This window comes from Caldisphaera sp., assembly GCF_023256325.1.
Taxonomy (GTDB): Archaea; Thermoproteota; Thermoprotei_A; order Sulfolobales; family Acidilobaceae; genus Caldisphaera.
Window position 1 is genome coordinate 15,938 of sequence record NZ_JAGDXI010000040.1, and the last position, 57,671, is coordinate 73,608.

Consider the following 57,671-nt stretch of genomic DNA (forward strand, 5'->3'; position numbering starts at 1 on the left):
AACCTCTTCCCATAACTTTCTTATTTCTAATAATATCATTTCCTGGTTTTTTTCAAGAGTATCAAGTCTCTTTATTATTTCAGTTAGACCCAATGCTCCCAATAAAGAGTATCTAAACTCTTCATCAGTTTCAATTGATTTTAAAATTTTTAATTTCTCTTCTTTAGATAACATATCTGACAATGCTAATCACTATCAATTTTTATTAATTATTCAAGGCTTATAAATTTTATACTAATTATATTTTATTTTTATAAAAACACAGATAAGTGAATTTGTTATGTTTAATAACGAAACTATTCATATTTATTGTAAATATTAAGGCTTATAATTTCAAAAATTATGTAATAATTATTAAAAAATGTTGATAAAAACTAAATAAATCATGTATCTATAGAAAAATTCTGTAAAGTTTCTTAATATTTATAATTATTGCTTGGCATTAAATAATGGGTGTGAGATTGTCAATAAATGAAAGCATTTATGAGATAGCATCAAAACCATTAATTTCTATAGACATTAATGAATATGTATCAAACGCTGTAAACTTTATGTACGAAAGAGGGCTGAGAAGGTTAGCAGTTAAGCAGGGAGATCAAATAGTAGGAATTTTTAATTTAACATCTTTATTAAAAATACTATTAGAAGGATCAAATCCTTCTAATTTAACACTTTCTTCTATTGAACTGGAATCGCCTATCTATGTTACTAAAACAACACCAATAAAAGAAGCTATAGATATTATGAATCAAAAAGATGTAACCTCAGTTTTGGTAGGAGATCCAGAAAGGATTTATGGGATACTAACGACTCATGATATAATCTATATTATTTCTTCGATTCATCCTGAAATAGGAGTTCAGGATATTTTAGACAAAGAATATCCAGTAATAGAAATAAATGATAGCAAAATGATAGATGCCGTTGATAATATTATAAATAAACACAAAAGTGGAGTATTAGTTGTTAACAAAAATAATTATGTTGGTACTATAACCATGAGAGATATAATAAAAATATATTCAGATATGGGATTGGAAGGCTTAGAAGTTAATCTGGTAGATATACCTATAGATGAAGGTGCATATGGTAGCATTGGTTTACCTTTATCAGATCTTGCATCCATAATGTATAATAAGGGATCAGACGTTATAGCAATTTTTTGCTCCCATAAATTATGCGGAGGAATCGATGATCTAATGTTGACTAGATACTTTAAAAAAATTATAGAAGGATAATAATTTTAAGTTTTTGTTTATTTTAATAAAGCAATAACGAAAACATAGTTCAATGATTATAATCCTAATCTATACTTCTTTTTATAAGATGAATTAGCTAAAAAGGTTTAATGTATACGTTAAGTATGAGGAATTTAACATGGAAGACGAGGAAATACTAAATCTGCTAAGACCATATGTTAGAGAATGGTTTACTAATAAATTCGGACAATTTACAGATCCTCAAAGATACGCTATTCCATATATCAAACAAGGTAAAAATGTGTTGGTTTCAAGTCCTACAGGTACTGGAAAAACGTTATCAGTTTTTTTAGCAATTATTGATGATTTGTTTCAGATGAGTGAAAAAGGAGAACTACAAAATCAAATATATGCTATCTACATAAGCCCCCTAAGGGCGTTAGACAATGATATGGAAAAAAACCTGTTAATTCCGTTAAAGGAGATTTATCAAATAGCAAGTCAAGAAAGTTATAATATAAGCGAAATAAATGTAGGTGTTAGGACAAGCGATACTCCATCAAACATAAAACAGAAAATGCTAAGATCGCCTCCTCATATATTGATAACAACACCAGAATCATTAAGTATCAGCCTATCTGCTCCTAAATTTAAAGAAAGACTTTCTACCGCAAAATGGGTTATAGTTGATGAGATTCATGAAATAGCATCAAGCAAAAGGGGAGCACATCTTTCACTGAGTCTTGAAAGGTTAGAATATTTGGTCAAAAACAAAACTGGAAGAAGTATTCAAAGAATAGGACTTTCAGCAACAATATCACCTTTAGAAGAAGTAGCAAAATATCTAGGAGGTTATGAAGATGGAAAGCCTAGAGAAGTAGAGATAGTAGATGCGAGGTTTTCCAAACCTTTTGATATAAGAGTTATAACTCCAAAAACAGATTTAATTCATGGAAGTGCTGAAGAAATTAATAATGAAATATACGAAACCCTAGCAAATCTTGTTAAGAATTCTAAAACGACTTTAATTTTCACTAATACTAGGAGTGCAACGGAAAGGGTTTCATATAAACTAAAGAAATTGCTAGCAAGCAGAAAAATGTTAGATTTAGATGAAATTGAAGCCCATCATAGTAGCCTTTCCAGAGACGTGAGACTTAATGTAGAAGAAAAATTAAAGAAAGGTCAACTTAGAGTAGTTGTTTCTAGTACGAGCCTTGAATTGGGAATTGATATAGGTTATATTGATTTGGTTGTTTTACTTAGCAGTCCAAAGAGTGTAAGCAGGTTATTGCAAAGAATAGGCAGAGCAGGACATCATATAACCCAAATTAGTAAAGGTAGGATTATAGTTGTTGATAGAGATGACTTAGTTGAGTGCACTGTTTTAGCAAAAAGTGCCTTAGATAGGCAAATTGATAATGTTAGAATTCCCATGAATCCTTTAGATGTTTTAGCTCAACAATTGGTAGGCATGTCCATAGATCAAAAATGGAATTTAGACGATGCATATGAATTAATAAAGAGGTCATATAATTATAACTCATTAACCATGGAGGAATTTATGTCAGTAATTAATTATTTATCAGGAAAGTATGGTTTAGAAAATGAAAAAGTATTTCCCAAGATATGGTATGATGAAAATGAAAACTTGTTTGGTAGGAAGAAAGGAGCAAGAATGATATATCAACTAAATACAGGCACTATACCTGATGAGGCAAAGGTAAGGGTTATGACTACAGATGGAAAGTATGTTGGGAATTTGGAAGAAGAGTTTGTTGAAATATTAGAAGAAGGAGATATTTTTATACTTGGAGGAAAAACATATAGGTTTCTAAAAAGTAAAGGTATGGAAATTAAGGTTGAAAGCGCCGAAGGAAAAAAGCCTACTGTTCCTGAGTGGTTTAGTGAAATGTTGCCATTAAGTTTTGATAGCGCTTTAAAGGTAGGAGAATTTAGGGAAAAAATAGGAAACTTTTTAGTTAATAAAAAAGTTAGTGATGCTAAAAAAGTTTTGATAGAAAATTATTTATTAGAAGAGCATGCTGCCAATGAGGTAATCAGGTATATTTGGGAAGAACTTGCTTATGTAGGTATAGTTCCTGGAAATAAAAACATATTAATTGAATATTTTAGAGATGAAGATGGGTGGAATATAGTATTTCACATGCTTTTTGGTAGAAGGGCAAATGATGCATTATCAAGAGCTTATGCGAGTGTATTATCAAATGAATTAGGATTGCCTGTTAAAATAACTGTAACAGATAATGGTTTCATGCTTTCATATCAGGCTATCGAAAAGACTAAAGAACCGGATTATAAAATGATAGAGGGATTAATAAAAGATGTAAATAAAAATAATTTCAGGGATATATTAGAAAATGCAATAAAGAGAACTGAAATGATGAGAAGAAGGTTTAGACATGTTGCTCAAAGAAGCTTCATGATACTAAGAAGGTATAAGGGATGGGAAAGAAGTCCTGAAAGAATGCAACTCAATGCACAAAAGCTTCTTGAATTACTTTTAGAAGAGATGCCAGATTTGCCAATAATTAAGGAGACTTTGAGGGAAATCTTAGAAGATTATATGGACATAAAGGCAGCAACAAAAGTCTTAGAATGGATTGAAAATAATGATGTCAAAATTCATATAAAAGGTCCTTTACCATATCCATCACCATTTGCTCATAGTATTGTTGCTAAAGGATTTAGCGATGTTGTTTTAATGGAGGATAGAAGAAAGTTAATTTCATTGCTCCATGACAAAATAATGGAGCTAATAAGTTCATCAAATCTAGCATCTAATATTGGTGGCGCCCAATAAAATTGTTAACCCCCCGGTTAACGCTCATACAATTTTTATATAATTTATTTAAATTAATATCAAGTAGACTTGGATTTAAAAAGGTGGAAATTTATTAATATAATTACGTATAACCATTTTCAACCAATGAAAAAGCTGCGTCTCTCCACATTTTCTTATTAACAAAACAAACCATAGATACAATAAACAATACTAATGATATTATTAAACCCCATAACATATTGAATGATGATATTACGGATATTATTATAACTGCATAAATTGGTATAGCAAAAAACATTTGCCTTCCTCTCATTTGAGCTGGCATAACACCTTCTTCCTTTATTTGTGGAATTATGTTAAACTTTGAAACTATATAAAATGAAATTATAAGAATTGATGGGAAGGCTATAGCTAATGAAGGTACCTGAGACAGGGCTGCTTTTCCGCCAACAAAATATAGCAGAGCATTGGCTAAAATTAAGGGCAGAGTTACTATAAAAGTTGCAATAGTCTTTGAAAGACTTAGATGTGATAAGTATTCTCCCGGATCTATTGATGTAAATGCTAGCCATGGTCTTTCATTAGCTATTGAAGATTGTGTAAAGCTATAGAAAAATGAAATTGAGAATATAGTTATAACAATAGAAGCTGTTTGTGCATATGCTAAAAATAGCTTCCACACAACTATATAATAAATAGCTGATAATATTGATATATAAATTAATAAAGTCCTAAGTTTAATTCTATTGGAGAAATATTTAATCCCATATCCCATTCCACCGCTTCTTCCAGATATTGTTATATACATAATGTTAAGATAATAAAGCGCTTTAAGTCTTGAATATTTGTTAAACCTCAATGAATCTTTAAATTCTGCATTGCCTTCTCTGGATATTGATCTTTGATATTCTAGGCTAACGCTAGCTAATTTTCTAACGGTGAATACCATAGATATTATGGTTGTTGGGAACAAGATTATAATTCCATATAATGGATATCCAAAAAATATTGCTGTGGGTGTAAGTTTAAAGCCAAAGTAGGGTGATATTCCCCATATAGCTAATAAAATAGCTATTATAGCTCTTTTTGTTGTTTGTAGATCTCCAACGTATGTGCTAAGTGAAGTTATAAAAAGAATAAAAAGTATAAATGAAACTATAATTTCCCATAAATTTAATCCAAGAAATGGCAAATAAAATCCCACAAAAGCGATTATTGCTGTGCCTAAAACTATTATTTGTGCAATGAATAAAGATATTATTAATTGAGATTTTTTTATGGGAAGCATAAATAAATAATCTCTATCAGATTTTAAAACAGCTAAACCTCCTGAAAATGAAGAGAATGCCATAAAAAATGTTGCATATGCAACAGCATAATATGAAGGTATTTTTGTTTCAATTTTAATACCCGATTTCATAATTTCTAGCCCTGTAAATATTGAATACAAGATAACTACTAATAAAATCGCGAGCATAGTATTTGATACTCTAGTTTTTATTACAAATTTTAACAATTTAACGAAGTTGCTCATCTTATCACCGTCTAAAGATTATTTGTCATTAGTCTTGCTACCACTTTTTCTATTGGTTCACCTTCGTTGGCCATGCTTTTGAGTTCCTCAAATGATCCATTCCATATAACAGTTCCTTTTGATATCATTATTATTTTATCTGTTAACCTCCCTGCAACAGCCATTATATGAGTTGAAACAAGCATTGTACTGCCCATCTTATTAAGTAAAGATATCACTTCTTCTTGTGTTGGTATATCTAAGTAGTTTAATGGTTCATCAAGCAATAAGACCTTGGGTCTGTGTATCAAAGCTAAAGCTATAGCAAGTTTCTGTAGGTTCCCCCTTGACAATTTTGACACTTTTGCTCTCTCATATTCCCTTAAACCTAAATTATCAAGCATTTCTTCTACTCTATTATCTAGGTCTTCTATACCTCTTAATGCTCCTATATATTCTAAGTTTTCTCTAACAGATAAATTCCTATAAGGCGTCGCATCTTCTGGCAGATATCCAATTATTTTTTTGGAATTAAGATCTGTCAAAGGATCCATACCATAAATCTTAATTTCTCCTTTATCTGGTTTCAATATTCCTGCTATTAACTTTAAAGTAGTAGATTTACCAGCGCCGTTAGGGCCAAGCAAGGCATACTTTTCTCCGTCAGGTATATTAAATGTAATACCTCTTAGAGCAGGATAATTTCCATATAATTTTACTACATTGTTTAAGTATATGGCATCGTTACTTTTTATTTCCATTTTTAACACCTAATGATTTCATTTTTCTAAATATATTTTAATAATGTGCATTTTTAAATATTTACAAAGATTTTAATTGTTTATTTAATTAAATTTTATTTTCGTCGCTATAATATAAATGAACCACTTTCTTCATTCACAAAATTTAATGCTTTAATTATTTCTTCTTTTATTTTTAAGATTATGTCATCATGGTTAAGGTTTATTTCATTTATTTCTTGAGTTTTTGACTCTTCTTTAGGGCCACTAACGATTATTTTTGTGTTCCCATTATATAGATCTATTTTACCGTTGCATTCCGACTCCTCTATATTTATATTTAACGCCTTAGCAATACTTTTTTCCACGTTACCTGCATGGCCTATATTTATATTTAACGCCTTCCAATAATTTATTAATAATATAATAGTTTCTGAATTATTTGAGATCCATTCCCTTAATACGCTTTCTAATATATAAGAATTACCTCCGTGTCCATTTAAAAAAACTATTTTTTTACCTCCAAATTTAGCTATTGAATTTAAAATAGATTTTATGATTCCAGAAAAAGTTTCCATATCTAATGTAATTGTACCTTTAGCATTATACCATTCTGGAGAAAATCCATAATAAATAGTCGGCATTATTATTACATCATTCATTACCTTGCAAAGATCTGATGCTATTTTGCTAATAATAATAGAATCAAGTCCCAGTGGTAAACCGCAATGCTGTTCAATGCTACCAATTGGAACTATAAATATATGATTTTTGTATTTGCTAATATCATCTGATTTTAAATATATGTATTCCATGCATTTTTTTGTCTCAGACATTTTTATCACTATATTTTTATTGGTTGTCAGCAATTAATTTTTTTAGTATTCTTTTTCAACAATATTTAAAATTAATCAAGTTAAAACATAAATGGGGAATAGTTATGGATAGCATAAAAATTGGCAATGTTTTAATTCAAGGTAATCAAGAACTTGCGATATTTCATGATGGATATTTTTATAGAGCAGAAAAAAATGATAACAGTAAACTATATATAAGAAATTTTTTTGCTAATCTTCCCCAATCTTTAGAATATTTAATTAGAAACATTGATCAATTTAATATTAAAACGGAATATACAATTAATTCTGTTTTACAACCTCCCAACCCATATCCTAGCAAAATAGTTGGTATTGGAAAAAATTATGTTGCGCATGCAAAAGAGATGAAAGGAAGTTTAAAACCAGCATTTTTCTTAAAAGCGCCAAGTGCATTAATTGGATCAAATTCTGATATTGTAATTCCAGATTTCGTTAAGAAACCAGATTATGAAGGAGAAGTAGTAATATTAATTGGCAAAAAAGTTAAAAACGCAAACATAAACGAGGCTAAGGAATCAATAATAGGATACAGTTCCGGAAATGATGTTACAGCTAGGGATCTTCAATATGGAGAAAATAATAATGAATGTTTGCCATGGAGTCAAGCAAAAAGTCTAGATACCTTTTCACCTATAGGGCCATACATTAAAATTATACAAGACTACAGCGAGATGGAAAATATATGTGTAACAACGAAACTTAATGGAGAAACTGTTCAGCATGGATGTCCATCAGATATGTATTATGATTATGCAAATATAGTTGTTGAAGTATCAAAACTTATGACATTATATCCGGGCGATTTAATATTTACTGGAACTCCTCCTGGAGTAGGTCATGCTAAGGGATATTATATAAGAAATGGGGATTATATAGAAATTAGTGTTACCGGGTTAGATCCTTTAAGAAACAAAGTGTTAAGGCAAAATATTTAATTATTTTAAATATTTTATTAAATAGTAGATACCAATTATTAGAGTTAATGAACTTATTACATAATCGAATTTTAGAATTAATGATTTGTTTGACCCAAAGTAAAATCCAATTAAAGTCAGAGAAAGGTTCCATGGTATTGAACCAAGCAAAGTATATAGACCAAATTTATATAAATTCATTTTAGAAAAACCGGCTGGTAATGAAATTACAGATCTGATAGCAGGCATTATTCTTCCAAAAAATATTATGGAATTTCCGTATTTGCTAAATAGATCATCGGATAGTTTTACATACTTTATATTTAACTTAAAATATTTAACAGCAAAATTAATAAAAGGTGACCTAATATATATACCTATGTAATATAGAATTAATGAACCAATTAAATTTCCTAGAGTGCCATATATGATTATAACATATAGATTAAACGCACCATTTCTAGCTAGAATTCCTGCAAGAGGCATAACTATTTCGCTTGGTATAGGTATTAGCGCACTTTCAGCAGCCATCAAAATTAATATTCCCAAATAGCCAATTTTGTTTAATATTTTGAGGCTAAAGTTAAGCATAATTTGAGTTAAATTGCCACCTAACAAAAAATGATAAGATAAAATAAAAATAGTTAAGAGAATAAAAACTATAGATATTATTAGGTTTTCTTTTTCTTTGCTCAAGCACTTTTACACCAAATTTTTATTGTTTAATTTGGGTTATCTTTTTTACTAATTGGCATTTCTTAGCTACCATAATTAAAGGCAAATTAGATGGTATTATGAGTTCATCTACTACTTTTATCGATCTTACTTTATTAATAAAAGTAGTCGCATCTACATCAGAAGAGAATGATAATTTTTTTATATTGGAAAATATAATTGGTTTCTCAGCATTTTCTAGATCTTGTTTAGTTACATTTAATTCATTTATGTTGCTTACTAAGTCAAATTCAGCAATACTAGAAATCAGCTGTTTAAATGCATCAAATGGACCTTTAATTATATTTGTTCCTGTTTTGCTTGCTTTTTCGCCTATTTTTTTACCTATATCTTTACCAGCTTCTAAAGTCACTAAGAATTGGCTCATTGCCTGGTTCATTAAGTCTCCAACTGTAGTACCCATCTCCTTAGCAGCTTTCGAAAAGCTTTCATAAAGATCTTCATTTAAACCTCTAATAGTATAGGTTTTTTCTTGTTTTTTCACCTCATTATTTTGATTTTCTTCTGACATGTTTGTCATCCTAGTATTACATGTATAGCAGAGTTTATAAGTTTATCTCGAAACTTGTGAAACTATTTGAGTTTATAAAAAAGTTTAAAATTCATATATTAATATAAACATAGGAGTGATACAAATGATTTCAGATATCATACTATATTCATTTCTAATACTAGGGATAGCTTTAGGAATATTAATGAATATAAGCAAAAAATTTGGGAAAAAATCATCTAAGGTGTTAAATATGCTTGTAATGATCTCTATTTTAGATCTGATATTTTTTATGGCTATCACAGCTGGTGAGTTCATATCAAGGTATTTATCTGGAGGAGAAAGTTTATCATTAATTTATTCAATAATTTTATATTCATTTTTGCCAGGTATTATAGGTGTATTGATAGCATTGATTTTATTGGGTGGAAAAAATGGAAAATAGGTTTAAGGAATTTATCCCTCCGTTAAGTGTATTTGCTATAGGTTTACTAATAGGTTTATTTATTAAGCTTCCTATGAATTATGTGGAAGATATTGCGATATATTGGCTATATATATTATTAGGATTAATAGGAGTTGTTGTTGGTATTTCGGCTAGAGATATTTTAAAGACAGCAATAAAAGGAATAAAAAATGGTATTTTATTAACTATATCAGTTTTTATTGGTGATATAATATCAGGTTTTATAATATCTTTTATATTGAAGCAGAGTCTGAATTATGCATTATCCATATCAATTGGGTCAGGCTGGTATTCTTTAATTGGGCCCTTTATTTCAATCTATAATCCTTATTATGGAGTTATAGGGTTTGTATCTAATTTGCTAAGAGAAGCCTATACCTTATCTTTGTTTCCAGTTTTTTATTCGATTTTTGGAATCCCATCTATAGCTATGGGAGGAGCAACTACAATGGATACATCGTTAGGAATTATAATAAAGTATTCTGGTGTTAAAAATAGTTCCTCGGCATTAATACAAGGCTTAATTATTACGATTATCTTACCTTTTATCTTACCTTTTTTAATCACAATTCGTTGATTTTATATTTTATATCTCCAACTTCTTTAATGATGTTTTCAAATTGTTTCTGAGCCATATTATATGAATCTAAAATATTTAGCTTTTCATACAAATGATAATATGATATCAAACCGGTAATTATATCTCCTGCACCAGTTCTATCCTTGACTAAGTTTCCTTCAGGTTTTATTTCAATTTTTTTATTCCTTGAAATAATAATAGTATTTTCCATCCCCATGGTATATATAAGAGTCGCATTTCCTATTTCAATATTTTTAATTTCATTTAGAGGTAAATCGTCATTAGACAAATGAATTAAGTCTACGTTATTTATTGGAATCAATTTTATCCAATTTTTAAGTGACCTAGTATATCCTTGCGGATCTAAGGTTATAGGCCTATAAAGTTCTTTTATGTAATCAGGCGGAATTTCATTAAATATAGGAGATATTATTAATAAGTCATATCTTGTTTCAGATACCTTATTTTTTAGGTCACTGATGTCTATAGTTTTAATTTCCCCAATGAAATTTGTGACTCTATAATTATTGTTGTATTTATGATAAAAAACTGCTCCTTTTACATCTTGAAAAGTCCCTAGAGTTTTTATATTATACATCTCTTGTATTTTTACTGTTTTTCTAGTTTCATGCCCTATAGGTCCATAAAAATATACATCGCAATTCATTTTTCTTAAAGCAAAACCTATATATAAAGGTGGCCCTCCTGCGCATAGTTTTTCAGTATTATCTACATTGATAATGTCAATTGTAGGCGATGATATTATTAATGCTCTGCAAACCATTTACTATCACTTCACAGATTCTCATTATTATATATTCCGTTATATGTTTTGTCAGGTTCATTTTTTAATTTTATAAATGTTATTTGTGCAATTCTTGCATATCTTTCTATTTTTATTCCGTTATCATTAATAACATTTAATAAAGCTTCCCCTCTTCCAACATATCCTGGATCCCACAAAGCACAAATAATAGATGCTCCCATACGTAATAAACTACTCCTAGGAAAACAAACACCTATAGCATCCTTTGGAATTTCTATAGCATCATAAAATCTTATTTTATAACCCCCTTTATTTAATAAATATATATTATTTATAGGCGTAACTTCTTCAAAGTCGGGCAATATTCTCTCGTTTTTTCCTAGAAATCCACTGTTTAAAAATTTAAACACTTTGTCTAGTTTTAAATCGATACCAGCAGGTTGTATTTGCTCTTCTTCTATTCCTTTAATAAATTTTGAAATCTCTTTTCCTGTGTATGCCATTTTAGCACCAATAAAAAAGTGATTTATGGTGTAAAAATTTATTTATGAAATTTAATAATAGAATGATACTATCTTTACTCTATTGTTAGATTCATCATACAAATATATTTTTCCTGGTTCTTCATCCTGTGTTTTTTTATGAGTTCCATCACAATATGGTTTATTCTTTGAAAGACCACATCCACATATATGTATTTCCTTACCATTGTCTAACTTTATAGCATAAGGATGATCTCTCTCATGCATTACTATTCTAGCCATATTATATCACCAAATATTAGAAATTACCTTAAATTTTTAAGAAAGAATATATATAGTTGCTTTAAATCAGCTTATAAGTTATCATTTTATAATCTGTGGAATTATAAATATTGCGAACATTAAGTTGAAAAAGACTATTATTGTTATAATTGTATATAGGTAGTCTTTTTCTCTAACAAACTGTAGTATACCTATAAATACTCTCAATACTGGTGTAGCAATTAGTATTATTAACCCTAATAATATAATGTCTACGCCGTTAAGGCTTTCAACCCCCGAATAAATAGTACTGAATTTAATTGTTTTTGTGTTTACATTAGATTGAGGATTTACTAATTGATTTAAAGTATAAGGTCCTCCCCCGTTATGAATTAAAATTAAGGCAAATCCAAATATTATTAATATTGCAGAAATTATAACACCTATCCTTAAAGTCCATCCAATAACATCTTCGAATTCTACCATTTTTATCACCTTATTATTCCTAATCCCCTTAATATCATTTCAACTCCGAGGAATAACAAAATAAATGTAAATACATATCTAATAGTTTTGTTTTTCATTCCAGGTAATACTTTAGTTCCTGCAAAAGCTCCTAAAAGCACTCCTAGAGCTGTTATACCTGCTATTATTGGTTGAATGTAGCCATACATCCAATATATTGAGCTACCAGTAGCTGCTGTAACTCCTATCATAAAATTACTTGTCGTTGTACTGACTTTCATAGGCAAGTTCATGGCCCAATCCATACCCAAAACCTTTAAAGCACCTGAACCAATACCTAATAACCCAGATATTAATCCAGCTCCAAACATAATTATTTCCCCGAGCCACCATCTAACTCCGTAATACTTAACATGCTGATTTAGCGCTTGGTCATAGTATTCTCCATGAAGCTTAAATATCTTCGTTGTTATATCAGGTTTTGATTCTTTTGGGATTTCAAATTTTGATCTTTCAAGCTGGAAATATATTTGAATTAGTAATACTATACCAAAAACTATGTAGATGATTGATGCTAAATGATGGCTGTAAACCCAAGCTGCTATTAAAGATCCAACTATCGCGCCTCCAGATGTAGCTATTTCTAATCCCATGCCTATTTTTACATTAGTTATCCTATCCTTAACATAAGCGCTTCCAGCACCACTTGATGTTGCTATAGTAGAAATAAGACTGGCACCTGTTGCATATATTATTGGAACTCCTAAATATAACGTATATATTGGAACTAGAAAAGTACCACCTCCTAATCCAACTAATGAACCAAGGAATCCTGATATTATGCTTGCTATGGCTAGCAAAGCAAAGTATATTAATTCCATCATTAATTGTTTGCACCTCTGCCTATTTAGCTTTTATTAGAAGAATTTAAAAAATTAAATGATCAGTTTATTAATAGAGTTAATTATATATCTTTTAAAAGATATATTTTTAATTATTTTTATATTTTGTTAACTAATATATTTTATAAGCATTAAACATATATTATAAAAGAGGGCCGGAATGGAGGAATCATTTCAAAATTTTATTGCAGATTTAATAGCAAGAAGGATTGCAGGGGACATAGTTTATAGTAACAATCCTAATACGGGATTAAAAAAGTGGAGGGAATATTTTGAAGTTTCACAACTTGAAGTAGCAAGAATTATGGGAGTTTCTGCTAGTGTTATAAGTGATTATGAAAAAGGAAGAAGGGCTCCAGGCGCTAAATTTATAAGAAGGTATGTTAGGGCGCTGTTAGCTATTGATCATCAAAGAGGTTGGAAAAAACTTGATTCACTATCAAAAGCGTTAGGTATACCTAGAGGAGCTATAATAGATATGATGGAGTTCAACGAGCCTATTTCTATAGGAGGATTAATAGAATTAGTTGATGGAGTATTGCTATCTCCTGATTATTCAGATTCGATAAGAGCATATGGTTATACTTTAATAGATAGTATAAGAGCGATAGCAGAGTTAAGTGGACCTCAATTTTATTTTCTTCTTGGTTCGACACCTGAAAGAGCAATAATTTTTTCTAATGTTGCTGCTGGCAGAAGTCCTATGGTTGCTGTAAGAGTCTCGCTAGTTAAACCAGGTATAATTATAATACACGGACCTAGAAGATATGTAGACCCTTTGGCTATAGAATTAGCAAGATTAGAAGGCGTTCCTTTAATATTAAGCTTAGCAAAAGATATTAATTTATTAATTAAAAAATTAAGATCAAAAGTAGGAGCTGAGGAAACTAACTACCTTTCAGTTTTAGAATAGCCTCTGCTATATCTCCTTTAGATTCGATTAAGGCTTTTTTAGCTGTTTCTCTATCGACGTTAGCCTGCTCCATAACGAGATTAATGTCTTCTTCATTAATTTGGTCTTCTTGTTTACTTTCTTTAGGCAGCTCTACTTTTTTTGGTTCACCAATTATATAAAGCATTGTAGGTTGATTTTTAGCCTTAATTATCATAACTTGCGGATCCTCTACTATCAGTTTTGATCCATCAGTTTCATTTATTGTTACACTTTCAGCCTTAACTTCTTCAATTTCCATTCCAAGCCTTTTCATTGCTTTTTTTAAATCCTTCGGATTCATTCCCATCAATTTGTATCGCCATTTAACCACTGCCGTCCTTTAGGACGGACATCCTTATTTATTAGTATGCATACCCCTTTATAGGTGCTACTCTCTAACTTATTGTATTATTATGGAATTAAATAGCTACTATTTATCATTTTGAAAAATTAATTGTGATAGTTATTATATTTTCGTTCTATTTTCTTTGGTGATAAAAGATTTTTTAATATTAAATATTAAAAATTTACAATAAAATATGTTAACTAAGTACTATATTATTAAATATTAAGTTCGAAACATAAATTTAAATTGAGATGTAGAGGTCAGCAAAAACAATGTCAAAAATAAAAATATTAGGTAGTGGAAAGGAAGTAGGTAGAGCAGGAATTTTAATAGAGCAAGACGAAAGATTCGCCCTATTAGATTATGGAGTTAACTTCGATGAAAATGATAGACCTATTTTTCCCCTTCATGTGAGACCAAAAGATATAGAAATAATAATTTTAACGCATAGTCATCTTGATCATATAGGGGCAGCTCCATCTTTATATATATCAGTAATGCCAAAACTTGGAGCAACTCCTTTGACTTTAGACGTAAGTAAAATTTTGTTATTAGATATGATAAAATTAAATGGGCCCTATTTACCCTTTGATGAACAAAGTATTAATGATATGCTTGTTTCTGCGGAAACCATGAACTATGAAAAAACTTATGAATACGGAAACTTTTTAGTAACGTTAATGGACAGTGGGCATATACCTGGAAGTGCTAGTGTTCTCGTTGAAACAAATAATAATAGAATATTATACACAGCTGATATGAACACTATAGAAACAAAATTAAAAGGTCCACATAAATTGAATGGAGTTAAAGCTGATACGCTAATAATTGAATCTACTTATTCGACATCTAACCATCCTCCCAGAGAGGAAAGCGAAAAAAGGTTTATCGATGATGTTAATGATGTAGTTGAAAAAGGTGGTATAGTATTAGTACCGGCATTTGGAGTCTCAAGAGGTCAAGAAATAATGGCATTACTTGAGGAAAAGGGTTTTGAGTACAATGTATGGGTAGATGGAATGATTAGAGATATAGCAGAACTTTATATAGCTCATAGCGGTTATTTGAGGTCACCACGTTTACTTCTAAAGGCAATGCAGGAACAAAGATTGGTAAAAGGATGGAACGATAGAAGAAGAGCACTTAAGGAACCAGGTGTAATAATAGCTAGCGCCGGTATGATGAAAGGGGGGCCTAGCCTTTACTACCTTAAGAAAATGTCTAATAATTCGAGAAATGCAATTTTTATGGTTAGTTACCAGGCAGAAGGTACTCCTGGAAGGAACATATTAGAAAAGGGTTATTATAGTGATGGAAATAAGAACTTTGATGTTAAAGCAAGGATAGAATGGTTTGATTTTTCTAGCCATACAGACAAAAGAGGTATATTGGAAACAATAAAAGGTATACAAGGATTAAAAAGAGTAGTATTGGTCCATGGAGAACCCGAAGGGCAAAAACTATTATCTGAAGAAATAAAAGGTCTAAATGATAACTTAGAAGTTATAATACCAGATAATGGAGATGAAATAAATTTAGAATAGCTATCCAATTTTAATTATTAATAATTATTTATTTAGATATTACTTTTGATAAAGATTCTTCTATCTTATCTGATAATTCGTTCAATTTATCTATATCTTCTTGTTTTATTTTGCTCTTTACTGTTACTAACGGTTCTATTATTTTGAAACCAGATTTTGCTAATAGCTCCGCCGTTTGCTTGGCTATAGGTCCCCATCCATAGCCCGTTACAATACCTGCTGGTCTATCTCTGCCAAACATTTTAACTTGATACGAATATATCACATTGTTTAAAGGCATAGGTATCGATGAATCATATGTAGGGAATGCAAAAATAATTGCTCCGCTGTTATTCGTTTCTGATAATATATAGGATACATGGGTTTCAGATGTGTCGATCAGCTTTACCTTAACTCCTTTAGATTCTAAATTTTTCTTTATTATATCAACTAATTTAATAGTATGGCCGTACATGCTTATATATAAAATAGAAACTTCCTTTTCGAATTTAGGTTTTGCCCAATCGTAATACAAAGATATTGGAAGATCTATATTATGTCTATAGATAATTCCATGCGCAGGAGCGATTATTTTAATTAATTTTCTTATCTTTTCTATCTTGCTTAATGCATCCAATGTGTTTTTGGTATATCTTCCAACTATATTAATATAATATCTTTTTGCCTCATCAACGTAATATTTAATATCTACCTGATCATCAAATATACCATCTTTAAATCCAGCATAAGAACCAAAGACATCGCATGTAAATAATATACCACTATTTTTTTCCAGGGTTAGCATAGTTTCTGGCCAATGAAGCCATGGAGTATGTATAAACATAAAAGATCTGTTTCCAAAATCAAATATATCATTATCCTTAACAGCAATAATTTTCTCTTCAGGAATATCATAAAAATCTTTAATCATTTTTGATCCTACAAATGAAATTATAATCTTAGCACTATTGGTAAGTTTTGAAAGAGTTTCTAAGCTACCCTGATGATCAGGTTCTAAATGGTTTACTATTATATATTTTATATTATCGAAGTTTTTTACAACTCTTTTTATCTTGTCTAAATAAACATCAGTAAAATACTCCTCCACACCATCAATGACTACATAACCATTTCCCGTATCAACTAGATACGCATTATATGAAATTCCTTCAGGAATGGGCCACATATTCTCAAACATTTTTTTCTTATAATCATTAACTCCTATCCAATAAATTCCTTCATCTAATTTTATTATATTATTGTAATTTTCCATTCTTTCTCACTAAATTTATTTCTATTTAGAATTAACTTTATAAGTATTTAACATGTCATATACATTATTCGTCAAGTTAACAGATAATTTTTATTATAAAACGTCATAAAATCTTAATAGCCTTATTTTAGATATAAAATTTAGATGAGGAATTTGCCGAGTACAGAGCCATAAGGCTGTGAAGATAAATTAAACTGATTTTTGTTTATTTATAATAAATTTTGCAATCTCTAAAAAGCCTTCACCACCTGGTTTTGAGGCAATATATTTTACTGTTCCTTTAACCTCTTCTGATGCATCTTGAGGGCAAGCAGAAAAGTTTCCAAATTTTAGCATGTCAACATCGTTTTCGCCATCCCCTATTGTTGCAACTTCTTCTGGTTTATATCCAAGCAATTCGCTTGCAATTTTAACTCCTTGGCCTTTCCCACCGTTTTCTGGCAATATATGTAAAGCATAACCACTCCATAAGACTTTAAAGCCATATTTATTTGAAATTTTTTCTATTTCATTTATGTAGTCTTTTATTTTACTTTTATCCAAATTTTTTGGTATAAAGAAAGCCAAATCATGGAATCTAAATTTATTTTGCCAACTTTCAATAAGACCCATTTTAATAGCTATATCCTTTAGCTCATCTGGAGGCTTGCTATTGCAAACATGTTTATAGCCATGGAAATAAATTATACATCCATTTTCAGCAATAGCGGGTCCTGATGCGCCAATATATCCTCTTAAACCTAAAGTTACGGGCAAGGAATTTCCTGAAATTAAAGAAACTTTAATTCCGTTAGCTTCTAACAATCTTATTCCATTTATTGCTTCAATGCTAATTCTCACATCTCCTCTTCTTATGGTTAATGTTCCATCAACATCTGTAGCAACGTATTTTATCATTTTTAAACCCTTTTTTATTATGATTCTTTCTAATTTAAATTTTCTACTCTTAAAGTTTAATAAGATTACTGAACCTATTAAACTTGAGGTGAATAAATTTGCCCGATGTTATAGAGGAAATAGCTAATAGAAAGATAGTAAAGGACCCAGAATCAATACTTTCTATGATTCCTGACTATTCAGTTGTTGCAATCTCAGGTTTTAATATGATAACTGCACCGGAATACCTTATAGAAAGACTTTATAAATTATATTTAAAGACAGGACATCCAAGAAAGTTATTCATTATCAGTGATACTTTCCCAGGCGCGCCTGGAAGAGGTTTAGATAGAATAGCAAAGCTTATTTATGAAAGAAAAGATGAAGATTTCATTGATGGAACTTTATTTCCATTTTATGGATGGAGTGAAAGCTTACAAAAAATGGTAAGAGAGGAATGGTTCGATGCTTATGCGTGGAGCATAGGAATTATGGCGTATTGGTTTAGAGAAGTTGGAAGTGGTAGGCCTGGAGTTTTAACAAAGGTAGGTCTATACACAACAGCTGATCCAAGATTAGATGGTACGGCACTTAATGAAAAAGCAATGAAAATGAGGAGAGTTAAAGTTCATTTAATTAACATAGATAGTCAAGAATATTTATTATATACTGCTCCTAAGCCTCAGTTTGGATTAATAAGAGCTACAACAGCTGATGAAATGGGTAATTTATCTTTAGAGGATGAAGCTGCATACGGAACAGTGTTAAATATAGCTCAGACAATAAAAGCTATGCCTAATAAAGGAATCAATATTGTCCAAGTTTTAAGAATAGCCCGTTATGGATCTTTAAATCCTAAAGATGTTGAAGTGCCAGGACCTTTGATAGATTATGTTGTTGTTTCGCCTAGAGAATATCATTGGCAAAGCTCTAGCTTTGACTATGATCCAATGGTTTCAGGAAAAATAATTCCACCATTATCTAGAGAACACATAGTACAGAGCGAATTGAATCACAGGAAAATAATAGCTAGAAGGGTTTTGCTTGAGCTTTTAGAATTGTTAAAGAAAAGTGGAAGGCAAATAATAGTTAACTTAGGTGTTGGTATACCCGCTACAGTAGCAGATGTAGCAGTAGAAGAAGAAGTACAAGATCTGATAGTTTTAACAGTTGAATCCGGTACCTGGGGAGGCAAACCCCTTTATGGGGCAGATTTTGGGGCATCAATTGGCCCATTTGCAATAGTTTCTGTTCCAGATCAATTTACTATGTATGAGGGAGGAATAATTGATGCAGCTAGCCTCGGATTTATGCAAGTAGATAGATACGGAAATGTGAATTCTTTTATAATGCCTTCAAGAATACCAGGTCCTGGAGGATTTCCAGCTATAGCAGTAGGATCGCCTCAAATATTTTTTGCCGGCGAATTTACAGCAGGGGACAGAAAGATAGAAGTTAACAATGGCAAGATATCAATATTAAAAGACGGAGAAATAATAAAATTTGTAAACCAGGTATATAAAATAGGTTGTTCTGGTAAAATATTAACAAAATCAAATAAAAATGCGTTGTTTGTCACAGAAAGAGCAGTTTTTCAAAAAGTTGAAGATGGAATTGAATTAAAAGAAATTGCTCCTGGTATAGATTTGGAAAAAGATATATTAGGAAAAATGGAATTCAAGCCAATAATAAGAAAAGAACCAGATATTATGGATCCTAGAATATTTAATAGCAAGAGAATGGGTTTAAAAGAAGAAGCCTTAGAAGCAATAAAAAGATAATTTTTAAAATTTGTATCTCTATTATCTGTTTGGGTGTTAGATGTGCCAATTCAATTGCAAAGCTTAGAAGAATTAGAAAAAATAGCTCAAAAGGGCATAGAATGTAGAGTAAAAAGGAATAAAAAGGATGGTAAGGCAAAAATAAAGGTTAGAACTAATAAATATCTCTATACTTACATAGTTGATAAAGATAAGGTTGATGAAATATTAACTAAGCTAAATTGCAAAAACGTTATTGATTTAGATAAACAAAAACCGAAAGCTGAAAAACCAAAGAAACAAAAGAAAGAAGAAAAGAAAGAAGAAACATCCGAAAAAACTTCGGAAGAACCAAACCAGAAACAAGCAGAAGTGCAAAAAGAGAAGTTAGAAAATAACCAAGAAAGTGAAAATAAGGAATCATAATTTTACGTAATTTAAGAAATTACTTTCTAATTATATTTAACAAATTCTTTGCATATAATGGGTTAACCGAAGTTGATAAGAATCTTATATTTGTATTGCTTAAACAATAAATGTTTTTAAATATATCTACAATTGCATTCGAGATGTATTGCATGAATTCGAACTTAAAGCTATTGAATAAATTTTTTTTATAACATATTTTATTAGAAATGATTTGTCAATCATAGAAATGAAAGATACATAAAGGGGTAATTTCATTGACGCTCCCGACGCCTTGGGATGTCCTCCACCGCCTAAATTTTTGGCTATTACTTGCACATTTGCTTTTTCTCTACTCCTTAAGGAGAGGCTAACTAAATTAAACCCCTTTTTCTTTATAATTACAGCTATATCACTCTTAGATCTAGAGAGCATCATAGCTCCTACTATGCTATCTGATGGTATGTCAACATCCTTAAATACTCCAGATATTTTGCATGAATTCCCATAGGTTTTAATTGTTGATAATATTCCATCAAATCCTTTTAGCTCCTTTATTATATAATCGTTTAAATGAGCCTGCATTTCATCATCCCATATGATTCCATTAATAAATTTTTCGATAACTTTAAACTTCCATTCAAGACCGTTTACTCCATGGTTTGCATAACTGGCTCTAAATAGTTTAGGTCCTAATTCATCATCCCATTTCCATATATCGGAAGCACATATAGCTTTTTCCAGTTTTTCAAGAAATTCATCATTGATTTTGTTAAAGAGTTTTTGTGAATATCTGGCAGCAACTCCTGCTCCGCAAGTGCTTGTATCTACAATAATATTTGTTCCTGTTGACTTTATAAGCTCTATATCTTTTTCATCCCATACATGATGGTCGAACCAATATATATTTACACCTTTTTCTTTTATTTTTTTAAAGTAATTATATACATAATTAATGTTACTTTTATTAGATCCAATATCTATTAAAAAAAGGTAATCACCTGGTTGTAAAGAACCAATTATACCTTCTATAGCAACTTCTACATTATATGGCTCTGCGAATATTACTGTAGAATCATGAAGTTTCCTACCTAAAATTCTTAAAACAGATGCTGCCCCCCCAATTCCATCTAAATCGTTATGAGTTATTATGTAAATTTTGTTATTTTTATAGCTCAATTTCCTTTATAACCTCCTCGATTATAGGTTTTAATAAATTGTAGGTATCATCTAAAGACTGAGGAACAACTTTAGTTCCTCCAACAATTGTTATAAAATTTGAATCTCCTTTCCATCTTGGAACAATGTGTATGTGTACATGCCCAGGGACGCCTGCTCCTGCTGCTTCTCCTATATTTACTCCAATGTTAAATCCTTCAGGTTTATAAGCTTTAGTTAATGCATTTATTGAAACTTTTATCAACTTACTTATCTCCAACAATTCGTCATCATTGAGCTCTATCAAATTTGATACATGCCTATATGGTGCTATCATTAGGTGACCAGAATTATAAGGGTATTTATTCAACATTATAAAAGAATATTTAGCTTTTAATAGAACTAAGGCTTCTTTCATATCAATTTTTAGGGCTTCACAAAAAATGCATTTTTGATTTTCCTCTTTCTTTTCTTCCTTTTTATTGCTGAAATCTTTTATATAACTCATCCTCCATGGCGCCCATAAATTTTTGTACCATTGCTCCGGCCACTCCATGTTTTTCACCTAAATTATCGTACTAACAATTAGTGATATAGGGAGACTAATTAATATAAATAATATATATGGAAGTCCTGGTTGAGCCCAAACAATTTCATTTAGATTCCCATTGCTTTCTTCTATTATTGTTTCATGAGGCTCATCAATAGATATATTTTTTGTTGAGTTTTGAGCAAAGTACCATCTATATTTTTTATTGTTTAAGAGTTCTCTTGCCTTTATTGGAGCTGCACTCAGGCACCTTTTGTTTAATTTCATATTTCTGCAATCCTTAACTGTTAATATGGTTCTTGTTATGAGCTCAAGGATAGAAGCTATGAGCAGAGTTAGCAATATTGGAGGCAGAAAACCTCCGAAAGGATTAATAGGCAAAGAAAGAGCTAAAAAAATGGATGCCCATAGATCTCCAGCTCCCATGTGACCCATCAAATATGCTATAAGTAATCCTAAAACGCTGAAAATGCTAATCGAATAATAAATTAATAGTACTTTAATTGGGTAATAAAATGAAAATGCTAAAATAGATACAACTAATCCTATCTTAGACCCAACATACCAATACCACAAAGGAACTTCTCTATACTTTATATCTAAAACAGAAGCTGGGATAAATATCGCGAAGTTTAATACAACTAAGAAATATGGTAACATTTTTATTATTTCCAATTTCTCCCCTGATATGAATTATTGAAAAGGATTTTTAATATTTTGTTAGTTTATTCTTCTGTATCTCTAACTCCGTATTCTGTTATAGCAAAAACTGTTTCTCCTTCAGGCAAATGGGGAGCATCTACTATTCTAGCAATTCTCTTATTTCCTCTGCTTCTTTTCAATTGAACTCTAACACCAGGCGCATGACCTACTATATTTCCTCCAACAGCTGAAGTAGGATCTCCGTAGAAAACATCTGGTCTTGCCATTACTTGGTTGGTTACTACAACAGCTATATCATAAATTTCTGCTAATCTTATCAATTGATGTAAATGTTTATTTAAAAGTTGTTGTCTCATAGCTAAGTTCTCTCTACCTGGAAATTCGGCTCTAAAGTGACTTGTTAAAGAATCAACTATAACCAATTTTATATTATCTTTTGAAAGCATATCATATAATTGATCAACTATAGCCATTTGATGGTGTGAATTAACAGCTCTTATCCAATATATGTTTTCCATAACTTTATCAGGGTCTAAATTTAAACCCCTTGCTATTTGCTCAATTCTTTCCCATCTAAAAGTTCCTTCAGTATCTATATATACAGCCTTAGCACTTAGGCCTCCTTTTTCTTCTGGTAATTGTACATTTACAGCTATCGAATGACATATTTGTGTTTTACCAGTACCGTATTCTCCAAAGAACTCTGTCATATCTCTTGTTTCAATTCCACCTCCTAACAAATCATCTAGGCTCTTACTACCTGTTGTTATTTTATGTACGTTTAATCTTTCTTTTTTTAATTCTAATGCAGTCCTAAACTTTATATCTAACGTTTCTCTAGCTGCGCTAACTATTTTCTGAGCGGATGGCAAAGGAATTCCTGTTACTTGGGCTATCTCTTGGGGTGTAGCAACGGCTAACGCTTCTATACTTGTATAACCTGATTCTATCAATTTTTGTGCCGTATTTGGACCAACACCTGGTAGATCAGTAATATCTTTAGGTTTCGCTTTATCTTGAGCATTTTTCATGTTTTCATCTGACATAATTAATCCTCCTCAATTAATAAATAATTGTTTTAAGAGGCTATAATTTTATATATTTTAGTATTATATGAGGCTATGATATGATTTGATGGGTTTGCAAGTCTAAAATTCTCGGGTCAGCGAATGTATTAATATTTCCCCAGAAACTAATATATAGGTGCATATTTATGAGGATTTTGATGATACATTTAAAGGATATAAAATATTGGGCTGTTGAAGAAGCTATTGAAAATCCTCCAGACCCTCCATCAAAGTTTGAAGGAAACGAATGTGTAGCAGGCTTTATAAGTGTTGAGGAAGGTGATACTCCAGATTTATCTCATGAAGCTGCATCAGAGTTAGCACAGCATGCGAATAGATTTAAGCTGAACTGCATTGTTGTTTATCCATTTGCTCATCTTTCCTCAAGTTTAGCAGAGCCAAATAGGGCAGTTAATATACTTAAATCAATTGAAGATGAACTGAAAAAAATGGGATTTACTGTTAATAGGGCACCATTTGGCTGGTATAAAGGATTTAGCATTACTTGTCCCGGGCATCCAATGTGTGAGCTATCTAGGACTATAACATCTCCAAAGGGCCCATTCTATATAAAAGATTCAAATAAAATATTGATTAAAGAAGCTATAGAAAATAAAATTTTTGATAATTCTCTATTAAATAATCCATGGGACAACGATTCTATAGGAGCTCAAGAAAAGTTTGGCATTTTATCCGATGGTATAAATTCTATCGGCAAATACGTTATAAATTCTTTAATAGAATGGTTTAATTATAAAAACAATATAGAAAATGTATCAATTTATTCAGGATCGCATAAAGAAATATATGGAATAGATGGTTTATCCTCTACTATTAAATCTTGCTTAGATATGGGTAGATATGTAAAGGATCAAAGTATTATAATTCAAGGCATAATTCCAGGAAGCGAAATAATGATATTACCATTTAAAACAGATAAATCTAAGTTCAATGATATGATAAACGAGCTTATGAATGGAATTATTAATGATACAATCGAAATAGCATCTTCTTCTCAAAGTGGCTTTAATATACCGTATGACATTGATTATGATTTAGATTTAATCTTATATAAATCAAGAAATAATGGACTTGTTTTATTGGGAGGTTTTGGAAATGTTAGGGAAAATTCTATAACTTTCATAGGCCCTATCAGAAACATAGCATCATCGTTAATTGATTATGGTTTAAAAATGGCAGATAAAGGAAAGACACCTAGCCTTCCATTTTGGCTATCTCCATATCAGGTTGCGATTATACCTGTTAAAGAAACTCACGAAGATTATGCAAAAGAAATATTCAATGAAGTATTTTCAATTGGCATACGAGTATATTATGACCCGCCGGGAAAAAGCTTAGGAACAAGAATTAGAGCCGCTGGTAAATCATGGGTTCCTATAATTGCTGTTGTTGGTGATAAAGAGAAGGAATCAAGTACTGTTAACTTAAGGAAGAGATGGTTACAGGGATCCCAAGAAGTTCTTCAATTAGACGAATTTTATAACGAACTTAAAATGCTTAGATCACAAAGCCCATTTAATAGACCTATTAGTCCTCCAGTCTCTTAATTGGCTCATGAAAAGTGTTTTTCTTGCAATAAGGACAATAATGATATAATTCTTTCATTTTATTAAGTTCAAAGCTAACAGGCAAAACCCATTCATTTTTGCATTCCTTACATCTTAGCAACCATTTTGTCACTTCATTCACCTTTTTATGTCTCTAATTATTTTCTCCAGCTTTTAATATTCTCTTAACAAAATTAAATATATACACTAAAAATCTTAATATTTTTTAAAATAATTGATTAAATTGTTAATTGATAATACTTTACTGTATCTTTTATTTTAGAACAACCTAGTTTTTAAAAGTAAAAATTTATAAATATCCATGGAATATTCTATAACATAGTGAGGAATCATGTCGTCTAAGTTACCGCCTGTAAAGGTAAAGGATCCCACAACAGGGAAGGAAGTTACTCTAACTCCGATAAAAGTTTGGACATTGGCTCCAAAGAAAGGAAAAGGAGTCAAAATAGGGTTATTCAAGAGCCCCGAGACAGGAAAATACTTTAGGGCAAAGGTAGAGTAAACTTAAAAATAATATAATTAAATATTTTTTATTTTTTATAATCTCCATTTTTTATCGCGTTTATCATGCCTATTACAGATTCTAGTAAAAACCCCTTAGTGAAAAACTGTATATTTTCATCAATAGCTTTTTTGAAGTCTTCGTCTGCATTCATTAAGTGCTCTGTTATTTTATCTATATCATTAATTCCTGATTGTATATCACTGTTAATAATATCTAGCCAAACTTTTGCTCTCTCTATGCCTAGCTTTAGATATTCTGTTCCATTATCATGTATACCATAATGAGTTGGCGCAATATATTTTGGATTAAGGGCTTTCATTTTCTCAAGGCTTTCTAAATATTGTATTGGTTTAAAGGGAGTAGGAGATGTTATAGCATAAACTTTTCCATTTTTAAAATTAAATATTCCTCCTGCTGAATCTCCTGTAAATATTATGTTTTCTGGATAAAGTAATACGCTCATATGATGACTTGCATGGCCTGGTGTATGAACAAACTTTAAAGTGTGATTTCCTATTTTAATTTCCGAATAATCTTCTGCAGAAAAAACTTTCTTTTCATCAGTTGGAATAGGTTTTCCATAATTATCAGCTAATAATTTTGAAAATTTATTTGCTGCTTCCCACAACTGAGATGGATCCACAATATGTTTTACTCCTTTAGGATGTATATATGATATTGCGTTCGGAAAATCTCTAAGCAAATGACCTGTTGAACCTGCATGATCTAAGTGTACATGAGTCGCAACAACTATATCTGGTTTCAAATTAAGATCAGATAGAGCCTTTCTAAGTTTAGAATATTCCTTAGCTGGTCCAGGCTCAATAATAGTAACTTTATCATCTAAAATAATAAACGAAGATATAATCCCTTTTAAATCTCCAGGAGAAACATCAATTATATATACATCTCCAAGTTTTTCATATGCCATTTTTATTCCCCCAAAATAGCAATAGATATAAAATTAATAAAACTTTTTATTAATAAGTTTATTATATCAATTAATATATGGGTTAATTATTTTAGAGACTTGTGATGATATTATATGAGATATTCTTAAAGGCTCAGGAATTCTTGAGTAAAATTGATAAGAGTTTATGATTTCAATCGCATCTTCAGTGTTAACTCCCCAGTTAACAATGTAAAGAATCCCTTTCTTGCTTTCAATTTTTTTGTAAGATTTTATTTGATTTATTGCAAGCTCTCTTATTTCGCTATCCTTAAAATGAGGCCTTAAAGCATCTAATAAGTTTTTTACAGAAGGTTTATAGCTATATATTACTATAGAAGGAAAACCTGTTAGTTTTTCTATACCCGGTAATGAAATGACATTAAATCCAGCTATAGTTATTGAATCAAACAAAACTATAGATTTTTTGCCATTACTTAAGATTTTAATTAAATACGATATTACGGAAGTCGCGTCTAAGCCATCTGTGTGTATAATTCCTATTTTTATATTTTCAGGCCAAACCTCTCTATAAGATATACAAGAAATTACAGTTTTCCCATAGCCAAGCTTTTTAACTTCTCCATCGTCACATGCTATTATCTTTTCTATTTCCATCATATTTAACCTCGCTTAATAAGTCTGCTATTGCAGGATCTTCCTTTAGTGCTTGAATTATTGCATTCACATCTGAAGCTAAAGAAATAACTCTAGTTTTACCATATCTGCCTCTACTTATTATTCTTCCAGATATTATTCCCAGCATATCTAATTCACTTATTATCCCGCTTGCCCTTCTCAAAGTAATTTCTTCCAAACCCAATGAAGTTACAAGTCTTTTGTAGTTATCATAAATTTCTCCAGTAGTTGCATAATCTTTTCCCATACCAGTTGCAAGCAATATTGATGTCATAATTAGCTTTCCATGCAATGGTAGAGTTTTAACAACATCTCCAACTCTATCTCTCTCTATTTCTATTCTGGCTCTAGTAACATCTTCTTTAGTTACAACACTTCTATTATCTCTTTCTGCTATTTCTCCTGCAACTCTTAACAAATCTAATGCTCTTCTTGCGTCTCCATGTTCTCTAGCCGCCAAAGCAGCACATAATGGAATAACCTCTTCATCTAAAGCATTTTCATTAAATGCATCATCAGCTCTTTGATTTAGTATATCTTGTAATTGTTTGGCATCGTAAGGAGAAAACACAACTTCTTCTTCACTTAGGCTACTTTTTACTCTTGGATCTAAGGATTCCACCATTTTAACGCTATTGGTTATTCCAATAATAGAAACTCTAGACTTGGTTAGTTGTTCATTAATTCTTGTTAAGTTATAAAGCAAGTCATCTCCATACTTTTTAACAAGAAAATCTATTTCATCTAAAACTATTATGAAAACCCCTTCTATGTTACTTAATTTTTTTACAATCCTATTAAAAACTTCACCTGTTGAAAGACCAGTAAAAGGTATTCTCATATTAAAATAATCTGCTATATCAGCTAAAATTCTATATGGAGTTTCCCTATGTCTAACATTTGCATATATGTAACCGATCTTTACATTCTTTTGTTTTGCATTTTCTTCAAGCTTTCTCAATACAAATTTTGTCACAGCAGTTTTTCCAGTTCCGGTTAAACCATAAATAAATACGTTACTTGGTCTTTCCATCCTTAAAGCTGGGGAAAGGGTTAAAGCTATTCTCTTTATTTCCTGATCCCTATGAGGTAAGAAATCTGGAACGTAATCTGGTAGGAGAACTTCTCTTCTTTTGAAGACCTTTGGCTTATATGCAGCGTTAAAAATTTCGTCTATGTTAGACATTATTTTCCACCTGCTCCATAGGAAATAATAATAAAAAAGAATTTAAGAGCTGTAAAGCTTAAGCATTATTAGCTTTCTTTTTTGATTCCTGACATTATTTTTGCATTTTCTATATAATCGTTAAGCCTATTCTTCATATCGCTTTTTAAAGCTAATAGCTCTGCAGCAGGAGGTCCACCTCCTTGTATTAGTCCCACTAAGTGGGGACCTGCAACCCACAATTGCATTAATCTAGCAATTCTTAACCTATCTTCTGCTGTATAAAGTTCATTACCTTGTAATGCTTTAGATACTTTGTTGGATAAGCCTTCTATATTTAGATCTTTTGATGAAGGTGCATTTACAGTAATTCCTCCACCTATATCTGCTGCAGCTACCATAGCTTCTTTTAAATGCTCTATGGAATCAAGCTTGGCAACATTAGCTAATCTCAAATCTGGTATATATTCTCCGCTAGGATGTCTATAACCCTTTACCATAGCAGCTAATCCTGCAGCATAAGCAGCTTCACCATGTCTCATTATATCTAATAATCTATCCTGTATATAACTGGCATTAAGCACTCCGTTAGCATCTGCCATTAATGCTGCTGAGCCTAATATAGCGTCAGCAAACCCAGCCTTGCAACTACCCCCACCTGCTCTATGGTGAGAAATGAAATATTCAATTAATTTTCCTGTGAACTCGTATTCTCCGTCCATAAATACTCTATCGTATGGAACAAAGACGTCATCAAATATGACTAAGTAAGTACTTCTATGTCCAAAAGGAAGCGGATAATCTACGTCTGTCCCAATATCTTTTGAAATTTTTTTCATAATATCCATAGGATGCCAACTAGATATAAAATAAACATTCTTACTATCAGGTCTTATAGCAAAAGATACTGCATAGTCTTTTTCATTTTGTTTCATATTTTTTGTAGGTATAACTAATATTTCATCCGATATTGCTGCACCTGTAATATGCATTTTTGCACCTCTTACTACAATCCCGTCTTTTCTTCTTTCTACAACATGAACATATGCCATATCATTTTTTTGTTCGAGAGGTCCTTTTGATCTATTACCTTTCACATCGGTCATAGCTGTCTCTACAACCAAGTCTTTTGATTGAACTTCTTTGAGCCATGATGAAAATCTTTTATGGTAGTCTGTGTTAAGTTTTGAATCTATATCATATGTAGCAGCAAATACAGCATTTATACCATCATGTCCAGTGCACCTGAAGTTACAATTACCAATTTTTGAATTTAAAATTCTCTGAGATTCTGCTCTCATTAAAAGATCATTTATGCTTTGCTCTACATAAACAAATCTATTTATTTCATCATTATCTTGGTAAGCTGTTAATATACCTTTATAATCTTTATTTTTTGCTAATTCATAGGTCTTTAATATAACATTAATAGATGGTTTAATTACCGGATCATTTAATATATCTATAACTCTCTCTCCTCCTGTATAGATGTTTAGATCTTTTTCTCTTTCTTTTAATCTGTTTAAATAATCTTGTGATGATCCTAAAGGCATAAAAATCACCTTATTAATAATAAAAAACAAAGTTTTTAAGTTCAACAAATGAAAAATATTGAATACACTTTTGTGTAGTATCAGAGAATTAATATAAATTAACACAAGATTGTTTTATGTTTTGTTTAATTATTTACTGATTGTTTAATTATTTTAAAAAATTTATTATTTTATGTTTTATCTCTCTAGTAGGGATTGAAATGATGAGTAAAATTGAAAAAATTATGAGATATAAAAAATTGCAATCTGCAATAATATCTGCAATATTAATTATATTGGTTGGATATGCAACATATATAAGATTATTGCCAGCAATAAATTTTGGTTTAAAATATTTGAACGAAGCAGATCCATGGGAGAGATATTGGCTCTCAGAGTATTTCTTTAAACATAATCTGATGGGCTTTTCAGGTTTAGCTCGCATAAATACATGGTGGTATCCTTGGGGTAGAAACTTTTTAAAAACAGAGTATTTAGGCATGTCTTGGTTAACTGCATTTATTGCCAAAATCACTGGATTGGGTGAAAGTCATTTAATTAGTGTTTTAGGATTACTTCCCGTGGTTTTTTCGCTTATAGCAATGTTTGGAGCATTTTTCTCTGTATTTAAAATAACAAATTCAAAGCTAGCTGGTTTAGCCGTTTCAGCTGTTATAGCCTTTTATCCGGTAATATTATTTGATCAAACTTTTGCTAATTTTCCTGGTAAACGCATATTTGGATTTGCGTTAATATTATGGTTTTTATACTTTTTTGCTATTTCTCTTAATGATAATAGGAGAAGTAAGACATTAATATATTCATTTTTATCTGGATTTATAGGAGGACTTGTTTCATGGTTTTGGGGCGGATATGAATACATAGCCTTAATGTTAGCTATATATATTTTATTGGAACCTTTTTTCATTAAGCCAAATAGAAATAGTATTTATAGCTATTTGTTTTTGATTTTAGGCTACTCTTTATCTGTTTTTTCATCTCCAACTGCAGGAATCAGTTTCTATATGCATAGTATCGGGTTGGGTTTATTAGGGGTTGTCTTCTTATATTTAGTAGAAGAGGAGATTAGCAGATTAAGAATTTTAAATAAGATAGGCATAAAAAACAATTTTGATGTAAAAATGCATATATGGTTTCTAATTGTTATATTTGGAATATTATTAGCGTTAATTTTAACCGGATTTATTTCCTTACCTAGTAGAGTATTATTGGCCCTTGGAATCACTCCGATACAAAGTGTTATCTCTTTAACTGTTGCTGAATATCAATCAATTCCATTTAGCCAGGCAATGGTTGATTATGGTGCTCTCTTTATAATATCTATAATAGGATTGATTGCAGATTTATACAATATATATTTAAAAAAGAAAAATATTTCTAAAATTGAAATACTTAAGTTATCATTATTTATATATGGTTTTATATTTATGTATGCAAGTATCAATGAAGCGTACTTTTTGTCTTCGGCTGCATTTTTCTTATCTTTATCATCAGGAGTAGCTATTGGAACTCTTATGAGTTTTAGAACACAGGAATATAACAAGAAAACTAAGAAGACTATTGAAAAACCAAATTATGGTGGTATAGTAGCTGGTATAATTTTATCAATTGTCATATTTGGTCTTGCAATTAGTTATGTTAAATCAGATTACAATACTTTGAGTTTAATGGCTCCTGATATAGAAACTGGTTACTTAGGTCCAATTTCTGTCCCAAATTCTAATGGAGGATATAAGATTATTGCACCTATAAATGATGCATGGTTAAATGCCTTGAATTATATTAAAAATGAAACAAATAAAAGTTCTGTTATAGTATCATGGTGGGATTATGGTTATTGGATTGGTGTTTTAGGAAACAGAACTACTGTTGTTGATGGATCAACAATTAATGGAACACAAATAGCCATAGTTGCAAATGTTTTAACTTCACCTATAAACCAAAGTTTAGGCTACTTAACCTTACTTAGAGTGCCTAGCAATGCTACTTACTTAGTGGTTTATGATATTTTTCTAGGTGTCTATAGCAATTCTACAAACTCCGTTATTATGATACCGTATCCAACAATATATCCCATTAATCCAAATACTGGAATTTATGGCATTACATATGGAATGGGAGATATAGCAAAATCTTATCAAATGCTAAGAATATCAGGAAAAGTTAACCCAATATATGGCAATCCGTTAACTTCTTCATACTCATCTTTTTCTACTTATAATAATTATGTTTATTATCAATTTCCAGCATTTTATGGGACTCCGACAAGCAATGTTACAAATACATTAGGAACAACCATATATGATTTAATGATTTATGGTATAGGTTCATTAAATAAATATGGTTATTTTGGTTCTGGCGCTAAATTCATTGAAAACGCAAGTTCATTTACTCCTGCAGCAATTAGATATGTAGACCCTACAACTGGAAATTTAGCATTTCAGCCAATATTTGCTCCTAATCCAACACAATACTATAAACCAGTAAAAATGTTTGTCTCAATCCCATATTCGTGGTCTATTAATAATAGTGGTCAAATTTATTTCTATTCAGTTGTAGTATTTTTGTACAAAGCTAACATTATTTAAATTTATTCTATTTTGTATTTATTATCAATATCTTTTTGATCAGGTTCTATGATGACTGCAGTACCATATGCGATAATTTCATCCATAGTTTCGGCTATTTCGTTAGAATCCAACCTGAAACTTATCACAGCATTAGCTCCTAGACTTTTGGCATGATTTATCATTCTTTCAATTGCTTGGATCCTCGATTGTTCTGACATTTCTGTAAATTCTTTAATTTCTCCTCCTGCCAAGCTTCTTAGGCTTGCTAGAAATCTACCCCCCAAACCTCTAGATCTAACAGTAATACCTAAGCTAATGCCTAATATTTTTGTAATTTTATATCCAGGGACATAAGGCATTGTAGAAACCATTACGTCTTTATTCACGTCAGATACGCTCATTAACTTCACCCTATTTTGTTTTTAAAACTTTAGGATAAATTCTTTTCTTATATGTATTTACAATAAAAGTATAAATTTCCATTCATTTATTAAATTTAAACAGAAGTCTTAGGTGGTATGCGATGTCATCTATTAATGAAAGCAAAGAAAAACTAGAAAATGAATATACTAAGCAACTTCAGGATAAATTTAATGAAAGCAAAGAAAAACTAGAAAATGAATATAAAAAGAAATTAGATGAATTAAAAAATAAGTATGATTTATTGGTTGAAGAATTCGGAAAGAGGTTATCTTAATAAAAAATTTTCACGGTTAAAGAACGTAATATAATAATTTATAAATTAAGTTGGTTGTATATTTTTGCAGTTGATATAAAGTTTCTATTAAGTAAAACTTTTATATCTGTTCCATAGATCCGAATTTCCCAAACATTATTTGGCTAAACAAAAAGAACTTAAGTCAATTAATGAAAGAAAACATGATCTCTTCAATAATATACAAAAAGCTATAAATAATATATAAGCAGGTAAAGGGATTAAAATATTAATAATAAAAGAATTTACCCCCAAAGTATTATAGAATGTTAATCCTCAAAATAGGGAAAGCTTAGATATTATTTAATGACCATTCCTTTTCCTATTATCATGAATACAATTGCTAATGCCATAAGTACAATAGCCAGTATTATTGCGATTGTTACAGCTTTCCATGAACTTCCAAAAATAATTGGGATCGGGCCTATCATTATCACTCCTCCTACTTCAGTTTTTTGATTGCTTTGTTGTGTAGATGAGTAAATAGCGCCTACAAATATTATTACAAACCCAATTATTATTAATATAAACCCTATTGTTAACCATGTAGCAAAGTTTGGCATTTGGCTCACCAAATAATTTTCTTTAACCAAAGCTTTTATTTTTCATTTAATTCTGGTATCTTCATTAAACTCTTTATGTTAGATGGAATTTTATTTAAATATTTTTTCAAAAATTCAACATCCTCATGATATTTTCTGTATTTGTCATTCAACATCCTTGGTATTCCATCTATTATTGGATACCATCTTCCACAATTTTTACAAATAATTACACCGTCTATTACATCAAGGTTTACGCATTTTCTACAAACATCTAGAGAGACTTCATTAGCAGGTTTTCTTTGATATGAGCACTTTTCTTTGCATTTTATTTTTTCCACATCTAAATCAACTTTGTCTTCTTTCACATCAAGTTCGTGAAGTATTAGATCATCACTTTTACATTCAGGGCATGCAAGTAATTCGAAAAAATAATATCTCATTTATTTCACCTTATGCATTTTTCTTTTATAAGTTTCACTGTATCATTAACTATTTCTTCAACTTTCTTTGGGCTTTTTGCTTCACCAAAAATTCTGAGTAGAGGCTCAGTACCACTTGGTCTAACTAATAGCCAAAAATCATCGCCAAACACTTTAACTCCATCTATTGTTAAAATCCTGTATGATGAATATTTTTCTTTAACTGCTTCTACTCCACATGAAGCTTGTTCTTTATTTGCAGTTATTTTGGTCTTAATCGGATAATATTGTGGTAGTTTATCATAAAGATTTGCTAGACTCTCATTATATTCAGATAACATATAGAGAGTTAAAGCAATTGTCATTGCACCATCTCTAACAATATGATGAGGAACATGCATATATCCTCCATTATCCTCAAATCCGCTTATTGCGTCTTTTCTCTTACTTATTTCTCTAGCAATTGTAACGCTCCCAACAGGTGTCCATCCAACTTCAATCCCTTTTGGCTTTAAATATTCTTCAACCAAATTGCTGCTTGAAATAGATGTATAGGTTTTTTTGTTATAGTTTTTCCATATCTTGGTAGAGAATTCTGTTAATAAAGCACCAGTTCTATCTCCCCATTGAATTCTTCCATTATTATCTAATACCATTGCTCTGTCTGCATCACCATCATGCGCAAAACCAGCATCTGCTTTAACTAAAGTAATATAACTCATAGTATTTTGTAAGGTATCGGCATTAGGCTCTGGATTTCTTCCAGGAAAATAAGGATCTAAATTACAATTTAATGTATAAGCTTTCACTCCTAATTTTCTTAATAATAAGGGAGCAGTCAAAGAGCCAACACTATTTGCACAATCGATAACGACCCTAAAGTTCTTTTTGGCAATTTTTTCTACATCAACTTGACTTAATACTCCATCTATATATAAATCGATTATATTTTCTTTAATTTTAACCTCATTATCAAATGACCTCCATTCCATTTTAGATGAATAATTATTAAAGTAGTAGTTTTCTATTATATCTTCATTTTCATGAGGTATTTCTATGCCATCATTTGATATAACCTTTATACCGTTGTATTCTGGCGGATTATGGCTAGCAGTTATCATAACTCCACCATCAAAGCCTAAAGATTTAATACCAAATTGTAATGCTGGAGTAGGTAAGAGGCCTGAATCATATACCTTTACGCCTTCTGCCAATAGACCAGAAGTTAATGATCTTAATATCATATCTCCCCCAAGTCTAACATCTCTTCCTATTAATAATCTTGAACCTTTTCCAAAATAGGCGCCAATAGCATGACCCATTCTTAGCGAAAATTCTGGTGTCATTAGATCGCCTACAATCCCTCTAACTCCATCAGTTCCAAAAAGCTTTGCCATTTTTGCATCCCCAATTTTAATTCCTGTTTTAGGTTAATTTATTTTCTTTAAAAAATTCCCATCTCCATTAATTTTGATGATATAGCGCATGTAATATCCCATGCTTTTAATTTTAGTCCTTTATATAATCTAGCCTTTTTATATGCAATTTTATTGATTTCCTGTTTAAAATCTCCATGAGCAAAAGCCCCTATTCCTATTGTTAATCCTTCTTTTATAGCAATATTAATTACCCCTTCTACATTGAAATCCTCTCCATTTTCACTTAACAATAAAATTTTTCGATTTTTAACAAATTCATTTAAATTTTTTGATACCAAAAAAATTAAAGGATCTTCTGATTCTGGAGGGACTTTGTTATATTTTAGGAGTTGTGCCATTAGCCCCTTAAATCTATCGTAATTTTTTGGTATTCTTATATTGTTATTAAATTTGTATACTCTATCATCATAGACATGCATGTAAACATTTACATACCCATTCGTTACAAAAGGCTTTTCCAAAATATTTAATAAAGAATAATGTATTATATCAGGTCTACCTCTTTTGGAAAAATCTCTAAGCTTGAGCATATTTTTATAGTGTATGTTAATATCTAGGATTTCATTATATGTTTTTGTTTTTTTACCAGATCCCTTAATTTCTTTTGGAATAGTTTCTAATGAACTTTCTAGAAATATTATATCTATTTTTTCCAAAGTTCTTTCCTCCTTGCTTCTAATTGCTGAACCTCATATCCCATAAATTCAGCAGCTGTTAATAATGAAACGTTATTTTCCTTTGCAACTTTGTAATGATCTTTTAATATTTCTTTGTATCTAGTATCTCTTAGTAAATGATGGTCTGCTATAATTATATTTGCAACTTTATTTTCTATAACTTTTTTCAAATTTTCTAAACCTTTTTCAACAGATTCCTGAGAAACTTTATATCCTGCAAAATACGTAGGTGGGCCGCTTAATATTAAAAGTTCTGCCCCCTTCCATTCAATTAGCTTTTCTAGTGCTTCTTCATTTCCAGGTCCTTGTATATCGCTACCAAATATTATTGATTTATCATTGCAAAGAATTCTTACCATGACTAGTTTTCCAACTTTAGTTTTCTCTTCACCATGCCACAATGCTTTGGAAAATTCAAGGGTAATATTATCAATTTTATATGAATTTCCATCAGCTATGTTTATTTCGGCATTTTCTTCTACTTTATTTTCTTTTAAAAATACTTTAGCTCTAAAATATTGACTTCTATTGATGTTTTTGTTAGGATCTTTTATAAATAACTTTTTTCCAAAATAAAGACCTGGTTTTTCTTTAATATAATGGTCGTAATGATAATGTGTTATAATTATAATATCAGATATTTTTAAATTTTCTTCAATTTGGTTTAATGTCTCATTTAACTTATTTATTTCTATTTCATGAGGTGGAAGACCATATCTTCTAGGTGCTAAAGATGCCCCTAGATCTATCCCTATATTTTTCCCGCATACATTAACAAATGTTGCTAATGATCTAACACCAAGGCTATCAGAACCAATTATAGAAACCTTAAATTCATTTAAATTAATACTTTTCAACTCAATTCCCTTTCTTATATTGGATCGATAATTAAAAATTTTATATGAATTTTTATCAACATTAATATCCTAAAATAATATTATCCTCTTACTTCTATATGGGCTCTTTTAGCGGCTTCCAAATATTCATCATAATTTAATGGAAGCCAAGATTTTAATTTATTAAAATCTTCCTTTGTTACAAATCTAACTCCTCCCTCTTCTTTAGCATCTTTAATTATTTCTCTATAAGCTCTTGATATTCTATCTTTTTTAGTCATTGTTGAAATAATTGCTTTTGTGATATCACCATTGTATATATATCTAGTTTTTAACAGAATTTCTATAATTCTATTAATTCTTTCTGGAACACCTATTACTGAGCCTTTTAGCTCTAATCTTCTTGGAATTCCCCAAGGAACTAAACTATCAAGCATACGACTCATTCCAGGCCTAGGTATTTTATCAACTATCCCTCCGATAAGGAAAGCATCTGCAGTTAAAACATCTTCAGGTTTTAATGCGTTAGGTGCGTCAGGCCTTAATATTATTACCTTGTCTGCATCAAATCCCCATAGTATTTCACTAGGCCTTGCGTTTGATATAGATACTTTGTTATAACCTAAGACCTCTAAAATCCATTTGCTCGTTTCCTCATCTGTACCTGTAATTGCCAGGTGAGAATCCCATAAGTATTCTCTTAGAACTGATAAGCTTATACCTATTTGTAATCTAAGTTTTGCTAATTCTTCAGGTGTATGTATGAATTTCATACTCATGTCTATTACAAATAATGGCAATGGAGGTTGAGGAAGGAAATCAAGAAGGGATCTCCAAGATAATGATTTTATACTGGGATTAACCTTTCTACTTATAACTACGTCAGCTTTTTCTTGGCCATTTGAATATAGAACTATTTTTTTGCTTCCTCTCCATTCCTGAGAATAAATTTCCTTGCCATGATAACTTTCATCTTCTATAAAAGAATATTCTCTAACTAAAGTTTCAGTAGCTAAGTATTGGAAACCAAGCCTTGTTAATCTATCAAGTTCCAGCCATTCCCTAGACCCTATTTTAGAATAACCATAATTATCCATAAATTTAAGTAGCGCTTCAAATGGCCTATTGTTTACAGCTGATTTGCTCGTTTCTTCCACCTCTATTTCATAAATTCTTGCAGAGATTTTGAAGTTCTTTTACTTTTCTTAATATAGAATTCTGTGCCTTTTAGCGTTTCCCATGAGTACCTTATATATTCTGGCTTCTTCCCTTTTTTCAATTCTGAAAGCACATAATTAACTGTTTCTTGATCAGATGGATAGCCACTTCCCTTAATGCCATACATTTTTCTCAGTATATCTAATCTTCTGTCCCTAATTACCTTAGCTATTATACTTGCTGCAGAAACAACTAAGTAATTAACATCGGCCTTAGGTTCAACAATTAAATTTCCCTTAAATCCCATTTGTTTTAATTTTATATGCAAGATCCTTAAGTTACCAAATTTATCTATTATTATAGAACTAACATTGCTTAAGTTTCCAATTTGTTTCTTTAAGTTCAATATATTTTGCAAAGCGGCTTTTTCCTCCAATATATTTATATTGTTTTTGTCTAGATCTGACGGTTTTATAGGTGTTACAGAAAACTTTCCATTTCTTATTAAAATTTCGTAGAGCATTTCTCTTTGATTTGGTGTAAGTGCTTTGCTATCCTTAACTCCAATCTCTTTCAGAAAAATTAGATTATTTTCTAATATGGCATATGATCCAACCATTAATTCTCCAATAAGACTGCCTCTTCCTGCTTCATCGATTCCTATAATCCAATTATTTTTAATTGCCATTCTTTGTCCCAATAATTTAAAATTGGCAAAAATTTTATATATATTGGTCTTTTCTATTAATGTTAATAATTGAAATAATTATTGGCCAGATTGAGCATATTGGGAGTTTTTCTTCCATTCTTCAACAACATCATATCCATAGACTTCTTTTAATAATTCTCTTCCTTCCTCGCTTACCATATCAGGATTCCAAGGAGGTTCAAACGTTACTTCTATATCTATATTATCATCAACATCAGGTATTCTATCTTTTATAGCTTCTTCAACAAATGCTAATATTGAACCTGTAACTGGGCAACCAATTGCTGTTAGAGTCATAATAATAGTTATTTTCGGTTTGTTATCAACATATTTAGCTTCTATTTGATAAATTAAACCTAAATCATAAACATTAACTGGAATTTCTGGATCATATACTTCTTTTAATGCTTCCTCAACCTTCCTTATTAGTTTCTCATCTCCAGATACTTCTAAATTTGGCGGCCTCTTGCTTGACTTTACTTGCTCTGACATATTTATTACCCTTGTTATTATTGTTAAGGAGAGTTAAAAATTAAAGTTAATATTTAGTTTAGATTTTATTTTTATAAATTTTATAAATTATGTAAAACGATATATATGGTGAGGCTAACATTGTTAAAACTCCTGTCCAAAACAATGCGTTGTTATTATAATATTTATTTAATATGATTAAAAAAGCTCCAAAAAGTGCTATAACTAATGTTAGTATTATTTGTTGGTTAACAATACTCCTCAGATATTTTTCCCTTGAGTTTTTCTGCTTGTTCTTTGACAATTTTTAAAGCACTCTCCGCAATTTCTTTTGCTTTATTTTTATCTTTATCGGATGCAAGTACTTTGATTTCTAGTATTGGACCTCCAACTTCTATTCCTTTAGGATGGCTTTTTATATATAAATTAGAGAATTTTTTATCGACTTGCTCAAGTATTGGGGCTAATGAAGACTCAGGAACTCCCTCAACTTTGAATCCGCATTCAATAACTGAAATAGGAGGTATAATCTTTTTGATTCTATCAATAACCTCTTCTTCAAATATTGCTTCCATTTCCTTAGGAACTCCAGGTAATGAAATAATTATTTTTCCATTTATTTCTAGATAAGATCCAGGCGCTGTTCCTGCTGAATTTTTCAAAGGGATAGCTCCTTCAGGCATGTATGCCATTTTTTCTCTTTCTTTAGTCATGGGTAAGTTACCTTTTGAAAACTTCATAGATATCATGTTTAGCGCTTCGCTGTTTAAAACAAGATTTCTTTTAGTAGCTTTAGCAACTGCTTCTAATGTTTTATCGTCATAAGTTGGACCTAACCCTCCAGTTGTTATAATAATATTTGCATATTTTAATCCTCTTTCCAGTTCTTCAACAATCTCATCTATTATATCAGGAACAGTTATAATTCTGGTTACGTTTATTCCCAAGAAAGTTAATTGTTTAGCGATCCAAGAAGCATTTGTATTAACAATTCTTCCAATTAACAATTCATTTCCAATCGATAAAATCCAAGCTTTCATATTGCTGTTTACTGACATTTACACCCCTTTTATTTAATAATAATGTCATTTGTTTATATCTTTTTAGAATTATTGACAGTAAAAATTTAAATGCCAGACCGGTCAAATGGACCGGCCGGGATTTGAACCCGGGGCCTCTCGGATGCCAACCGAGCGCTCTTCCAGTCTGAGCTACCGGCCCTCAAATTACATTTTACAAAGAGGGTTTTATAAATATAAGCATTCTATTTAAAATTATTTCTTGTTTCTTAAAGCAGAAAGAATTGCGCCAATGCCTATTATTATTGAAGATATTAAATAAAGTCTTCTAAGGCCCAGTAAGAATAATTCCGATGAGATTTCAAAACTTGATATTTGTAATCCTGTAAATATTGAAGATAAAATGTTGTGCGGCACAAAAGAAGAAACTATTAAGCTTGCAACAGCTAAGCTCAAGGATTGTCCTAAAAATCTCATCATATTTAATGTTCCAGAAGCAACTCCTAATTTATCCCTGCTTACAGATCCCATTACGGCACTTGTGTTTGGCGATGAAAACAATCCCATACCAATCCCTATAAGAATCATTCTTAATGATATATCTATAATACCTGCTTTTGTACCTAATGGTATAAACAATAAAAGGCCAATCATAATTAAAATCATACCAAGAGTCGCTAATATTCTAGATCCAATTATATCAGACAACCATCCACTTATGGGAGAAATTATTACCATAGATATGGATAATGATATTAGGGCCAAGCTAGTTAGTAATGGTGAAAAGTTGAGGATTCTTTGCATATAAAAAGATATAAAGAAAGATAGGTAGAAATAACCAGTATAATTTAACAGTGCTGCCATATTACCTGCAGTGAACATAATGTTGTTTTTTAATAAGCTTACGTCCAATATAGACAATTCTTTATAATGGTTTTCATATAAAATAAATAGGCCAAAAATAATTAAACCTACTAATGAAATAAATATTGAAAAAGAGTTCCATCCTATAAAAGATCCATAAGTTATACCATAGATAATGCTAAGTAGACTGGATATTAATAATATAGATCCTACATAATCCATTTTAATACTTGATCTGATTTCAGGTTCTTTTAAATAAATTATTGATAAAATATAACCGATTAATGATAACGGGACAGTAACAAAAAATATATATCTCCATGTTGTTACGCTTACTATTAATCCGCCAATAACAGGACCTATGGTTGTTCCTAAATAAACGGCAAAGGACCATATACCAAATGCTCTTCCTCTCATATTAGCTGGATAAGTTTCTGTTATTATTGCCCCTCCTACAGCTAAAATAAATGATGCTCCAATTCCTTGTATTACTCTCCAAAAATCGAGCTCTATACCATTTAATGATAAACCACTCATTATAGTTCCTATAGTAAAAATTAGATATCCATTTGTGAACAAGGGCTTTCTTCCTTTAATATCTGAAAGCTTACCTAAAGGGAGCAATAGAGCTGTTAAAGCCAAAAGGTACCCTAAAGGAACCCAAATTGTCTCAACATAGCTCATGTTTAAGCTCTTTGATATAACAGGTAACGATACGCTAACGATAGTGCTATCTAAGGGAGTTAATATTGCAGCAAAAGAAGTTATGAATGAAACTATCCATAGATATCTTTTACTTGGATTCATTTTTCCGCCTTAATTATGTTTGTCACATATATAACTAACAAATATAGGAATATTAAACTATTTTTCATAAGAAATTTTATATGAAAAATAAATTAATGTTATTATATTTTTGATGTGCGGCTTCTTGTTAAGTTACCAAACGTGATAGAGGTTTTAACCCCCATGGTAAATCTTCTCCGCATGCCGTGAACGTTTGCATTCGGGCACAGGTTGCTCCCTTCCGGGCCTGGCCAGGTTCTCCCGATTAGGGTTGTAGGCATCTGTCCTCCGACAGACCCCCAACCTATGCAAACTCCACGGAGCGGAGTTCATCTTACTATGGGGACCTTCTATCACGTTTGGTAACTTAACAAGATTACTGGTCCCGCGTTACGCCTTCGGAGTTAAAGGGTGGCGAGCCCTCCAACCCTACCCGCACGCTTATATATGTTAACAATTTAATGATAAAAAGCTTATTGAATATAGCTCAAAAAATATATATTGTAAAAATAAATATTCAATGGGGGCTAAATTGAGTAACATAATAGAAACAGAAAAACTGACTAAAATCTATAATAATGGAGTAAAAGCATTAGATGAGCTTGATTTGACTTTGAATTCAAGGATATCATGTATAATAGGTAGAAATGGAGCAGGTAAGACAACGCTAGTTAAAATTCTTTCAACTCAATTGAAGCAAACCTCAGGAAATGCCAGAGTCTTAGGTTATGATGTTGTTAATGATAGGCATAAATTAAGGAAAATTATATGTAGCATTCCTCAAGAAGTCAAACCAGCTGGAATTTCATCCCCCTTGGAACATTTGGTTATGTATTTAACATCAAGAGGTTTTTCAATAAGAGAATCATTTAATTTAGCACGTATGGCTTTAAAAGAAATTGGTCTAGGAGAGTTTATGGAAACTCCTACAGATGAATTATCAGGAGGTATGAAAAGAAAGATCTTTGTTGCAATGGCATTAGCTTCTCAAGCTGATGTAATATTTTTAGACGAACCAACTGTAGGGTTAGATCCGATATCGAGGCTCGAAGTTTGGGGTGCTATAAGGAAACTTAAAGGGAATGTAATTTTAACAACACATTACATGGAAGAGGCGCAAACTCTATGTGACCAAATAGCTATAATAGATAAAGGGAAGGCGTTGAAAGTTGGTAACTTAAATGAATTGATGGAACCTTTAAAGGGAAAAGTAAGGGTTGAAGGTATAGGAGAAATAAGCATTGGAGATTTAAAGATCTCTTATTTAACCCCAGAGGAAGCAAAAGAAATAATAAGTAAGACAAATCTTAACAATGGAGTCAAGGTTTCTGTTAAACCCGTAAGCTTAGAGGATGTATTGATTTTAAGTGGTGTTGAGATTGAAGAAAGTTAAATTCAATTGGAGGTTTGTTCTAGCTTTTGTTTGGTTTTATGGTTATTCATCTATAAAAAGAGGATTTTATTATGTTCTTTCATATTTGGCTTTGCCTCTTTCTCTTATGTTCTTTATTTATATTGTTAGTAGAGGTCACTTAATTCAATATGCAATATTAGGTGGAATAATATCTATAATTACTGGAAATGCTTTAACAGCAATAGGAGATACGTCATTTTTTAAATTGGAATTGAAATTACAGGAGCTTTTAATAGCAGCTGATGTAACACCAATAGAGTACTTACTCGGTATGGGATTAGGAAATTTATTATATTCATTACCTGGTTTGCTTTTATATATTATTTTAGGGTTTGTTTATAATGTAATTAATTTGATATTTTTAGGATTAATAATATTAATTTCTATAATTGTTATGATTGCTGCCACGAGCTTAGCTTATATGACAGGCAGCAGAGTATCGCATATGAGAAACTCGTGGGGTGTTGGATCTTTTTTATCAGTCATATTAACTATGCTGCCACCTCTATATTATCCTTATACGTTTTTACCAAAATACGCAATTATACCACTTATGATATCTCCAGCTACTCCAGCATCAATTTTGTTGCAAATTTTTATGGTTAAAAGTAGTTTAAATTATGAGTTATTGCTGATATTATTGTTTGAAACATTAATATATTTGTTCTTGGCATTGAAAGTAGGAAAATGGGAGGAGTAATATGTGTAGGCTATTTATTTCGAACTCAAATAAAAACATGATAGAAGGTTTGTATAAATCATTGATTAAAGCATCAAAGAAAGATATTTTTTATAATGGGATAAAGCATAATACTGGATGGGGATATTATATTACAAATCCTGAAACTTCATTATATTATAAAAGCAGTAAACCAATATTTGATGATAAAGCATCAATTAATTTAATTGATGAATCAAAATATTATGCAATTTTTCATTCAAGACTAGCAGCTAAAGATCAGCCTGTAAGGGGTTTTATAGATTCCCATCCCTACTTGGTTCATACCCAAAACAGCTTAATTGTTTTGGCTCATAACGGTGTTGTAGATAAATATAAAATATCTAAAGAGGTTAATGTAAATCCAAAACTTTATACAGATAGTGAAGTATTAGGTCTTTTGTTTTCTAAGTTTGATAAAGATATAGATATGATTTTATATCAAACTAATAAATATATTAAAGATATTGGAGCATTTATTGGTACATTTAACGTAATAGCTATCAAAATTGATAGGTTTGATGAAAGCATTAGAATTTCTTCTGCATGCATTTCTGACTATCCTGAGGAAAATGAAAACAATTATAAAAAAATGGTGTTAATTAAAAACGAAAACGGTTCAGCTGCTATGTCTTCTACTGTTGCATATTATTACGGTCTCTTAGATGATTCTGGAAAAATAATAAGTAAAGATTCTATTATTTGTAAAAAAGGTGTGCCATATTTAATATAAAATATTTATATGTATTTCTTATAAATATAACCGGTGAAAAAATGCCAAATATAGAAGCCAAAAACGACTTCAAAAATTCGCTTAGCTATTTGGGTTTCATTAGGATTATGAGAAGTGTCTCTGCTGGTATCATATCGATAGTTTATCCCTATGTAGCTTTAAAATACCTTCATCTAAGTTTATCAACTTTAGGCATAATATATGCTTCTGCTGCTTTAGCTACAGCTTTATTTTCAATCATATTTGGCTATTTAGCAGATTTAATAGGTAGGAGGCACAGCCTTTTTTTATCTTCAATTTTATTAGTAATATCAATATTTGCATTATTAATTAAAATAAATTTTGCAACTGCAGTAATTTCAGCAATTCTTGGAGGCATAAGCAATACTGGGGCCATGGCTGGAGGTGGCATAGGAGGTTCAACAGCACCAATACAAAATGCATTAATTGCAGATTTCACATCAAGGAAAAATAGAACAACATTAATTTCTTTGTTTTCGTTTTTTGCAAATATAGCTGCTGCTGGAGGTACTTTATTAGGAGGAATATTTTCTTATAGATTTGAACTAGAATTAGCTCTATCTTTTAGTATAATTCCTTTAATCTTTGTGTATTTAATAAAAAGTCAAAATATCAGAGCAAAATCTATAAAAATGAAATCTAGTGGTATAACATTAAAATTTTCTATAACAGGTATATTAAATGGCCTATCAAGCGGTATCATAACTCCATTTCTTATACCTATTTTTATAGTATTATATGATGTCTCTAGAACAAATATGGGTATATATACAACAATAGCTTCTTTACTAGCCACTTTTTCAATGCTTTTAGCTCCGAAAATAGATAAAAGCATAGGATTCTTAAAAAGCATATACATAACAAGGGGTTTGACTATACCTTTAATGATAGTATTCCCCTTTATTAGGATATTACCTGTATCTTTAGGTATATACATCGTTTTCCCGGCATTAAGAGTAATAGCGATACCTATACAACAATCAGCTATGTTATCCATGGTTCCGCCAGAAGAAAGAGGAAGAATTTCTGGTATCAATCAAGGTTCAAGATTAGGATTTTCATCAATAGGAACATTTGTAGCATCCCCTTTCATGGACGAATCATTAATTATAATTCCTTTTATTTCTTATAGCGTAATTATGGCTTTGAACATCTACATGTATAAGAGGTTCTTTGGAGGAAAGAATGCAAACATATATGCTGCAGAATAAAATTTAAAGTCAAAATTCTTTTAAAAATGGGAGTAAAAGATGTACGATGGCGAAGAATTAAGAAAAATTATGATAGATGTTACATATCAATCTGTTAAGTATTTGAGGAAAAATTTTTGTAATAAAGATGAAATAAAATTAATTAAGGGAGAAACAATAAAGGCAGATTTAGAATCAGAAAAAATTATTGCGGAAGCATTGAGTAGTTACAGCATAGATTATAAAATTGTGACTGAAGAATCTAATGTGATAGGAAATGGTAAATATACATTTGTTTTAGATCCTTTGGATGGAAGTATCAATTATGAGAATTGCATACCTTGGAGTTCTGTCTCATTGGCAGTAATACCTCCAAATAAGAAAAAAGTAAGCAATTCTATTGCAGGCGTTGTATATCCAGTTTATTTTAATGGCGAACCATTTTCTTTTTCTAAGGGAAATGGTTGTTTCGAAGGTAACAATAAGATTGAAATTAATAAAGAAGAATCAAAAATCTTATTTGCTTATTTAGAAAAAGAAGAAGAGGCATTTAAACTTGCTAAGTTTATAACAAAAAGGCCGGGCTTAAAAATAAGGAGTTTAGGAAGTTCTGCTCTAGAATTAATTTATACTGGTCTTGGGAGATCATATGCTTTTATTGATTTGAGAGGTAAATTAAGGAATGTTGATGTTGCAGCTGCTATAGGGTTTATTAGAGAGTGTAATGGATTTGTTGTTAATTCAAAAGGAGAAGATTCAGATGTCGATGCAAATAATGTTAATGTGATAGGTGATGTAATAGCAACATTAAGTAGAAAAACTCTTGATTTTATTATAGATTCGATTAATGGCTAATTTAATATCAATTTTTAAAACTTTCTCTAGGAATTTTATATCTTAGTATTGCTATAACTCCACCAAAGTTAGATAATATGGGATAAACAATAGAGTCTTCTGTTACTATAACGACCTCAGCTCTAGTTTTCTCTGCATATTCAAGTATTTTTTCAGCAAGAGTCCTCTCATTATCGTCTATGCTATAAATAAGTTTGTCTAATATTACAATCTTATCAATAGCACCTAATTGCGCAACATTATATACTTCATTTAATGTATATGCTATCAAATCTCTGTCTTTTGATGCGAGCATCATAAATTCATCAAGAATTTCTTGAGATTTTATCGATGAAAATTCTTTTAATGCATCTATAATAGATTTCCTTCTTAAGACTTCATTAATACCAGCAATTCCACCATTAGAAACGTTATCTATTATTATCTTGACATTTACCATACTTTTTATTTTCTCTGATAATTTATCTTTCAAATTTCCTGGACCAGCAATAATTAAAACATTTGCTTTTTCTTTTGATAGGTAATTTATAATTCTATTGGCTAGATCATTTATTAATGAATCGACTTCATTTTCCCTATTAGGATCATCTTTTCCGCTGAGATATATACTGTTGCTTTCAATATTATAAACCCCTAGAGATGTTATGAGAGAAATAGCATATTCTTCATAATCAATAGCAACTATCAAACCTTTACCCTTTGGGCCACTCGATTTTAATTTGTTTATAGTTTTTTCATCCCATTCTTCTTGCCTTTCCAATACAATTTGCTGACCTAAAGAAATGTATGCGGATTGATGCCTTCCCTTTACTCCAAACCTTTCTGGACCTTCCTCTATGACTCCAAAAATTCTTAATTTGCCGGTTAAGGGTTGAAATTCGGCATTCTCTATCCTTAACTTTATATCTATTGGTTTTCTTTCTTTGCTTTTCGAATTTTTTGTTGAAACGTCTCTTAAAACTCTTGTATAAATATAATCTCCTTTTCTTAGTATAAGCATTAAGTTCCATAGATCTTCCTCACTCTCTGGTGTAATCACGATTTGGTTTTTCCCTTGGCCTAATTCTAGTTTCATAATTCATCATTTTTTATGTTATAATAAAAGATTAATAGTTTTTTTAAAATAATATTACTTTATAATAAATAACAATATTTAAAAACTTAAATATATTTGTTGCATTAAATAGCTGGGAGTTTAGAGTTGAGTGTAGATCCACGTAGAACTTTACCAACAAAAATAAACCTAATACGACTGAAAAGAGATTATGCTATGATAAAAAGAGTTAGGAAAGTGATGGAAGAAAAAAGGGAGGTATTATTACACTACATTAGAAGTACTGCTGAAGATTACAATAAATATCAAAATGAAGTTTTTAAAAATACAGTTGATTTATTCACAACTTATTATAGAGGCATGGCCAATGAAGGAATATCAAAAGTGAATTTGTATGCATCATCAGTTCCTGAAAGTTTTGTTATAAAAACGGGTATGAGGGTTTTATATTCAGTTAGAACACCAACTTTTACACCTAAAATGGAAACCCTCGCCATTCCTTCTCTCCCTCCAGGAAGTTCACCTGATTTAACTATATCTTATATAATGTTAAAGAATTTGCTTCCATCGATCCTTAATTTAGCAATGTATGAAGAAACCATATTAAGACTAATAGATGAACTCAAGGAAACTCAAAGGCTAATAAATGCTTTAGATTATGTTATATTGCCTAGTTACATTAAAACTATAAAGTATATAACAGCAGTATTGGATGAACGTATGAGAGAGGACTTTGTTAGATTAAAGATACTTAAAAGAAAACGCATTTTGCTAGAAGAAAAATCTAAGGTAGTTATGGAACAACAATACCGATAATTATTAACACTACTCCTAGTGCTAGTAGCAACTTTAAAAACCCTGATGGTGTTAAATTCCATGTAGCTTTGAAAGCTTTAGCTAACATTATTATAACTCCTGCAATTACAAAAGTTAACAGTATTGCTAATCCAGCAAAAGCTATGTAATAGCTGACACCATTTACTGGTAATCCTGGTATATGAGATACGATTGAACTAAACACCTGTTGTAAAGCTTGAAGAGACATATCTATACCACCTTCACTAATTAACTATACAAAATAAAAACTTAGAGGTTAATACGTAGTAATACCTTCCTTACCATTTTAATACTTGTAAAAATATGATGCTGCATATTTATATTTGTTTAGAAAATCCATTAATATTTCATTTCTATTATTCTTTTTAACTATAAAGACTAAATATCCATAGTCCATAAGTTTTTCCTCTTTTCCTTTGTTAATATAAGCCAAAATCTTTTTATAAGCTTGGTTAGAAAACTTTGGAGTCATGCCAGTTATTTTTCTATATTCTTTTTCAACTACATCTAGGGAATCATAAGAATTAATAGCAATTGTTACATTTTTATCTCCAAAAGTTCTCTCCATATCAGATATTGTTTGAGCTATTCTTTCAGCACATCCCTTTAATGGTGTACATTCAATAACATTGCCTAAATCTTTAATTTTTTTGTAATCAGGTTTTTGTGAGTCTCTTGTTAAATATTCTTCAACTCTTTTTTTGATTAAAGGATCTACGCTATTTGAACCGTTTCTAGATCTTATTGCAATAGCCTCTTCCATTATTTTTTGTATTTCTTCAATTTTTTCTATCTCTCTGTTAGAGAATCTTAATACTTCATTAAAAACTTCATGATCTAAAAATTTAGCCTGCCTCTTTTCTCCTGGTGATAAAGTTATTAATGCAATTAAGTTTTTATTATAATCAGATACAATTGATTTTTCGCAGTAATCTTTAGATAGGCCTTTTTCCTTTCCCAAAGTAATTAATGCTTCGTATTTGCTACTGTTTAACTCGCATAAAGCCGTCATAACATCTATAGGTTTGAATTCATTGTTTATTTTTTCTAATCCTCCTCTGGCTAAACAATAACCTTTTTCTAATGGTACACACCATCCATAGATTAATTCTATTTCTCTTTTATTTGCTTCATAGGCTTTTAATGGTCCTCTTACTAAAGAATAATCTAATACTCCAGCATTTCTTAATACATCCAAATATCTTACTGCAGCCCACTCATCATTTGTGAGAACATCTAATGGTATAGGTATAATTTCAACCTTACTTGCCTTTTCAGCTAATAAGGATCTGTATGCTAGTATTTTATTATATACTTTAAGAACTCCACTTGCTCTAATTGCTGATTTTTCAGCTAATGATTTTCTTCTTATAATATCGTTTGGATTATAAAGTGTAATAATTCTAGCTTCTTTTCCATCCCTGCCTGCCCTTCCTGATTCTTGATAAAAATCTTCTATGCTTTCACTAGGCATACTATGTATAATCCATCTTACATTCGGTATATCAATCCCCATACCGAAGGCTTTTGTAACAACGGAAATTCTTGGTCCTTTCCCTGTTTTTGAAGATTCTGATAGAACTTTTTCAATTTCTCTTCTCTTTTTTTCATTTAATTTCCCATGATAAAATAAAATATCTAAATTTAGTTCATCAGATAGCCATTTTGATAAATTTTCAGCATTAAACCACCATGCATTTTTACTTTCTACATAAGGGGCAAAAATTAAACCAAGCCAAGGTTCATTAAAATTGTTTGCAAATTCAATTAAACTTTTTGCGTTGCTTGCTAAAATTTTAACTCTATCTTCACCCTTTTCCGGAACTGGTATTACATCAAACTTCAATTCATCTCTTATAGTGGGTGCAATTAGAACCTTTGGCTTACCATTATAGTCAATATTTAACGTTTCTTCAGTTTTTAATGAGATGTTATGTATTTCTGCTTCATTATGATCATATCCTAAACTTTCTAATATATCGTTTATTACATCTCTTGGTGCAGTTGCTGTTAATGCTATAATTGGTGGATATCCATTGTTTCTAATTTTCTGCAACTTAGATGCCATGTATAAATAGCTTGGTCTAAAGCTGAATCCCCATTTAGAAAGGGTATGGGCTTCATCTAAAACTATTAAAGATGGATTGCCTTTTTCAAATATATCATCAATAATATCAGTTCCAAACCTTTCTGGAGTTATATATAAAAAGTCTAAGTAACCAGCTTTTGTAGACTTTATAGCGTCTATTCTTTTCGATAAAGGTATACTCGAATCTATATACAGAGTCTTAAACCCCCTTGATTTAGCATTTTCTACCTGATCATGTATTAGGGCTTTTAATGGAGAAACAATTAGAGCTGATCCTCCAAAACCAGAGTCTTGCAGTATTTTTGAAATTATTTGAAATATAGCACTTTTTCCTGCACCAGTTGGTAAAATTACTATTTCTATTGTTGGATTGCCTTTTTCAAGCATTTTAAGGAAAGTTGATATACTAGTTTCCTGATAAGGTCTCGGCTTTGATTTCCAAAGTTTATTAAAGTAAGAGTTGACTTCCTCTAGAATATAATTATAGTTTATACCTTTTTTTACATTTATGTCTTGCTTAGGTTCAACGAGATCTACAAAATCCTTATTTTCATATAATGATAAAGCTCTTGATACTGTTTTGGCTCCATATTTTGAGGCAATCTCTAAAGTTCTATATGTATAAAAATCGTAATACCCTTTTCCATCATAACTAACATTATTTACTATTCTTTCTGGAAACATTAATACAATATCATTTGCAAATGATGAAATCTCTGGGAACATTAAATTTTTCTCCCACGAAATTACTCCAATCTTATTATCAATAAACCACATATTGGAGTCATTGATGCTGCCTAAATATATTCCGTCTATAGCATTGCTAATAATTTTTGCTAGAGCATCATTTGGCGTAATAATAAGTTTTTTGCCTTCGTTACCAAATAATTTTAATGCAGATTCCGCAGCTTTGATTGGATCTTTAATTTCATTAGATGTAGATAACACCTTTATTTTAGTTTTTGAAGAGGCTAGTATATTTAATTTTTTTGAAATTTCAGGGTGCATAAATGTTTCTGTAACTATTTCCTTAGCTTTAATATTTGATTCATTATTTATTTGAATACCCCTAGGATCATTGTATTGATATTCTTTTTTACAAGGTATATTAGCACCTATATTTATCATCTCTTTTTCCCAAATTGTTAATCCATGCATAAATAGACAATCCTCATTATTTTCTACGCAATCCAATTTTACCTTATCTATTTTTTCCACACAGTCCAGATCCCAAGGTTCTATTTGATATGATTCATTATTATTGAGTTCTTTGTTTTTTATTATATTACCTATTATTAAGTATGGTAATGATTTATCAAGTTCATTACCTCTTTTTATTGTTGCAGCCTTTGTTATTTCGCCATGTCTTACTCTTAAGGATGCAATTGAAACTCTTGCTGCGTAATCCCATGAATTACCAGTTAATGGCAACTGCTTTAAAATGTAAGGTTTCCAAATAGGATAAATAAGTCTTGGCTTATCAGTTACTATAAAATAATTATCTTCCAATTTTGGAATTTGAGTATCGGGAAGATATTCTGCATTTTTAACATCTTCTGGCATGTTTTTCCATTCTATACCTAACTGATCCATAATCTTTTTAGAAATAAGAGATATATAATATACTGCTTTAGCTGGAGTAGTTGATAAAGGTATTAACAAATGATAATATGCTGAAATTAATGACAGTTCAGAATCCGGAAATGCTATTGAATAAAGATTCTTGGCATTGATTTTGTTATAACTGTCTAAACTTCTTCCGCAATCACCCCAATATATAACTTTTGAAGGTTTTGCAGACGATAATAATAGTTCAAGACCTTCCTTTGGATCTCCAATCCTCCACTCAGATCCTTTAGGAGGTATTTCTATTTCGTTATCGTTTATATATACATAAATTTTATTTTCAGAACAATACAGTGAAATTAAATCAGCTTTGTTAGATAATATAGATTCCTTGCCCAGTTTTTTTGAAGCTTCGTTTTCCCATTTCGTTATTCCTAAAGCTAACAATGCATTTCTAGACTCAATTAAGGCTGATGAAGATACACTACAACCTTTTGCTGACAACATTATTACATCTTCATAAAGGCCTAATTTGCTGAGATATATAGATAAAGTTTCTGAATCCTTTGGACAATATTTGATGCTTCTTAAAATTCTACTGAGCCTTAGTATATTTATGTTATCTTTGTTATCTAATAAGAGCTGTGCATAATCAGAATAGTTATTTTTTGTTGATTTTACATACCATTCTATTAAATTTAGGTATAAATTTTTTAATAAGTTGTTGGAAATTTTTCTTTTTTGTAACAATATCTTTTTAGAATTATGATATAATATTATTGAAATTATTGTTAATATTATTAATATTGATGAGACCATGATTATTATATCTAGCAACTTTTACACCAAAAGGTAATACTGGCATTTTAAGTTTAAAAGGAGAAAATGTAAAAATAATTAAAGGTAAACCACAACTGCCATGTTTCCTATAAGGAACTTGTAAAGCTTTCTAACAGTAGATTCCTTAATAGATACGGAATTTGCTATCTCCTTTTGACTAATATCATAACCGTTTAGCCTTGATATTAAATATACTGCAGCAGCAGCTATAGCTTCAGGCTTTTTACCATAAAGCGTTTTTCCTGACATTATAGAATTATTGACAAATCTTATCGATTCTTCTATTACTTGTTGATCTAAATTTAATGTCGAAACAATTCTATTTATGTAAGTTACTACCCTTGTTAACATTCTGTCCTTATTATCAGCATAATTAACTTTTTGTGCCTCTATATATCTAAATTCTTGTAATATACCAAGGTCATTCAGTCTCTTTTTCCCTTCCCAGATTTTGTTGTTATCTATACCCATAAATTCTTCTATTTCTGATTGAGATATATTTAAATTATAAACCTCTACAACTTTAGCAAGAGCTGCAGCAACTATAGCCTCTTTGTCTTTACCAACCGAATTTCCATTTTTTTCAACATATTTGTGTAGTATATAACCTAAAGTTTCTCTAGGATGTACGGATAAGTTAAAATAATCACTTACTTTGTTTGCTAAAACAAATAATGCTATCCTAGGCATTTCTTGTCTCGATGTTGCATGTTTCATGCTCAGTCTTCTATTATTTAATGATTTCAAATGATTTCTAACTTTCGGTGGAACAAAGGTTATAACGCCATCTCCTTTATCATGTCTTAAATAAGTTGTTCCCTGAGAAGCCCTCTCAACACCTTTCGTATTTTGTATACCTTTCTCATTATATGACCTCCATTCTGGTTTGTCTACCAATAAGTTTTCATCTATCACTATGCCACATCTTTGGCAAACAACTTTACCTTCTGGTGTTGTTACCAAATCTCTTGATCCACATACAGGACATCTTTCCATAAGTTTCACCTCTTATGATACCGGTTCCAATATCTTTTTACTTCAACAAAAAACACATCATTCATATTAATTTTATCTTTGCTAAGCTTTACAACAGCGTATGGTTTGTTTACATTTCCTATTATATCGCTTATTTTACCTATCAGATTAAACTTGCTATCATAAACGTTACTATTTATCTTCAATTTTAAACCTTTATTTTCTATGTTTACCAAGATATAGTTAAATATTATATTTCTCGGCTTTCCTAGTAATTCGAGTTTTTTATTTGATGGAACCGGCAATAATACCTCCCCTCTCTTATTATAAATCCCTTTTAGTAAGAGTAATACTGGTGTATTTTATGCTTTAACACAATTGAAACAACTCAAAAATCTATAATGAAATTTTATGAGTTCAAATGTATACAAAGAAAGGTATACTAGAATTATATTTTTAAAGCCTTTTTAATAAAGCCTATTTTAATTGAATATATAATTCAATGACAAACCTATACTAATATACTAAAATCTTTAAAATACAAGTTAATTTTCATTATAAAAGAAAAATTATTTTGCATTATTCTCATTTTGTTTTTCTTCAATTTTAATTCCTTTAGCTTCAGCCTCTTTTTTAAGAAAATCTAAAACATCATATGGATCTCCTCCAAATCTATCCTCTATGGAGTTTAATTCTCTCATCCATCTTTTTCCATATATTCTCTTTGCTAATTCGATAGTTTCATCTAAAATCTTTTTTGCCTCTTTTACTGGATTTTCCACCAATACTCACCCTATAGTTAATCATATACTAAAAATTAAGCTAGGGGATAATAAAATGTTTTTAATTATAAGCAAAATACTTAATTTGTTAATAAAATGTTTTTAATTATATTTTTATGTTATATTAATAAAAAAGAGCTTTAAAAGATTAATTAATATATTATTAATACACGAAATACTAAAGATATAAATCTTTTAGTCATCCTATATTTAGTGAGTAGTGTATCTAAAACCAGGCTAATATGACTGAGGTGCATGGTAGATTGCCGCGTAATTCAGATGAGGTAGAAAAAGCAGCATTGGAAACAATAAAGGATCATAAAGATGGTGTGTTGCAAAGCGAACTTTGGAAAATGATGGGATTAGATAGCAGGGAAGGGTCTAGACTTGTTTTAAGATTAGCTAAGAAAGGTTTAATTAAAAGGGAACAAGTAATTGTTAATGGAAGGAGAACTTACAGGTTATTTATAACAGAAAAACCAATTGAATCAAAGCTATTAAACATCAGCCTATCCTCAATTTTGGACATACCATGTACAACATGTCCTCATATTGATGAATGCGGATTGGGTGGATATTATGAACCGTCAACATGTCCATTAATGGAACTTTGGCTTAGAAAGGAAGTAAAGTTGTCAATTATAAGGAAAAAACAATTAATGCAGCAGGCAGAGTAGGTTATGTTTCATGCCAAAGGAAGATAAATTTGTAATTTGGCCTGCTTATTTAGATTCAAGCTTATCTAGAAATAATGGTAGAAAAATTCCAAAAAATAAAGCTGTAACAAAACCGAGCATCGAAGAAATTATAACAGTAACTAAAAAGTTGGGATTAAATCCAATAATTGAAGAAAAGAAATATCCTAAATTATGGTATGAGCAAACTAGGAGGGTAATTATATTAAAAAAAGGTAGTAAAAGAAAAATTTTAAGTTTGATATCGGATGAAATAATAAAGATGAGACAAAAATCTAAGTAATAATTATACAAGTCTATATAAACATATACTACTTAATATTTATTTAGAAAGTATTTACAGCTATGGGATAAGCTATGAGTCATAGAGAGTGGCCTATGGATGAAAAACCTATACTAATATTTTGGGAGACTACCAAAGCATGTGGACTTGCATGTAAGCACTGTAGAGCTGAAGCCATAACAAAACCCCTACCAAATGAATTAAGCCACGAAGAAAGTATAAAACTAATTGATCAAATATCTGAATTTGGAAGACCTTCTCCCATATTGGTTTTATCGGGTGGAGATCCTTTAATGAGAAATGATATATGGGAGCTAATAGAATATGCGAAAGAGAAAGGAATTGTTACTGCTTTATCTCCAAGTGTTACCCCTCTATTAAATGATAATACAATAGAGAAGATTTCAAAATATGGAGTATCTTCTGTTTCTATAAGCATTGATTCACCTTATAAAGAAATACATGATAAAATAAGGGGTATTCCTGGAACATGGGACAGATCTATTGAAGTTGTTAGAAAAATGAATGAAAAAGGAATAAAAGTGCAAATAAATACGTCCGTTATGAAATCAACAGTTGAAGGACTTCCAGATATGGTTGATTTGTTAATAAATAAGTTGAATGTAAGAGTATGGGAAGTTTTTTATCTAATACCTGTTGGAAGAGGTAAATTTGATGAAGATTTGACTAAGAATGAATGGGAAGATGTCTCATCTTTTTTATATGAGGCCAGTAAGTATAATATAACAATAAGGACTTCAGAAGGACCAATATTTAGAAGGGTTACCTGGCTTTATAAATCTCTAGAAAGAAAAGGTATAGATCATGAAAAAATAATAAAACATGGAAAACTCTATTACGATCTCGTTAGCAGATTAAGAGAGAAGTTAGGAAAACCAAAGAATGAAAGTAAGGCAGAAACTCATGGCACTAGAGATGGTAGGGGCATAGTATTTGTGTCTCATGATGGTTATGTATATCCAAGCGGCTTTCTACCATATCCAGCTGGAAATATAAAAACCAGAAGCATAATAGATATCTATAGAAATTCAGAGCTTTTCAAGAAATTGAGATCTTCTCAAATAAAAGGAAAATGCGGATTATGTGAATTCAAAAATATATGTGGGGGTAGCAGAGCAAGATCATTTGCTTATACTGGGGATCCATTAGATGAAGACCCATCATGTTTATACAACCCAGGGGATTACGAACAAATATTAAAAAATTATGGTTTAAGTTATGATACTTGAGGGTGATGT

The 57,671-nt window shown here is 30.5% G+C and carries 60 protein-coding genes, 1 tRNA gene, 1 other RNA gene and 2 pseudogenes; 22 read left to right on the forward strand and 42 right to left on the reverse strand.

Features of this window, described 5'->3' with window-relative positions:
- Window positions 1-183 (reverse strand): annotated as a pseudogene (locus Q0C16_RS05505) (hypothetical protein); the annotation flags it as partial.
- Window positions 184-461: 278 nt separating this feature from the next.
- Here Q0C16_RS05505 and Q0C16_RS05510 point away from each other — a divergent pair.
- Window positions 462-1,238, forward strand: coding sequence for a CBS domain-containing protein (locus Q0C16_RS05510; RefSeq protein WP_292320259.1), 777 nt, complete (start codon window positions 462-464; stop codon window positions 1,236-1,238).
- A gap of 127 nt (window positions 1,239-1,365) precedes the next feature.
- Window positions 1,366-4,023 (forward strand): annotated as a pseudogene (locus tag Q0C16_RS05515) (ATP-dependent helicase); the annotation flags it as partial.
- Window positions 4,024-4,126: 103 nt separating this feature from the next.
- Here the strand turns inward: Q0C16_RS05515 and Q0C16_RS05520 are convergent.
- The 3 genes from Q0C16_RS05520 to Q0C16_RS05530 form a co-directional block, all read right to left on the reverse strand.
- Window positions 4,127-5,539 carry a hypothetical protein gene (locus tag Q0C16_RS05520; protein ID WP_292320260.1) on the reverse strand — a complete coding sequence of 471 codons (1,413 nt, stop codon included), beginning with the start codon at window positions 5,537-5,539 and terminating at the stop codon, window positions 4,127-4,129.
- Window positions 5,540-5,550: 11 nt separating this feature from the next.
- Window positions 5,551-6,279, reverse strand: coding sequence for an ABC transporter ATP-binding protein (locus tag Q0C16_RS05525; RefSeq protein WP_292320263.1), 729 nt, complete (start codon window positions 6,277-6,279; stop codon window positions 5,551-5,553).
- Window positions 6,280-6,386: 107 nt separating this feature from the next.
- Window positions 6,387-7,094: a creatininase family protein gene (locus Q0C16_RS05530; protein WP_292320265.1), complete on the reverse strand. Its 708-nt coding sequence runs from the start codon at window positions 7,092-7,094 to the stop codon at window positions 6,387-6,389.
- 104 nt (window positions 7,095-7,198) lie between these two features.
- On the opposite strand from Q0C16_RS05530, the gene Q0C16_RS05535 reads away from it, so the two are divergent.
- Window positions 7,199-8,071, forward strand: a complete 873-nt coding sequence (locus tag Q0C16_RS05535; RefSeq protein ID WP_292320266.1) for a fumarylacetoacetate hydrolase family protein — start codon at window positions 7,199-7,201, stop codon at window positions 8,069-8,071.
- Here Q0C16_RS05535 and Q0C16_RS05540 read toward each other — a convergent pair whose 3' ends face one another.
- The gene (locus Q0C16_RS05540) at window positions 8,072-8,746 is read right to left on the reverse strand and encodes a DedA family protein (RefSeq protein ID WP_292320268.1); all 675 of its coding nucleotides are present in this window, start codon (window positions 8,744-8,746) and stop codon (window positions 8,072-8,074) included.
- Window positions 8,747-8,765: 19 nt separating this feature from the next.
- A complete protein-coding gene (locus Q0C16_RS05545) occupies window positions 8,766-9,296 on the reverse strand; it encodes a hypothetical protein (RefSeq protein WP_292320270.1) in 531 nt (176 codons plus the stop codon).
- 124 nt (window positions 9,297-9,420) lie between these two features.
- Here Q0C16_RS05545 and Q0C16_RS05550 point away from each other — a divergent pair, with 124 nt between their 5' ends.
- The gene (locus Q0C16_RS05550) at window positions 9,421-9,720 is read left to right on the forward strand and encodes a hypothetical protein (RefSeq protein WP_292320272.1); all 300 of its coding nucleotides are present in this window, start codon (window positions 9,421-9,423) and stop codon (window positions 9,718-9,720) included.
- Window positions 9,710-10,318: a lysine exporter LysO family protein gene (locus tag Q0C16_RS05555; protein WP_292320274.1), complete on the forward strand. Its 609-nt coding sequence runs from the start codon at window positions 9,710-9,712 to the stop codon at window positions 10,316-10,318. Before Q0C16_RS05550 ends, Q0C16_RS05555 begins: the two co-directional genes overlap by 11 nt.
- On the opposite strand, the gene Q0C16_RS05560 is transcribed toward Q0C16_RS05555, so the two are convergent.
- The 5 genes from Q0C16_RS05560 to Q0C16_RS05580 form a co-directional block, all read right to left on the reverse strand.
- Window positions 10,305-11,105 carry a hypothetical protein gene (locus Q0C16_RS05560; protein ID WP_292320276.1) on the reverse strand — a complete coding sequence of 267 codons (801 nt, stop codon included), beginning with the start codon at window positions 11,103-11,105 and terminating at the stop codon, window positions 10,305-10,307. The two genes, Q0C16_RS05555 and Q0C16_RS05560, sit on opposite strands and share 14 nt — an antisense overlap.
- Before the next feature lie 11 nt (window positions 11,106-11,116).
- On the reverse strand, window positions 11,117-11,590 hold the full coding sequence (locus tag Q0C16_RS05565; protein WP_292320278.1) for a deoxyuridine 5'-triphosphate nucleotidohydrolase: 474 nt from the start codon (window positions 11,588-11,590) through the stop codon (window positions 11,117-11,119).
- A gap of 51 nt (window positions 11,591-11,641) precedes the next feature.
- Entirely contained in the window at window positions 11,642-11,851 is a 210-nt protein-coding gene (locus Q0C16_RS05570; RefSeq protein WP_292320280.1) for a CDGSH iron-sulfur domain-containing protein, read from the reverse strand.
- 81 nt (window positions 11,852-11,932) lie between these two features.
- The gene (locus tag Q0C16_RS05575) at window positions 11,933-12,316 is read right to left on the reverse strand and encodes a DUF1634 domain-containing protein (RefSeq protein WP_292320282.1); all 384 of its coding nucleotides are present in this window, start codon (window positions 12,314-12,316) and stop codon (window positions 11,933-11,935) included.
- A 5-nt stretch (window positions 12,317-12,321) separates the two neighbouring features.
- Window positions 12,322-13,179, reverse strand: a complete 858-nt coding sequence (locus Q0C16_RS05580; RefSeq protein WP_292320283.1) for a sulfite exporter TauE/SafE family protein — start codon at window positions 13,177-13,179, stop codon at window positions 12,322-12,324.
- A 178-nt stretch (window positions 13,180-13,357) separates the two neighbouring features.
- On the opposite strand from Q0C16_RS05580, the gene Q0C16_RS05585 reads away from it, so the two are divergent.
- Entirely contained in the window at window positions 13,358-14,110 is a 753-nt protein-coding gene (locus tag Q0C16_RS05585) for a helix-turn-helix domain-containing protein (protein WP_292320284.1), read from the forward strand.
- Here Q0C16_RS05585 and Q0C16_RS05590 read toward each other — a convergent pair.
- Window positions 14,085-14,438, reverse strand: coding sequence for a nascent polypeptide-associated complex protein (locus Q0C16_RS05590; protein ID WP_292320286.1), 354 nt, complete (start codon window positions 14,436-14,438; stop codon window positions 14,085-14,087). The genes Q0C16_RS05585 and Q0C16_RS05590 overlap by 26 nt on opposite strands.
- A gap of 311 nt (window positions 14,439-14,749) precedes the next feature.
- On the opposite strand from Q0C16_RS05590, the gene Q0C16_RS05595 reads away from it, so the two are divergent.
- Window positions 14,750-16,021 carry an MBL fold metallo-hydrolase gene (locus Q0C16_RS05595; RefSeq protein ID WP_292320288.1) on the forward strand — a complete coding sequence of 424 codons (1,272 nt, stop codon included), beginning with the start codon at window positions 14,750-14,752 and terminating at the stop codon, window positions 16,019-16,021.
- A 28-nt stretch (window positions 16,022-16,049) separates the two neighbouring features.
- Here Q0C16_RS05595 and Q0C16_RS05600 read toward each other — a convergent pair whose 3' ends face one another.
- Together Q0C16_RS05600 and Q0C16_RS05605 are read right to left on the reverse strand one after the other, a co-directional pair.
- On the reverse strand, window positions 16,050-17,273 hold the full coding sequence (locus Q0C16_RS05600) for an FprA family A-type flavoprotein (RefSeq protein ID WP_292320289.1): 1,224 nt from the start codon (window positions 17,271-17,273) through the stop codon (window positions 16,050-16,052).
- A 189-nt stretch (window positions 17,274-17,462) separates the two neighbouring features.
- Window positions 17,463-18,170 (reverse strand): phosphoglycolate phosphatase, encoded by a 708-nt coding sequence (locus tag Q0C16_RS05605; RefSeq protein WP_292320291.1) that lies wholly within the window; start codon window positions 18,168-18,170, stop codon window positions 17,463-17,465.
- Between the two features lie 164 nt (window positions 18,171-18,334).
- Between Q0C16_RS05605 and Q0C16_RS05610 the strand changes: the two genes are divergently transcribed.
- Window positions 18,335-19,930, forward strand: a complete 1,596-nt coding sequence (locus Q0C16_RS05610) for an acyl CoA:acetate/3-ketoacid CoA transferase (protein WP_367117917.1) — start codon at window positions 18,335-18,337, stop codon at window positions 19,928-19,930.
- 42 nt (window positions 19,931-19,972) lie between these two features.
- The gene (locus Q0C16_RS05615; RefSeq protein WP_292320294.1) at window positions 19,973-20,335 is read left to right on the forward strand and encodes a hypothetical protein; all 363 of its coding nucleotides are present in this window, start codon (window positions 19,973-19,975) and stop codon (window positions 20,333-20,335) included.
- Window positions 20,336-20,461: 126 nt separating this feature from the next.
- Here the strand turns inward: Q0C16_RS05615 and Q0C16_RS05620 are convergent, their stop codons facing one another.
- From Q0C16_RS05620 to radA, 4 genes are read right to left on the reverse strand one after another with little or no spacing between them, the layout of a single operon-like run.
- The gene (locus Q0C16_RS05620) at window positions 20,462-21,493 is read right to left on the reverse strand and encodes a DHH family phosphoesterase (protein ID WP_292320296.1); all 1,032 of its coding nucleotides are present in this window, start codon (window positions 21,491-21,493) and stop codon (window positions 20,462-20,464) included.
- Window positions 21,483-22,028, reverse strand: coding sequence for an HIT domain-containing protein (locus Q0C16_RS05625; RefSeq protein WP_292320298.1), 546 nt, complete (start codon window positions 22,026-22,028; stop codon window positions 21,483-21,485). The genes Q0C16_RS05620 and Q0C16_RS05625 overlap by 11 nt, the downstream gene beginning before the upstream one ends.
- A gap of 9 nt (window positions 22,029-22,037) precedes the next feature.
- On the reverse strand, window positions 22,038-22,697 hold the full coding sequence (locus tag Q0C16_RS05630) for a prepilin peptidase (RefSeq protein ID WP_292320301.1): 660 nt from the start codon (window positions 22,695-22,697) through the stop codon (window positions 22,038-22,040).
- Window positions 22,698-22,747: 50 nt separating this feature from the next.
- A complete protein-coding gene (gene radA / locus Q0C16_RS05635) occupies window positions 22,748-23,731 on the reverse strand; it encodes a DNA repair and recombination protein RadA (RefSeq protein ID WP_292320303.1) in 984 nt (327 codons plus the stop codon).
- Between the two features lie 167 nt (window positions 23,732-23,898).
- Here radA and Q0C16_RS05640 point away from each other — a divergent pair, with 167 nt between their 5' ends.
- A complete protein-coding gene (locus tag Q0C16_RS05640) occupies window positions 23,899-25,320 on the forward strand; it encodes a threonyl-tRNA synthetase editing domain-containing protein (RefSeq protein WP_292320305.1) in 1,422 nt (473 codons plus the stop codon).
- Here the strand turns inward: Q0C16_RS05640 and Q0C16_RS05645 are convergent.
- Window positions 25,301-25,453, reverse strand: a complete 153-nt coding sequence (locus tag Q0C16_RS05645) for a hypothetical protein (RefSeq protein WP_292320307.1) — start codon at window positions 25,451-25,453, stop codon at window positions 25,301-25,303. The genes Q0C16_RS05640 and Q0C16_RS05645 overlap by 20 nt on opposite strands.
- A gap of 219 nt (window positions 25,454-25,672) precedes the next feature.
- On the opposite strand from Q0C16_RS05645, the gene Q0C16_RS05650 reads away from it, so the two are divergent.
- The gene (locus Q0C16_RS05650; RefSeq protein WP_015231698.1) at window positions 25,673-25,843 is read left to right on the forward strand and encodes a chromatin protein Cren7; all 171 of its coding nucleotides are present in this window, start codon (window positions 25,673-25,675) and stop codon (window positions 25,841-25,843) included.
- A gap of 28 nt (window positions 25,844-25,871) precedes the next feature.
- On the opposite strand, the gene Q0C16_RS05655 is transcribed toward Q0C16_RS05650, so the two are convergent.
- The 4 genes from Q0C16_RS05655 to Q0C16_RS05670 all read right to left on the reverse strand — a co-directional run bounded on the left by Q0C16_RS05655 (window position 25,872) and on the right by Q0C16_RS05670 (window position 30,152).
- The gene (locus tag Q0C16_RS05655) at window positions 25,872-26,777 is read right to left on the reverse strand and encodes an MBL fold metallo-hydrolase (protein WP_292320312.1); all 906 of its coding nucleotides are present in this window, start codon (window positions 26,775-26,777) and stop codon (window positions 25,872-25,874) included.
- A 66-nt stretch (window positions 26,778-26,843) separates the two neighbouring features.
- Window positions 26,844-27,413: a DUF99 family protein gene (locus Q0C16_RS05660; RefSeq protein WP_292320314.1), complete on the reverse strand. Its 570-nt coding sequence runs from the start codon at window positions 27,411-27,413 to the stop codon at window positions 26,844-26,846.
- The gene (locus tag Q0C16_RS05665; protein WP_292320317.1) at window positions 27,385-28,620 is read right to left on the reverse strand and encodes an ORC1-type DNA replication protein; all 1,236 of its coding nucleotides are present in this window, start codon (window positions 28,618-28,620) and stop codon (window positions 27,385-27,387) included. Before Q0C16_RS05665 ends, Q0C16_RS05660 begins: the two co-directional genes overlap by 29 nt.
- Window positions 28,621-28,688: 68 nt before the next feature.
- Window positions 28,689-30,152, reverse strand: a complete 1,464-nt coding sequence (locus tag Q0C16_RS05670) for a 4-hydroxyphenylacetate 3-hydroxylase N-terminal domain-containing protein (protein ID WP_292320318.1) — start codon at window positions 30,150-30,152, stop codon at window positions 28,689-28,691.
- A 203-nt stretch (window positions 30,153-30,355) separates the two neighbouring features.
- On the opposite strand from Q0C16_RS05670, the gene Q0C16_RS05675 reads away from it, so the two are divergent.
- Complete coding sequence (locus Q0C16_RS05675) at window positions 30,356-32,740, forward strand: STT3 domain-containing protein (protein ID WP_292320320.1); 2,385 nt, start codon at window positions 30,356-30,358, stop codon at window positions 32,738-32,740.
- 2 nt (window positions 32,741-32,742) lie between these two features.
- On the opposite strand, the gene Q0C16_RS05680 is transcribed toward Q0C16_RS05675, so the two are convergent.
- Window positions 32,743-33,123: a heavy metal-binding domain-containing protein gene (locus Q0C16_RS05680; RefSeq protein ID WP_292320321.1), complete on the reverse strand. Its 381-nt coding sequence runs from the start codon at window positions 33,121-33,123 to the stop codon at window positions 32,743-32,745.
- A gap of 122 nt (window positions 33,124-33,245) precedes the next feature.
- Between Q0C16_RS05680 and Q0C16_RS05685 the strand changes: the two genes are divergently transcribed.
- A complete protein-coding gene (locus tag Q0C16_RS05685) occupies window positions 33,246-33,419 on the forward strand; it encodes a hypothetical protein (RefSeq protein WP_292320323.1) in 174 nt (57 codons plus the stop codon).
- 317 nt (window positions 33,420-33,736) lie between these two features.
- Here the strand turns inward: Q0C16_RS05685 and Q0C16_RS05690 are convergent, their stop codons facing one another.
- The 12 genes from Q0C16_RS05690 to ffs all read right to left on the reverse strand — a co-directional run bounded on the left by Q0C16_RS05690 (window position 33,737) and on the right by ffs (window position 42,800).
- Window positions 33,737-34,000, reverse strand: a complete 264-nt coding sequence (locus Q0C16_RS05690) for a DUF131 domain-containing protein (protein ID WP_292320325.1) — start codon at window positions 33,998-34,000, stop codon at window positions 33,737-33,739.
- A 35-nt stretch (window positions 34,001-34,035) separates the two neighbouring features.
- Window positions 34,036-34,422: a Trm112 family protein gene (locus Q0C16_RS05695; protein ID WP_292320327.1), complete on the reverse strand. Its 387-nt coding sequence runs from the start codon at window positions 34,420-34,422 to the stop codon at window positions 34,036-34,038.
- A gap of 5 nt (window positions 34,423-34,427) precedes the next feature.
- Entirely contained in the window at window positions 34,428-35,798 is a 1,371-nt protein-coding gene (gene glmM, locus Q0C16_RS05700) for a phosphoglucosamine mutase (RefSeq protein WP_292320328.1), read from the reverse strand.
- A 47-nt stretch (window positions 35,799-35,845) separates the two neighbouring features.
- Window positions 35,846-36,496: a hypothetical protein gene (locus Q0C16_RS05705; protein ID WP_292320330.1), complete on the reverse strand. Its 651-nt coding sequence runs from the start codon at window positions 36,494-36,496 to the stop codon at window positions 35,846-35,848.
- Window positions 36,484-37,374, reverse strand: a complete 891-nt coding sequence (locus tag Q0C16_RS05710) for a hypothetical protein (protein ID WP_292320332.1) — start codon at window positions 37,372-37,374, stop codon at window positions 36,484-36,486. Before Q0C16_RS05710 ends, Q0C16_RS05705 begins: the two co-directional genes overlap by 13 nt.
- Window positions 37,375-37,454: 80 nt before the next feature.
- Complete coding sequence (locus tag Q0C16_RS05715; protein ID WP_292320333.1) at window positions 37,455-38,510, reverse strand: tRNA (guanine-N1)-methyltransferase; 1,056 nt, start codon at window positions 38,508-38,510, stop codon at window positions 37,455-37,457.
- A gap of 2 nt (window positions 38,511-38,512) precedes the next feature.
- Window positions 38,513-39,211, reverse strand: coding sequence for a ribonuclease HII (gene rnhB / locus Q0C16_RS05720; RefSeq protein ID WP_292320334.1), 699 nt, complete (start codon window positions 39,209-39,211; stop codon window positions 38,513-38,515).
- Between the two features lie 66 nt (window positions 39,212-39,277).
- Window positions 39,278-39,712, reverse strand: a complete 435-nt coding sequence (locus Q0C16_RS05725) for an iron-sulfur cluster assembly protein (protein ID WP_292320335.1) — start codon at window positions 39,710-39,712, stop codon at window positions 39,278-39,280.
- A 227-nt stretch (window positions 39,713-39,939) separates the two neighbouring features.
- Window positions 39,940-40,749 carry a nicotinamide mononucleotide deamidase-related protein gene (locus Q0C16_RS05730; protein WP_292320337.1) on the reverse strand — a complete coding sequence of 270 codons (810 nt, stop codon included), beginning with the start codon at window positions 40,747-40,749 and terminating at the stop codon, window positions 39,940-39,942.
- Window positions 40,750-40,838: 89 nt separating this feature from the next.
- Window positions 40,839-40,912 (reverse strand) — tRNA-Ala (locus tag Q0C16_RS05735).
- A gap of 53 nt (window positions 40,913-40,965) precedes the next feature.
- A complete protein-coding gene (locus tag Q0C16_RS05740) occupies window positions 40,966-42,381 on the reverse strand; it encodes an MFS transporter (RefSeq protein WP_292320338.1) in 1,416 nt (471 codons plus the stop codon).
- Window positions 42,382-42,494: 113 nt separating this feature from the next.
- Window positions 42,495-42,800: signal recognition particle sRNA (gene ffs, locus Q0C16_RS05745), an RNA gene on the reverse strand.
- 101 nt (window positions 42,801-42,901) lie between these two features.
- On the opposite strand from ffs, the gene Q0C16_RS05750 reads away from it, so the two are divergent.
- From Q0C16_RS05750 to Q0C16_RS05770, 5 genes are read left to right on the forward strand one after another with little or no spacing between them, the layout of a single operon-like run.
- Complete coding sequence (locus Q0C16_RS05750; RefSeq protein WP_367117919.1) at window positions 42,902-43,753, forward strand: ABC transporter ATP-binding protein; 852 nt, start codon at window positions 42,902-42,904, stop codon at window positions 43,751-43,753.
- Window positions 43,731-44,474, forward strand: a complete 744-nt coding sequence (locus Q0C16_RS05755; RefSeq protein ID WP_292320379.1) for an ABC transporter permease — start codon at window positions 43,731-43,733, stop codon at window positions 44,472-44,474. Before Q0C16_RS05750 ends, Q0C16_RS05755 begins: the two co-directional genes overlap by 23 nt.
- Before the next feature lies 1 nt (window position 44,475).
- A complete protein-coding gene (locus tag Q0C16_RS05760; RefSeq protein WP_292320342.1) occupies window positions 44,476-45,225 on the forward strand; it encodes a hypothetical protein in 750 nt (249 codons plus the stop codon).
- 41 nt (window positions 45,226-45,266) lie between these two features.
- Window positions 45,267-46,457 carry an MFS transporter gene (locus tag Q0C16_RS05765; protein WP_292320344.1) on the forward strand — a complete coding sequence of 397 codons (1,191 nt, stop codon included), beginning with the start codon at window positions 45,267-45,269 and terminating at the stop codon, window positions 46,455-46,457.
- A 39-nt stretch (window positions 46,458-46,496) separates the two neighbouring features.
- Entirely contained in the window at window positions 46,497-47,291 is a 795-nt protein-coding gene (locus Q0C16_RS05770; protein ID WP_292320346.1) for an inositol monophosphatase family protein, read from the forward strand.
- 7 nt (window positions 47,292-47,298) lie between these two features.
- Here the strand turns inward: Q0C16_RS05770 and Q0C16_RS05775 are convergent, their stop codons facing one another.
- Window positions 47,299-48,366 (reverse strand): pelota-like protein, encoded by a 1,068-nt coding sequence (locus tag Q0C16_RS05775; protein ID WP_292320348.1) that lies wholly within the window; start codon window positions 48,364-48,366, stop codon window positions 47,299-47,301.
- A 126-nt stretch (window positions 48,367-48,492) separates the two neighbouring features.
- Here Q0C16_RS05775 and Q0C16_RS05780 point away from each other — a divergent pair, with 126 nt between their 5' ends.
- The gene (locus tag Q0C16_RS05780; RefSeq protein WP_292320349.1) at window positions 48,493-49,161 is read left to right on the forward strand and encodes a V-type ATP synthase subunit D; all 669 of its coding nucleotides are present in this window, start codon (window positions 48,493-48,495) and stop codon (window positions 49,159-49,161) included.
- On the opposite strand, the gene Q0C16_RS05785 is transcribed toward Q0C16_RS05780, so the two are convergent.
- From Q0C16_RS05785 to Q0C16_RS05805, 5 genes are all read right to left on the reverse strand, one after another.
- Window positions 49,139-49,390: a hypothetical protein gene (locus tag Q0C16_RS05785; protein ID WP_292320351.1), complete on the reverse strand. Its 252-nt coding sequence runs from the start codon at window positions 49,388-49,390 to the stop codon at window positions 49,139-49,141. The two genes, Q0C16_RS05780 and Q0C16_RS05785, sit on opposite strands and share 23 nt — an antisense overlap.
- A 78-nt stretch (window positions 49,391-49,468) precedes the next feature.
- The gene (locus Q0C16_RS05790) at window positions 49,469-53,674 is read right to left on the reverse strand and encodes a DEAD/DEAH box helicase (RefSeq protein ID WP_292320353.1); all 4,206 of its coding nucleotides are present in this window, start codon (window positions 53,672-53,674) and stop codon (window positions 49,469-49,471) included.
- A 60-nt stretch (window positions 53,675-53,734) separates the two neighbouring features.
- Window positions 53,735-54,673, reverse strand: coding sequence for a transcription initiation factor IIB family protein (locus Q0C16_RS05795; RefSeq protein ID WP_292320355.1), 939 nt, complete (start codon window positions 54,671-54,673; stop codon window positions 53,735-53,737).
- Window positions 54,674-54,678: 5 nt separating this feature from the next.
- Window positions 54,679-54,957, reverse strand: a complete 279-nt coding sequence (locus Q0C16_RS05800; RefSeq protein ID WP_292320357.1) for a hypothetical protein — start codon at window positions 54,955-54,957, stop codon at window positions 54,679-54,681.
- 264 nt (window positions 54,958-55,221) lie between these two features.
- Window positions 55,222-55,434 carry a hypothetical protein gene (locus tag Q0C16_RS05805; protein WP_292320359.1) on the reverse strand — a complete coding sequence of 71 codons (213 nt, stop codon included), beginning with the start codon at window positions 55,432-55,434 and terminating at the stop codon, window positions 55,222-55,224.
- A gap of 263 nt (window positions 55,435-55,697) precedes the next feature.
- Between Q0C16_RS05805 and Q0C16_RS05810 the strand changes: the two genes are divergently transcribed.
- The 3 genes from Q0C16_RS05810 (at window position 55,698) to Q0C16_RS05820 (ending at window position 57,662) form a co-directional block, all read left to right on the forward strand.
- A complete protein-coding gene (locus Q0C16_RS05810) occupies window positions 55,698-56,111 on the forward strand; it encodes an Lrp/AsnC family transcriptional regulator (RefSeq protein ID WP_292320361.1) in 414 nt (137 codons plus the stop codon).
- A 10-nt stretch (window positions 56,112-56,121) separates the two neighbouring features.
- Entirely contained in the window at window positions 56,122-56,412 is a 291-nt protein-coding gene (locus Q0C16_RS05815) for a signal recognition particle protein Srp19 (protein ID WP_292320363.1), read from the forward strand.
- Between the two features lie 74 nt (window positions 56,413-56,486).
- Window positions 56,487-57,662: a TIGR04053 family radical SAM/SPASM domain-containing protein gene (locus Q0C16_RS05820; protein WP_292320365.1), complete on the forward strand. Its 1,176-nt coding sequence runs from the start codon at window positions 56,487-56,489 to the stop codon at window positions 57,660-57,662.
- Window positions 57,663-57,671 lie beyond the last annotated feature (9 nt).

Bases quoted from the DNA above. Each gene is read 5' to 3' on its own strand.
- Q0C16_RS05520 (WP_292320260.1), bottom strand. From the start codon at position 5,539: ATGAGCAACTTCGTTAAATTGTTAAAATTTGTAATAAAAACTAGAGTA.
- Q0C16_RS05525 (WP_292320263.1), bottom strand. From the start codon at position 6,279: ATGGAAATAAAAAGTAACGATGCCATATACTTAAACAATGTAGTAAAA.
- Q0C16_RS05530 (WP_292320265.1), bottom strand. From the start codon at position 7,094: ATGTCTGAGACAAAAAAATGCATGGAATACATATATTTAAAATCAGAT.
- Q0C16_RS05535 (WP_292320266.1), top strand. From the start codon at position 7,199: ATGGATAGCATAAAAATTGGCAATGTTTTAATTCAAGGTAATCAAGAA.
- Q0C16_RS05545 (WP_292320270.1), bottom strand. From the start codon at position 9,296: ATGTCAGAAGAAAATCAAAATAATGAGGTGAAAAAACAAGAAAAAACC.
- Q0C16_RS05550 (WP_292320272.1), top strand. From the start codon at position 9,421: ATGATTTCAGATATCATACTATATTCATTTCTAATACTAGGGATAGCT.
- Q0C16_RS05555 (WP_292320274.1), top strand. From the start codon at position 9,710: ATGGAAAATAGGTTTAAGGAATTTATCCCTCCGTTAAGTGTATTTGCT.
- Q0C16_RS05560 (WP_292320276.1), bottom strand. From the start codon at position 11,105: ATGGTTTGCAGAGCATTAATAATATCATCGCCTACAATTGACATTATC.
- Q0C16_RS05565 (WP_292320278.1), bottom strand. From the start codon at position 11,590: ATGGCATACACAGGAAAAGAGATTTCAAAATTTATTAAAGGAATAGAA.
- Q0C16_RS05570 (WP_292320280.1), bottom strand. From the start codon at position 11,851: ATGGCTAGAATAGTAATGCATGAGAGAGATCATCCTTATGCTATAAAG.
- Q0C16_RS05575 (WP_292320282.1), bottom strand. From the start codon at position 12,316: ATGGTAGAATTCGAAGATGTTATTGGATGGACTTTAAGGATAGGTGTT.
- Q0C16_RS05580 (WP_292320283.1), bottom strand. From the start codon at position 13,179: ATGATGGAATTAATATACTTTGCTTTGCTAGCCATAGCAAGCATAATA.
- Q0C16_RS05585 (WP_292320284.1), top strand. From the start codon at position 13,358: ATGGAGGAATCATTTCAAAATTTTATTGCAGATTTAATAGCAAGAAGG.
- Q0C16_RS05590 (WP_292320286.1), bottom strand. From the start codon at position 14,438: ATGGGAATGAATCCGAAGGATTTAAAAAAAGCAATGAAAAGGCTTGGA.
- Q0C16_RS05595 (WP_292320288.1), top strand. From the start codon at position 14,750: ATGTCAAAAATAAAAATATTAGGTAGTGGAAAGGAAGTAGGTAGAGCA.
- Q0C16_RS05600 (WP_292320289.1), bottom strand. From the start codon at position 17,273: ATGGAAAATTACAATAATATAATAAAATTAGATGAAGGAATTTATTGG.
- Q0C16_RS05605 (WP_292320291.1), bottom strand. From the start codon at position 18,170: ATGATAAAATACGTTGCTACAGATGTTGATGGAACATTAACCATAAGA.
- Q0C16_RS05610 (WP_367117917.1), top strand. From the start codon at position 18,335: ATGATTCCTGACTATTCAGTTGTTGCAATCTCAGGTTTTAATATGATA.
- Q0C16_RS05625 (WP_292320298.1), bottom strand. From the start codon at position 22,028: ATGGAGTGGCCGGAGCAATGGTACAAAAATTTATGGGCGCCATGGAGG.
- radA (WP_292320303.1), bottom strand. From the start codon at position 23,731: ATGTCAGATGAAAACATGAAAAATGCTCAAGATAAAGCGAAACCTAAA.
- Q0C16_RS05640 (WP_292320305.1), top strand. From the start codon at position 23,899: ATGAGGATTTTGATGATACATTTAAAGGATATAAAATATTGGGCTGTT.
- Q0C16_RS05650 (WP_015231698.1), top strand. From the start codon at position 25,673: ATGTCGTCTAAGTTACCGCCTGTAAAGGTAAAGGATCCCACAACAGGG.
- Q0C16_RS05655 (WP_292320312.1), bottom strand. From the start codon at position 26,777: ATGGCATATGAAAAACTTGGAGATGTATATATAATTGATGTTTCTCCT.
- Q0C16_RS05660 (WP_292320314.1), bottom strand. From the start codon at position 27,413: ATGGAAATAGAAAAGATAATAGCATGTGACGATGGAGAAGTTAAAAAG.
- Q0C16_RS05665 (WP_292320317.1), bottom strand. From the start codon at position 28,620: ATGTCTAACATAGACGAAATTTTTAACGCTGCATATAAGCCAAAGGTC.
- Q0C16_RS05670 (WP_292320318.1), bottom strand. From the start codon at position 30,152: ATGCCTTTAGGATCATCACAAGATTATTTAAACAGATTAAAAGAAAGA.
- Q0C16_RS05675 (WP_292320320.1), top strand. From the start codon at position 30,356: ATGAGTAAAATTGAAAAAATTATGAGATATAAAAAATTGCAATCTGCA.
- Q0C16_RS05680 (WP_292320321.1), bottom strand. From the start codon at position 33,123: ATGAGCGTATCTGACGTGAATAAAGACGTAATGGTTTCTACAATGCCT.
- Q0C16_RS05685 (WP_292320323.1), top strand. From the start codon at position 33,246: ATGTCATCTATTAATGAAAGCAAAGAAAAACTAGAAAATGAATATACT.
- Q0C16_RS05690 (WP_292320325.1), bottom strand. From the start codon at position 34,000: ATGCCAAACTTTGCTACATGGTTAACAATAGGGTTTATATTAATAATA.
- Q0C16_RS05695 (WP_292320327.1), bottom strand. From the start codon at position 34,422: ATGAGATATTATTTTTTCGAATTACTTGCATGCCCTGAATGTAAAAGT.
- glmM (WP_292320328.1), bottom strand. From the start codon at position 35,798: ATGGCAAAGCTTTTTGGAACTGATGGAGTTAGAGGGATTGTAGGCGAT.
- Q0C16_RS05725 (WP_292320335.1), bottom strand. From the start codon at position 39,712: ATGTCAGAGCAAGTAAAGTCAAGCAAGAGGCCGCCAAATTTAGAAGTA.
- Q0C16_RS05730 (WP_292320337.1), bottom strand. From the start codon at position 40,749: ATGTCAGTAAACAGCAATATGAAAGCTTGGATTTTATCGATTGGAAAT.
- Q0C16_RS05740 (WP_292320338.1), bottom strand. From the start codon at position 42,381: ATGAATCCAAGTAAAAGATATCTATGGATAGTTTCATTCATAACTTCT.
- Q0C16_RS05760 (WP_292320342.1), top strand. From the start codon at position 44,476: ATGTGTAGGCTATTTATTTCGAACTCAAATAAAAACATGATAGAAGGT.
- Q0C16_RS05765 (WP_292320344.1), top strand. From the start codon at position 45,267: ATGCCAAATATAGAAGCCAAAAACGACTTCAAAAATTCGCTTAGCTAT.
- Q0C16_RS05770 (WP_292320346.1), top strand. From the start codon at position 46,497: ATGTACGATGGCGAAGAATTAAGAAAAATTATGATAGATGTTACATAT.
- Q0C16_RS05775 (WP_292320348.1), bottom strand. From the start codon at position 48,366: ATGAAACTAGAATTAGGCCAAGGGAAAAACCAAATCGTGATTACACCA.
- Q0C16_RS05785 (WP_292320351.1), bottom strand. From the start codon at position 49,390: ATGTCTCTTCAAGCTTTACAACAGGTGTTTAGTTCAATCGTATCTCAT.
- Q0C16_RS05795 (WP_292320355.1), bottom strand. From the start codon at position 54,673: ATGGAAAGATGTCCTGTATGTGGATCAAGAGATTTGGTAACAACACCA.
- Q0C16_RS05815 (WP_292320363.1), top strand. From the start codon at position 56,122: ATGCCAAAGGAAGATAAATTTGTAATTTGGCCTGCTTATTTAGATTCA.
- Q0C16_RS05820 (WP_292320365.1), top strand. From the start codon at position 56,487: ATGAGTCATAGAGAGTGGCCTATGGATGAAAAACCTATACTAATATTT.